The 57,671-nt window shown below is 41.6% G+C and carries 45 protein-coding genes (1 of these 45 running past the window's edge); 38 read left to right on the forward strand and 7 right to left on the reverse strand.

The window, feature by feature from the left end; genetic code table 11:
- Both AABK37_RS00690 and AABK37_RS00695 read right to left on the reverse strand, forming a co-directional pair.
- The coding region (locus tag AABK37_RS00690; RefSeq protein WP_432549698.1) for a pentapeptide repeat-containing protein at positions 1 to 340 on the reverse strand (340 nt) is incomplete at its 3' end.
- Positions 341 to 690: 350 nt separating this feature from the next.
- Positions 691 to 1,653 carry an SGNH/GDSL hydrolase family protein gene (locus AABK37_RS00695; protein ID WP_432549699.1) on the reverse strand — a complete coding sequence of 321 codons (963 nt, stop codon included), beginning with the start codon at positions 1,651 to 1,653 and terminating at the stop codon, positions 691 to 693.
- A gap of 510 nt (positions 1,654 to 2,163) precedes the next feature.
- On the opposite strand from AABK37_RS00695, the gene AABK37_RS00700 reads away from it, so the two are divergent.
- From AABK37_RS00700 to AABK37_RS00725, 6 genes are all read left to right on the forward strand, one after another.
- Positions 2,164 to 2,304, forward strand: a complete 141-nt coding sequence (locus tag AABK37_RS00700) for a hypothetical protein (RefSeq protein ID WP_039752672.1) — start codon at positions 2,164 to 2,166, stop codon at positions 2,302 to 2,304.
- Positions 2,305 to 2,759: 455 nt separating this feature from the next.
- The gene (locus tag AABK37_RS00705) at positions 2,760 to 5,651 is read left to right on the forward strand and encodes a glycerol-3-phosphate acyltransferase (protein ID WP_432549700.1); all 2,892 of its coding nucleotides are present in this window, start codon (positions 2,760 to 2,762) and stop codon (positions 5,649 to 5,651) included.
- A 555-nt stretch (positions 5,652 to 6,206) separates the two neighbouring features.
- Positions 6,207 to 7,574 carry a CmpA/NrtA family ABC transporter substrate-binding protein gene (locus AABK37_RS00710; RefSeq protein ID WP_432549701.1) on the forward strand — a complete coding sequence of 456 codons (1,368 nt, stop codon included), beginning with the start codon at positions 6,207 to 6,209 and terminating at the stop codon, positions 7,572 to 7,574.
- Positions 7,575 to 7,726: 152 nt separating this feature from the next.
- Positions 7,727 to 8,566, forward strand: a complete 840-nt coding sequence (gene ntrB / locus AABK37_RS00715) for a nitrate ABC transporter permease (protein ID WP_432549702.1) — start codon at positions 7,727 to 7,729, stop codon at positions 8,564 to 8,566.
- A complete protein-coding gene (locus tag AABK37_RS00720) occupies positions 8,527 to 8,670 on the forward strand; it encodes a hypothetical protein (RefSeq protein WP_432549703.1) in 144 nt (47 codons plus the stop codon). The genes ntrB and AABK37_RS00720 overlap by 40 nt, the downstream gene beginning before the upstream one ends.
- Positions 8,671 to 8,811: 141 nt before the next feature.
- Complete coding sequence (locus AABK37_RS00725; protein WP_432549704.1) at positions 8,812 to 10,815, forward strand: nitrate ABC transporter ATP-binding protein; 2,004 nt, start codon at positions 8,812 to 8,814, stop codon at positions 10,813 to 10,815.
- 396 nt (positions 10,816 to 11,211) lie between these two features.
- Here AABK37_RS00725 and AABK37_RS00730 read toward each other — a convergent pair whose 3' ends face one another.
- Positions 11,212 to 11,517, reverse strand: a complete 306-nt coding sequence (locus AABK37_RS00730; protein WP_432549705.1) for a hypothetical protein — start codon at positions 11,515 to 11,517, stop codon at positions 11,212 to 11,214.
- Between AABK37_RS00730 and AABK37_RS00735 the strand changes: the two genes are divergently transcribed.
- From AABK37_RS00735 to AABK37_RS00750, 4 genes are all read left to right on the forward strand, one after another.
- Positions 11,512 to 12,369, forward strand: coding sequence for a nitrate ABC transporter ATP-binding protein (locus AABK37_RS00735; protein ID WP_432549706.1), 858 nt, complete (start codon positions 11,512 to 11,514; stop codon positions 12,367 to 12,369). The two genes, AABK37_RS00730 and AABK37_RS00735, sit on opposite strands and share 6 nt — an antisense overlap.
- A gap of 304 nt (positions 12,370 to 12,673) precedes the next feature.
- A complete protein-coding gene (gene sat / locus AABK37_RS00740) occupies positions 12,674 to 13,864 on the forward strand; it encodes a sulfate adenylyltransferase (protein ID WP_432549707.1) in 1,191 nt (396 codons plus the stop codon).
- 115 nt (positions 13,865 to 13,979) lie between these two features.
- Complete coding sequence (locus AABK37_RS00745) at positions 13,980 to 16,142, forward strand: caspase family protein (protein WP_432549801.1); 2,163 nt, start codon at positions 13,980 to 13,982, stop codon at positions 16,140 to 16,142.
- Positions 16,143 to 16,316: 174 nt separating this feature from the next.
- Complete coding sequence (locus AABK37_RS00750; RefSeq protein WP_432549708.1) at positions 16,317 to 17,405, forward strand: tetratricopeptide repeat protein; 1,089 nt, start codon at positions 16,317 to 16,319, stop codon at positions 17,403 to 17,405.
- 81 nt (positions 17,406 to 17,486) lie between these two features.
- Here the strand turns inward: AABK37_RS00750 and AABK37_RS00755 are convergent, their stop codons facing one another.
- A complete protein-coding gene (locus tag AABK37_RS00755; RefSeq protein WP_432549709.1) occupies positions 17,487 to 18,359 on the reverse strand; it encodes an S-methyl-5'-thioadenosine phosphorylase in 873 nt (290 codons plus the stop codon).
- A gap of 296 nt (positions 18,360 to 18,655) precedes the next feature.
- Between AABK37_RS00755 and AABK37_RS00760 the strand changes: the two genes are divergently transcribed.
- Genes AABK37_RS00760 through AABK37_RS00770 form a run of 3 tightly spaced genes read left to right on the forward strand, consistent with a single transcriptional unit; the run spans position 18,656 to position 20,454 of the window.
- Positions 18,656 to 18,781: a hypothetical protein gene (locus tag AABK37_RS00760; protein ID WP_432549710.1), complete on the forward strand. Its 126-nt coding sequence runs from the start codon at positions 18,656 to 18,658 to the stop codon at positions 18,779 to 18,781.
- Positions 18,750 to 19,007, forward strand: coding sequence for a substrate-binding domain-containing protein (locus AABK37_RS00765; RefSeq protein WP_432549711.1), 258 nt, complete (start codon positions 18,750 to 18,752; stop codon positions 19,005 to 19,007). The genes AABK37_RS00760 and AABK37_RS00765 overlap by 32 nt, the downstream gene beginning before the upstream one ends.
- On the forward strand, positions 18,958 to 20,454 hold the full coding sequence (locus tag AABK37_RS00770) for a hypothetical protein (protein ID WP_432549712.1): 1,497 nt from the start codon (positions 18,958 to 18,960) through the stop codon (positions 20,452 to 20,454). The genes AABK37_RS00765 and AABK37_RS00770 overlap by 50 nt, the downstream gene beginning before the upstream one ends.
- Positions 20,455 to 20,906: 452 nt before the next feature.
- Here AABK37_RS00770 and AABK37_RS00775 read toward each other — a convergent pair whose 3' ends face one another.
- Together AABK37_RS00775 and AABK37_RS00780 are read right to left on the reverse strand one after the other, a co-directional pair.
- Entirely contained in the window at positions 20,907 to 21,623 is a 717-nt protein-coding gene (locus AABK37_RS00775; protein ID WP_432549713.1) for a DUF305 domain-containing protein, read from the reverse strand.
- A gap of 275 nt (positions 21,624 to 21,898) precedes the next feature.
- Positions 21,899 to 24,043: a GumC family protein gene (locus AABK37_RS00780; protein WP_432549714.1), complete on the reverse strand. Its 2,145-nt coding sequence runs from the start codon at positions 24,041 to 24,043 to the stop codon at positions 21,899 to 21,901.
- 1,165 nt (positions 24,044 to 25,208) lie between these two features.
- Between AABK37_RS00780 and AABK37_RS00785 the strand changes: the two genes are divergently transcribed.
- From AABK37_RS00785 to AABK37_RS00845, 13 genes are all read left to right on the forward strand, one after another.
- Positions 25,209 to 26,558 (forward strand): glycosyltransferase family 4 protein, encoded by a 1,350-nt coding sequence (locus AABK37_RS00785; RefSeq protein ID WP_432549715.1) that lies wholly within the window; start codon positions 25,209 to 25,211, stop codon positions 26,556 to 26,558.
- 737 nt (positions 26,559 to 27,295) lie between these two features.
- On the forward strand, positions 27,296 to 27,724 hold the full coding sequence (locus AABK37_RS00790; RefSeq protein WP_039752654.1) for a hypothetical protein: 429 nt from the start codon (positions 27,296 to 27,298) through the stop codon (positions 27,722 to 27,724).
- Between the two features lie 10 nt (positions 27,725 to 27,734).
- Positions 27,735 to 28,574 (forward strand): ABC transporter permease, encoded by an 840-nt coding sequence (locus tag AABK37_RS00795; RefSeq protein WP_432549716.1) that lies wholly within the window; start codon positions 27,735 to 27,737, stop codon positions 28,572 to 28,574.
- Positions 28,575 to 28,752: 178 nt separating this feature from the next.
- Complete coding sequence (locus AABK37_RS00800) at positions 28,753 to 30,063, forward strand: nucleotide sugar dehydrogenase (RefSeq protein ID WP_432549717.1); 1,311 nt, start codon at positions 28,753 to 28,755, stop codon at positions 30,061 to 30,063.
- Between the two features lie 188 nt (positions 30,064 to 30,251).
- Positions 30,252 to 31,262 carry a Gfo/Idh/MocA family protein gene (locus AABK37_RS00805; RefSeq protein ID WP_432549718.1) on the forward strand — a complete coding sequence of 337 codons (1,011 nt, stop codon included), beginning with the start codon at positions 30,252 to 30,254 and terminating at the stop codon, positions 31,260 to 31,262.
- Positions 31,249 to 31,860 (forward strand): acyltransferase, encoded by a 612-nt coding sequence (locus AABK37_RS00810; protein ID WP_432549719.1) that lies wholly within the window; start codon positions 31,249 to 31,251, stop codon positions 31,858 to 31,860. Before AABK37_RS00805 ends, AABK37_RS00810 begins: the two co-directional genes overlap by 14 nt.
- A gap of 1 nt (position 31,861) precedes the next feature.
- Entirely contained in the window at positions 31,862 to 32,980 is a 1,119-nt protein-coding gene (locus AABK37_RS00815; RefSeq protein WP_432549802.1) for a DegT/DnrJ/EryC1/StrS family aminotransferase, read from the forward strand.
- 36 nt (positions 32,981 to 33,016) lie between these two features.
- Positions 33,017 to 33,412, forward strand: coding sequence for an SMR family transporter (locus AABK37_RS00820; RefSeq protein WP_432549720.1), 396 nt, complete (start codon positions 33,017 to 33,019; stop codon positions 33,410 to 33,412).
- Between the two features lie 246 nt (positions 33,413 to 33,658).
- Positions 33,659 to 34,018 carry an EamA family transporter gene (locus AABK37_RS00825; RefSeq protein ID WP_432549721.1) on the forward strand — a complete coding sequence of 120 codons (360 nt, stop codon included), beginning with the start codon at positions 33,659 to 33,661 and terminating at the stop codon, positions 34,016 to 34,018.
- A 44-nt stretch (positions 34,019 to 34,062) separates the two neighbouring features.
- Positions 34,063 to 35,073 carry an NAD-dependent epimerase/dehydratase family protein gene (locus tag AABK37_RS00830; protein WP_432549722.1) on the forward strand — a complete coding sequence of 337 codons (1,011 nt, stop codon included), beginning with the start codon at positions 34,063 to 34,065 and terminating at the stop codon, positions 35,071 to 35,073.
- A gap of 421 nt (positions 35,074 to 35,494) precedes the next feature.
- The gene (locus tag AABK37_RS00835) at positions 35,495 to 36,781 is read left to right on the forward strand and encodes an NAD(P)/FAD-dependent oxidoreductase (protein WP_432549723.1); all 1,287 of its coding nucleotides are present in this window, start codon (positions 35,495 to 35,497) and stop codon (positions 36,779 to 36,781) included.
- 483 nt (positions 36,782 to 37,264) lie between these two features.
- The gene (locus AABK37_RS00840; protein WP_432549724.1) at positions 37,265 to 38,437 is read left to right on the forward strand and encodes a DUF7453 family protein; all 1,173 of its coding nucleotides are present in this window, start codon (positions 37,265 to 37,267) and stop codon (positions 38,435 to 38,437) included.
- A gap of 103 nt (positions 38,438 to 38,540) precedes the next feature.
- Positions 38,541 to 41,135, forward strand: coding sequence for a N,N-dimethylformamidase beta subunit family domain-containing protein (locus AABK37_RS00845; RefSeq protein WP_432549725.1), 2,595 nt, complete (start codon positions 38,541 to 38,543; stop codon positions 41,133 to 41,135).
- Positions 41,136 to 41,438: 303 nt separating this feature from the next.
- Here the strand turns inward: AABK37_RS00845 and AABK37_RS00850 are convergent, their stop codons facing one another.
- On the reverse strand, positions 41,439 to 43,406 hold the full coding sequence (locus tag AABK37_RS00850; RefSeq protein WP_432549726.1) for an ArnT family glycosyltransferase: 1,968 nt from the start codon (positions 43,404 to 43,406) through the stop codon (positions 41,439 to 41,441).
- A 238-nt stretch (positions 43,407 to 43,644) separates the two neighbouring features.
- On the opposite strand from AABK37_RS00850, the gene AABK37_RS00855 reads away from it, so the two are divergent.
- From AABK37_RS00855 to AABK37_RS00910, 12 genes are all read left to right on the forward strand, one after another.
- Positions 43,645 to 45,864, forward strand: a complete 2,220-nt coding sequence (locus AABK37_RS00855; RefSeq protein WP_432549727.1) for a N,N-dimethylformamidase beta subunit family domain-containing protein — start codon at positions 43,645 to 43,647, stop codon at positions 45,862 to 45,864.
- A gap of 173 nt (positions 45,865 to 46,037) precedes the next feature.
- On the forward strand, positions 46,038 to 47,021 hold the full coding sequence (locus AABK37_RS00860) for a hypothetical protein (protein WP_432549728.1): 984 nt from the start codon (positions 46,038 to 46,040) through the stop codon (positions 47,019 to 47,021).
- Positions 47,022 to 47,541: 520 nt separating this feature from the next.
- Positions 47,542 to 48,339, forward strand: a complete 798-nt coding sequence (locus tag AABK37_RS00865) for a glycosyltransferase family 2 protein (protein ID WP_432549729.1) — start codon at positions 47,542 to 47,544, stop codon at positions 48,337 to 48,339.
- The gene (wecB, locus tag AABK37_RS00870) at positions 48,336 to 49,394 is read left to right on the forward strand and encodes a non-hydrolyzing UDP-N-acetylglucosamine 2-epimerase (RefSeq protein WP_432549730.1); all 1,059 of its coding nucleotides are present in this window, start codon (positions 48,336 to 48,338) and stop codon (positions 49,392 to 49,394) included. The genes AABK37_RS00865 and wecB overlap by 4 nt, the downstream gene beginning before the upstream one ends.
- A 55-nt stretch (positions 49,395 to 49,449) precedes the next feature.
- A complete protein-coding gene (locus AABK37_RS00875) occupies positions 49,450 to 50,751 on the forward strand; it encodes an ABC transporter ATP-binding protein (protein WP_432549731.1) in 1,302 nt (433 codons plus the stop codon).
- A 13-nt stretch (positions 50,752 to 50,764) separates the two neighbouring features.
- Entirely contained in the window at positions 50,765 to 51,772 is a 1,008-nt protein-coding gene (locus AABK37_RS00880; RefSeq protein WP_432549732.1) for a glycosyltransferase family 2 protein, read from the forward strand.
- A 42-nt stretch (positions 51,773 to 51,814) separates the two neighbouring features.
- The gene (locus AABK37_RS00885) at positions 51,815 to 52,924 is read left to right on the forward strand and encodes a glycosyltransferase family 2 protein (protein ID WP_432549733.1); all 1,110 of its coding nucleotides are present in this window, start codon (positions 51,815 to 51,817) and stop codon (positions 52,922 to 52,924) included.
- A complete protein-coding gene (locus AABK37_RS00890) occupies positions 52,924 to 53,865 on the forward strand; it encodes a glycosyltransferase (protein ID WP_432549734.1) in 942 nt (313 codons plus the stop codon). Before AABK37_RS00885 ends, AABK37_RS00890 begins: the two co-directional genes overlap by 1 nt.
- Before the next feature lie 294 nt (positions 53,866 to 54,159).
- Positions 54,160 to 54,684 carry a class I SAM-dependent methyltransferase gene (locus AABK37_RS00895; protein ID WP_432549735.1) on the forward strand — a complete coding sequence of 175 codons (525 nt, stop codon included), beginning with the start codon at positions 54,160 to 54,162 and terminating at the stop codon, positions 54,682 to 54,684.
- Positions 54,685 to 54,777: 93 nt separating this feature from the next.
- Complete coding sequence (locus AABK37_RS00900) at positions 54,778 to 55,827, forward strand: NAD-dependent epimerase/dehydratase family protein (protein ID WP_432549736.1); 1,050 nt, start codon at positions 54,778 to 54,780, stop codon at positions 55,825 to 55,827.
- A 54-nt stretch (positions 55,828 to 55,881) separates the two neighbouring features.
- On the forward strand, positions 55,882 to 56,898 hold the full coding sequence (locus AABK37_RS00905; protein ID WP_432549737.1) for a glycosyltransferase: 1,017 nt from the start codon (positions 55,882 to 55,884) through the stop codon (positions 56,896 to 56,898).
- Between the two features lie 298 nt (positions 56,899 to 57,196).
- Positions 57,197 to 57,671 carry the beginning of a glycosyltransferase gene (locus AABK37_RS00910; protein ID WP_432549738.1) on the forward strand. 665 nt of this gene lie beyond the right edge of the window, so the window shows 475 of its 1,140 coding nt (coding positions 1–475); its start codon is at positions 57,197 to 57,199; its stop codon lies beyond the right edge, outside the window.

Consider the following 57,671-nt stretch of genomic DNA (forward strand, 5'->3'; position numbering starts at 1 on the left):
AGTGGGGAAACTCCTTTAAGTAAGTTGGCTGGTTGAAGGAAGAATCCCACGGCTTTTTATGAAAACGAGCGAAGCGATGTTTTCGTAGCCGTGGGAGTGTCAACTCACTCAAATTTGCATCCTTTAAGTTGGCTCCATTTAGGTCTGCATCAGTTAAGTTTGACCGACTCAAATCGGCTCCACTTAAATCGGCTCGACTGAGGTCAGCTCCGCTCAAATCGGCTCCACCTAAATTTACACCTTTCAAATCCGCATCAGAAAGGTTTGCTTGATGCAAATTTGCTCCATTGAAATTCCGTTCTCCCGCTGCATATTGATTCAGGAGTTTGTTAGTATCCATGTTGTTTGCCTCGCCATGTCTACAGGTAATGAAATAACCCTCAAACCACACGAAGACATTTATTTAACAACCGCAATAGCACCTACCCTAGAAGGGTAGGGCTACACGTACAAAGCCTGCGTAGGCAGGCTTTAAAAGCCTTGAGTTTCTTTGAGTCCGCGTAGGCGGACTTCGTTCGTATAGCCCCAGGCTTCAGCCTGAGGTGCATTAGTGCAAGATGTAAGTAAAACTAATATTCTTATTTTGCTAGAGTTTCTCTGTTGTTGATCGTTTGCTTCATGGAAATATATATCAACAGTAGAGACGTTTGGATGGAACGTCTCTACAAACATATCGCCATTAAATCAAGCTTAATGTGGTGTACCATGTCCCAATAACTCAAGAAGCTTAAGCTCAATTTTCTCTCTCACTAACTGGTTGCCTTGTAAGTTAAGGTGAATGTGGTCTTGATAGATAGATTTTGGCTCTTTGATGGCGTTAAATGTCGGCAGATAATCTATATAAGTAATTTGCTGCGCTTCGGTAAAATCTTTGAGTCGTTGACGTGCGGTAATTTCATAATCGCGTGAACCTGGTTTACCAATTTCTCGCAGTAAGGGAGTCATCACCAAGAGAAATTCACAGTTATTTTCACGAGTCAGTGCTTGAATTTTGCTAATTGCTTCGAGATTAATCCCGACGCGATCGCCTTTCTCATTTTGCACTGCTTTCAATTCTGGAATTAACTTTTGTTTTCGTATTTGTCGCTCAAATACTTCCACCAACGCTAAAGCCGGTTTACTATCTGGATAGTTGCGATCGCGTCCTACTGGTAAAGATGTCGGAGCCGTAGCAAACAAATCATCGGTATTAATTAGTAACACTACCGCTTGAGCGTTGAAAGTTCCAAACTTTTGCAAATACGCTAATTCATTTCTCGGTCCCCAAGAGTTAGCTGAAGCATTCAGCACTTCGACTTCCTGATATTTACTTATATTTGCCGCTCTCAAAGAACGCATCATCAAGCTAGAAATTGTATTATCTTGGTCTGTCCACCAGCCACCATTGGCGATAGAATCGCCTAATAGCAGCACCCGCAGCGTTGAGGGTGAACAAGTTTTTTCTATTGGCGCACCTCGCATAGAATACTGATTAATTTCAATGCGATTACCAAAACGACGAGTACGCTGGTTTGGTGCTAACAAATAACCAATCTGCTGATCACCGATGTAAATTGGAGGATTGCCAAAACCAAAAAGCGATCGCAGTCCTACCTCTATCATCACAAACAGTGCGGCTAATACCATCAAAATTATTACAAGCGCAACTTTCACCTTTCAACGCCCTCAACGGTGACACAAAGTAATAAATTCTACCAAAAATTCTCAAAAACTAGTTGCAATATATACTTAACTACTTCAATCTTGCTTAGATTCCGCTTTAAGTGTATTTACGGTAAATCTGACTGATTGATATCAGTCAACAAGAAGGGTGTAGGGTGTAGGGGGTAGGGTTTAGGGGAGAAGACGGCTAGGGAAGGGGCGTATGATTCCCCGACCAATGCAATCGTCCTCGCCTGATCGGGGCGTATGTTTACCACTGGTCGTTGGGGCTATCTATGCACCCCACACCCCACACCCCACACCCCACACCCCGCCCCAACGGGGCTTGGTCACAAAATTGTCTCAGCCTTAATCTACGTCTAAAGGCATAGGTAATATTATTGATGTAAATTTTGCCCAGCTTTGCTGAAAATTAATTTAAGTTTAGTTGCACATGCAAATAGAAAGACTACAATCAAAGCGGGCAAATGAGCACGCTTATCAAAGGAGGCGCACATCGCTATGTCCGACTTAAACCGAGGAATCATGAAGTTTAAGGGCGCAGATTCTCCAAAAGCGGTAACTATCTCTACCGTGCTGCTTTTGGGGTCGATCGCTGCTCTAATTATTTGGGCGCTGCAAGCTGCCTATGCGATAAACTAAGGATATTAACAGCTGTTGAGGGACACTCGCAAGGAAAGTTTGCCAAATTTAAAATTCTGACCAATCTATCTTTGTCTTAAGTGTTTCTCACCAGCTACCTAAAACGCTCTGAAAATAATTTATAAAGATTTTATATTTTCGAGTTTAAATTTCACATATAAGAAGTTAAATCTGGCTATCGTGAAAACAGGGTGTGAAATGTATTCTAGATGCGATCGACACAGGAACGCAGTTAAGCTTAAACGCAGGCGTCTACCTATATTATTTTTAAATTACTTATAGTACTTGACTTCGGTTTCGACCACCAAGTATTTATATTTATTAATTTTTGTAACCCTTATCGGCAAAGGCATCCAAAATTTTAGATGCATCTGCCCTTGGTTTCTATATGAAAAAATCGCCTTTGTTGACGGCACAAAGAGCCAAGACTATAAATCTCAAACCCACAACGTACAATGCTTGAACTCTGGGGTGCCTTAATTATTTTAATTGTTTGCCCTCTCCTGGGGGCACTACCGCTAATTGACTGGATTACCCAAGCTTTAAATGGGCGGCAATTAGCACACGTAGGTACTGGTAATATTAGTGTTTCAGCCGCATTTTATCACGGTGGCAGACTAGTAGGAATTCTGGCGGTATTGTCAGAAGCGTTAAAGGGAATTGCCGCTGTCTTACTTGCCCGTGCTTTCTTTGGAGAGGGATCGGCTTGGGAATTGATTGCCCTGATTGCCTTAGTAGTAGGACGATACTGGGTAGCAAAAGGTGCAGGAACGACAAATGTTGCTTGGGGATTTGCGGTACATGATCCGCTGGTAGCTGGATTTGTGCTTTTTCTGGTAACTATTACCTTTAGTGTTGTTCGCAACAAAAAATTGGCAAAATACGGCGTTTTGGTATTGTTTCCTTTGCTTGTGACACTTTTCCACGCTCAGGATTTACCGAAAATCATCGCTGCTGTCGCTTTAGCGGTGTTACTTGGCTGGATTTATAAACGAATTCCGGATGACTTGAATTTACCAACCGAAAACGCGCAAAAAGATTCGCAAGCAGCTAATAAATTTTTGCGCGGTCAGACAAATATTGTTTCTTTAGATGACGATTTGGATGCTGCATTATTCGGACAAAAGGCAGCTACTTTATCTCAAGTTAAGCGCTGGGGTTATCCAGTGCCGAAAGGGTGGGTACTGGCACCTTCTGACGACGCAGAAGCATTAGTAGAAATTATGTATCCTTCAGAATTATCGCCTCTGGTGGTGCGTTCCTCGGCGATTGGGGAAGACTCAGAACAAGCTTCTGCTGCCGGACAGTATGAAACAATTTTAAATGTTACCAACAAACAAGAGTTGCGAGAAGCGATCGCCCTGACTCAAGCTTCTTACAATCAACCAACTGCGATGCAATATCGACGCGATCGCGGTTCCCAAGAAGCAGCAATGGCAGTGCTAGTTCAACAACAAGTCCAAAGTGTATATTCTGGGGTAGCTTTCAGCCGCGATCCGATTACTCGACAAGGAGAAGCGATCGTCATTGAAGCTTTACCAGGAAGTCCGACGCAAATCGTTTCCGGAAGAGTCACACCAGAACAATATCGCGCTTTTGTCGTCGAAACCGAAAATTTTAAGTTTGTGCAATTAGAAGGCACTGGACAAGTACCGCAAGCTTTACTTAAACAAGTTGCCTACTTATGCCGACATCTAGAAGAACGTTTTCACGGCATTCCCCAAGATATCGAGTGGAGTTACGACGGTCAAACACTTTGGATATTACAAGCACGACCTATCACCACTTTACTACCAATTTGGACTCGCAAAATCGCCGCCGAAGTAATTCCCGGATTGATTCGTCCTTTAACTTGGTCGATTAACCGTCCTTTAACTTGCGGCGTTTGGGGAGAACTTTTTACAATCGTTTTAGGCGATCGCGCTGATGGATTAGACTTTAAAGAAACCGCCACGCTTCATTATTCTAGAGCATATTTTAATGCATCCCTCTTAGGGCAGATTTTCTTAAGAATGGGTTTACCGCCGGAAAGTCTGGAATTTTTAACCAGAGGTTCCAAGATGAGTAAACCGCCTTTGGATTCTACCTTGAAGAATCTACCCGGATTGGCGAAGTTGCTCAGACGCGAATTAAATTTAGAAAAAGACTTTAAGCGCGATTATCACAGAAGATTTGTGCCTGGTTTGTCGCAGTTGACGCAAGAATTTATCGATGACTTCGATCCGCCGAGACTGTTAAAGAGAATTGACTTTATCTTAGAATTGCTGCGAATTGCGACTTATTACAGTATTTTAGCTCCTTTGAGTGTAGCGCTGCGTCAAGGAATTTTTCGGGTAAAAGATGGCAAAATTGATAACAGCGTCACACCAGAAGTAGCAGCAATGCGCGAGTTGAGTGCATTAGCCGCAGATGCCAAACAGGTATTACCTGAAGTTGAACCACAGCAAGTATTTGAGCAATTAGCGCCAACCCCCGAAGGGCAGAAGATTTTAGAAAAATTTGACGAATTGCTTCAAGATTACGGCTATTTAAGTGAAGTCGGAACTGATATTGCCGTTCCCACCTGGAAGGAAGATCCCCAAGCGATAAAGCAGTTATTTGTGCAGTTGATGCAGGATAACCAACCGCTGATAGATAATTTAGAAGGAATTTATCGTCCGCGAAAACAAAAGAAAAAGCGAGGATTTGTACAGCAGCGCGTGGATCTCAAAGGACGAGTTACTGAGGTATACTCGCGCTTGTTAGGTGAGTTGCGCTGGTGTTTTTTGGCTTTAGAGAAGATTTGGTTAGAAGCCGGCTTGTTGAAAGAAAAAGGAGATATCTTTTTTCTGGAATTGAATGAAGTGCGGCAATTGATAGAGAATTGGGATGCTCGATTGATTAATCAGTTGCAAGAGTCAGTATTAGTTAGGCGATCGCAACTTACAGAAGACAGTCAATTAAATCAAGTACCTCTTTTAGTTTACGGCAATGCTCCCCCCGTGCCGCTAGCTCTTTCTAAGATAACCTCCGATCAAATATTACAAGGCATTCCCGCCAGTCACGGACAAGCCGAGGGAAGAGTCAAGGTGTTGCGGAATTTACAAGATATACCAGAGATTGACCGAGATACGATATTGGTAGTGCCTTATACCGATTCCGGCTGGGCACCGCTGTTAGTTAGAGCTGGTGGCTTAATTGCCGAAGCTGGTGGAAGATTATCTCACGGGGCGATCGTTGCTCGTGAATATGGTATACCAGCAGTGATGGATGTACGCGGTGCTACCTGGTTGCTGCAAGATGGTCAACGAGTCAGAATCGATGGCTATCGCGGTATTGTGGAATTATCTAATGATTTAAGACCGTAGTAAGCGATTTATCGCTTCCTCGTCTTCCTCGTTCCCAGTCTAAGATTGGGAACGAGTCTGATGCAAAGTTAAAAAACTTACTATATAAATTTACTCCACACCATTCATAAATAATTATCTATATATATTGATGAAAAACGAATAAAAAGAGCCTAAAAGCATTCACTCATAGTATCAAAGTAATAATTGTCATAAAGAAAAAGCTATATATTCAAGTTTTATCCGGCATTTGCGACTGAACTATAAGTTTTTACTTATAGTTCCAATATAATATTTATTTAATAATTACAGTTTAAAAGATATCAATTTGACATTAAAACCTGTAAACTGTTTTCAACAAGGTGAGCGATCCCCAAAGTTGACACCAAAGAGCAATAAATAAATTAACCACAGTTTCTCTTTAAGCAGTCAACGAGTCTTTTCTACTGGAAAAGGCGCATATCTGCTTATTAGTTATAGCTGAAAATTGCCATTGAAAATGCCAGAAACATTTCTTGTTTCTCTGCTTAATTTGTCGTACTTAAAAACAATAAAGTTCCCAGTTTTGGAGTGATTATGACAGAATTTTTTAATCAATTTTCTCGCCGCAAATTTATATTAACAGCCGGAGCCTCTGCGGGTGCTGTGTTCCTCAAAGGCTGTTTGGGAAATCCCCCGGCAAGCATTACAGGTAAAAGTGTACAGGCACAGCCAGCGGCTCAAACTGTTGCCAATTTAACTCCAGAACAAAAACCAGAAACGACTACAGTTAAGTTAGGATATATCCCAATTGTAGAAGCGGCTCCGTTAATTATTGCCAAAGAAAAAGGCTTTTTTGCCAAGTATGGCATGACCAATGTTAACCTTTCCAAACAAGCTTCTTGGGGTTCAGCGCGGGACAATATAGAAATTGGTTCTGCTGGTGGTGGAATTGATGGCGGACAATGGCAAATGCCAATGCCGCATTTAATTAGCGAAGGTTTAATTACCAAAGGCAATCAAAAAATTCCCATGTATGTGTTGTGTCAGTTGATTACGCATGGAAATGGAATTGCGATCGCCAACAAGCACCTAGGCAAAGGTATTAGTTTGCAACTTGCCGGCGCTAAGTCTTTATTTACGCAACTCAAATCCTCAACACCTTTCACCGCTGCATTTACCTTTCCCCATGTCAACCAAGATTTGTGGATTCGTTACTGGTTAGCTGCCGGCGGTTTAGATCCGGATGCCGATGTCAAATTGCTGACAGTACCAGCAGCGCAAACTGTCGCCAACATGAAGACGGGAACGATGGATGCCTTTAGTACCGGCGATCCTTGGCCCAATCGTCTTGTGAAAGACAAAATTGGCTACATGGCAGCATTAACCGCAGAGATTTGGAAGAATCACCCCGAAGAATACTTTGCTATGAAAGCTGACTGGGTTGACAAAAATCCCAAGGCAACCAAAGCAATTTTAAAAGGAATTATGGCGGCTCAACAATGGTTAGATAATTTTGATAACCGGAAAGAAGCGGCTCAAATTCTCGCTGGCAGAAATTATTTTAATCTTCCTGCGGAAGTTTTGATTGAACCATTCCAAGGTAAGTATGACATGGGTGATGGTCGCAAAATTGATGATAAATCTATGGCGGCTTATTACTGGAAAGATGGAAAAGGTAGTGTTTCTTATCCTTACAAGAGTCATGATTTGTGGTTTATTACTGAAAATGTTCGCTGGGGATTTTTGCCGAAAGAATACTTGACTAATGCTAAAGCATTAATCGATAAAGTCAACCGCGAAGATATTTGGAAAGAAGCTGCGAAAGAAGCTGGAATTGCTGCCGCTGATATTCCTACAAGTACTTCGCGTGGGGTGGAAGAATTTTTTGATGGTGTTAAGTTTGACCCTGAGAAGCCAGAAGAATATCTCAGAAGTTTGAAGATTAAGAAGGTTACTGTTTAGGTAAATAAGCTGTCAGACTAAAGTCTGCGGCTATACAAACGAAGTCCCTTCGGGTTCGCCAGTCGCCTGCGGAGGGAAACCCTCCCTTTCTCGCTGGACTCACTGCCTACGCAGACTAGAAGAAAGAAATAAATTTTAGGAGAATACAGACAATGACAATTGCTCAAAAACGTCCTGGTGGCGCTAGGTTAGATAATAGTTTTATTTCTCGGTTGAAGAAGCAGTTTCCTAATTTGATACCTCCGGCTGTTGCGATCGCTATCTTTTTAGTTCTTTGGCAATTATTTGCTATGATTCCTGGCGCAACTCTACCGGGTCCAATACAGGTGATTCAAGATACTTGGATATTGATATTTTGGCCCTTTTATGACAACGGTGGGATAGATAAGGGCTTGTTTTGGCAGATTTTAGCCAGTTTGAAAAGAGTTGCGATTAGCTATACTTTAGCGGCGATTGTTGGTATTGGCTTGGGCATTTTGATCGGTGTGAATCAAACAATGTCCAAAGCTTTAGATCCTCTGTTTCAGCTACTGCGGACTGTACCACCTTTGGCTTGGGTGCCGATTTCCTTAGCAGCTTTGCGACAAAACGAACCCGCTGCTTTATTCGTAATTTTCATCACCGCAATTTGGCCCATTTTAATTAACACCGCTGTCGGTGTAACTCAAATTCCCCAAGATTACAACAACGTCGCCAAAGTTCTGCAACTTAGCCGCAAAGAATATTTCACAAACATTCTGATTCCCGCAGCTTTACCTTACATTTTCACCGGATTGAGAATTGCGATCGGTTTGGCTTGGTTGGCGATTATTGCCGCCGAAATCGTTATGTCCGGTATTGTCGGGATTGGCTTTTTCATCTGGGATGCTTATCAAAATAACAACGTCAGTGAAGTTATTTTGGCTCTAGTTTACATCGGCGTTGTCGGTCTGCTGCTAGATAAACTCATGGCGTGGATTCAACACAAGATTTTACCAGCAGAACAGAAGTAAGACAGGGAGGACAAGGGGACAAGGGGACAAGGATGACAAGGAGACAGGAGACAAGGAGACAAGGAGACAAGGAGGACAAGGAGACAAGGAGACAAGGAGAATAATTCTTTCCCCCTGTCTCTCTCTCCCCATCCCCCCATCTCCCCCCTCTCCCTTGTCTCCCTCCTCTCCCTTGTCTCCCCCTCCCCCTTGTCTCCCCCCTCCTCCCCATTCCCCATTCCCCATTCCCCATTCCCCAAACTGCTATGTCTATCTTTGTTGCTGTTGACCAAATTGATAAAGTTTTTGAATTAACCGGCGGTGGTAAGTATATCGCCCTCAAAGGTATTAATCTGGAGATTAAAAAAGGAGAATTCGTTTCTTTAATTGGTCACTCCGGTTGCGGTAAATCGACTTTGTTAAATATGATTGCCGGTCTGGATTTGCCAAGTGAAGGTGTTGTGACTTTGGAAGGACAAAGAATCACCAAACCAGGTCCAGATAGAATGGTGGTGTTTCAAAATTATTCGCTGTTACCTTGGCGGACGGTGAGAGAAAATATTACTCTTGCTGTAGACTCAGTGATGAAGGGTATGCCGGCGGGTGAACGCAAAGCAATTGTCGAAAAACATATTGATATGGTGGGTTTGCGTCCCCATGCTGATAAACAACCGGGGATGTTATCTGGGGGACAAAAACAACGGGTAGCGATCGCTCGCGCTTTGGCGATTCGTCCTAAGTTACTATTGCTAGATGAGCCATTTGGTGCATTGGATGCACTCACACGCGGCAATTTGCAAGAACAATTGATGCAAATTTGTCAAGAAAATGAAGTTACTGCCGTGATGGTGACACACGATGTCGATGAGGCGGTGCTGTTATCTGACAGAATTGTGATGTTGACCAATGGACCGGAATCGAAAATTGGCGACATTTTAGAAGTCGATATTCCCAGACCCCGCAAGCGGATGGAAGTAGTCGAACATCCGAGTTACTACAGCTTGCGAAGTGAGATGATTTACTTCCTCAATCAGCAAAAACGCATCAAGAAAATTCGAGCGCGGAAAACTGCTAATATTGCTCGTCATGGCTTAGAAAAAGTTAACCTAGAAATTGGCTTTTTACCCCTTACTGCTTGCGCTCCTTTGGCGATCGCTAAAGAAAAAGGCTTCTTTGCCAAACATGGTTTAGATGAAGTTACCCTCGTGCGTGAAAGCAGCTGGCGCGGTATCGTTGATGGCATGACCGGCGGTTATTTAGATGCGGCGCAAATGCCCTCAGGAATGCCGATGTGGTTGACCTTAGGAGGACATAACAACCAACCTTTACCCGTAGTTACTGCCCTCACCATGACCCGCAACGGTAACGCCATCACCTTAGCGAGACGCTTTTATGAAGAAGGTGTGCAAAGCTTATCTGACTTCAAAAATTACCTGCTTCGCACCCGCGACTTACGCCACACAATGGGCGTAGTGCATCCGGCATCAATGCATAATTTGCTACTGCGCTATTGGTTAGCTGCGGGGGGAATCGACCCCGATTTAGACGTGGATATGAAGACTATCCCGCCAGCGCAGATGGTCGCCGACTTGAAAGCAGGCAGTATAGATGGTTACTGCGTGGGTGAACCTTGGAACTATCGCGCTGCGGTGGAAGAAGTTGGCTTTACGATCGCTACCGACTTAGAAGTTTGGTGGGGACATCCTGGTAAAGTTCTCGGTGTGCGCGAAGATTGGGCAGAAACTTACCCTAACACCCACATCGCCTTAACCAAAGCTTTGCTAGAAGCTTGTTATTACTGTGCAATTCCGGAAAATGCTCTAGAGATTCGGCAAATTTTAGCACGGCGGGAGTATGTCAGCAACGATATCGAGTACATTCAAATCGAAGATCCGAATTACGCCGCTTGTAGCTTAGATTATCCGCTGCGCGATTATGCCCATCATCAATTTTACTCTGATGATGCCATCAATCGTCCCAGTCGCACCGAGCAAATTTGGATTATGAGTCAATTAGCGCGTTGGGGTGATACTCCCTTTCCGAGAAATTGGGTGGAAGTTGTCGAAAGAGTCTGTCGAGTTCGCGTCTTCAGCACCGCAGCTCGCGAGTTAGGTTTAGATATTAGCTACACTCGTCAACCGATCCAACTGTTCGATGGAACTCCGTTTAATGCCGACGATCCGATCGCTTATCTTAACAGCTTGCAGATTAAACGTGATGTTTCTGTGGCTGAAGTAATTCTGGATACACCCACGAGGAGAGTAGCGTAAATGTACTTTTTTACAGAGTGTGCGCTCAACCGCCAGGTACTATAAGTTCCACAGCCTATAGCCTAAGTTTATTTCAACTACTTTCTTCTCGCTACAAAATTACCTATCTTCTTTCTCTTCTTCCTTTGTGTACTTCGTGTCTTCGCGGTTCGTTAAATAGGTATTTTTCGAGCGGGAAGGGAGTAACATCTTGCACCAATCCCAACAACCGCCTCAGAATAAATTCTGAGGCTAATAGTTAAAGTCGTCTAAAGACGACTGGGTAAAGGTTTTAGTCCCTTCCCGCTCAAAGAATACCTATTTAACGAACCGCGAAGACACGAAGGACACGAAGGAGGAAGGAAAAGAAGATAGGTAATTTTATAGCGGGAAGGGAGTAGTCCACAAAGCGTGGACTTAAGCTATGAGACTGGGGTTTATAACCCCAGGCGGTTGTTGGGACTCACTTAAAAGCTCAACGATGAGCTTCTGAACTCGAACGATGACCTTCTGAACCTCAACGATGACCTTCTGAACCTCAACGATGACCTTCTGAACCTCAACGATGACCTTCTGAACTCGAACGATGACCTTCTGAACCTCAACGATGACCTTCTGAACTCGAACGATGACCTTCTGAACCTCAACGATGACCTTCTGAACCTCAACGATGACCTTCTGAACCTCAACGATGACCTTTTTAACTTTTAAAACGCCATGCAAAACCGCACTTTAAGAACAACCAACATCGGACAACCATTAGATACTCAAACTAACAACCTCCGCAAGCCTTTTCTCGAAATTAAAGATGTTTCTAAAGTTTATCCGACAAAGAAAGGACCCTTCACCGTACTCGATGGTGTTAACCTGAATGTCGGACAGGGTGAGTTTATTTGCGTCATCGGTCACTCTGGCTGTGGCAAATCGACACTATTAAATATGGTATCCGGTTTTAACTTTCCCACTTCCGGAGAAGTGCTGCTAGAAGGACTACCGATTACCAAACCAGGTCCAGACAGGATGGTTGTCTTCCAAAATTATGCCTTGCTACCTTGGCGGACTGCTTTTGAAAATATATACTTGGCTGTTAACGCGGTTTCTCCCAACAAACCCGAAGCCGAAAAAAGAGCGATCGTCCGCGATCATTTAGCGATGGTGGGACTAGCTGACGCGATGGACAAAAAACCACCGCAAATGTCTGGGGGGATGAGACAGCGGGTTTCTATCGCTCGTGCTTTGGCGATTCGTCCGAAAGTGTTAATTTTAGATGAACCTTTTGGAGCGTTAGATGCTATCACCAAAGAAGAATTACAAGAAGAATTGCTGAAAATCTGGGGTGATAACCGCTGTACGGTGTTGATGATTACCCATGATATCGATGAAGCGCTCTTTTTAGCAGACAAATTGGTGATGATGACCAACGGACCTCATGCGAAAATTGGCGAAGTCTTGTCTATTCCTTTTGCGCGTCCACGCGATCGCTCTCGCATTATGGAAGATCCCCAATATTATCAACTGCGTAACTATGCTTTAGACTTTCTCTTTAACCGCTTTGCCCATGATGATGTAGGTTAACATCTTTCCCCCGAACGCGGAATGCACCAATACCCCTTACCCTGGAAGGGTAGGGCTATACGGACAAAGCCCACCTGCGTGGGCTGGGAAAAATGAAGAGTTTTATAGCCCACGAAGGTGGGCTTTGTATGTTGAGCCAGCGGCTTCCAGCCTGAGGGCGTATAATATGTTGAGTTAAATAATCAAAGTCCCCCACTCCCACCCTCCCCTCTCCCCTCCGGATAATCTTTTTTCTCTACGTACCAGCATTTTGATAAGTTAGTACATGAGTTAAAAATAATTACGTTGCAAAAAAGGGGTTACGTTGAGTTACCATCCAGATACCATTGCTCCCCACGGTGGACAGTTGGTGAATCGCATTGCTAGCGCAGAGCAAAGAGAGGAATTTCTCTCGAAAGCTGATGTTTTGCCGCAAGTGCAGCTTGATGAGCGAGCTGTTTCTGATTTAGAAATGATCGCGATCGGCGGTTTTAGTCCTCTGACGGGTTTTATGAATCAATCAGACTACGATCGCGTTGTCAGTCAAATGCGTCTCGCTAACGGTGTTGTGTGGTCAATTCCGATTACACTGTCGGTCAGCGAAGAAATTGCTTCAGGACTTACCGAAGGCAACTTGATTCGCTTGGATAACCCCAAAGGTGAGTTTATCGGGGTTTTGCAACTGACGCAAAAGTACCGCTACGACAAGAAGCTTGAAGCAATTAATGTCTACCGCACCGATGATATCAACCATCCGGGAGTGCAAGTACTGTACAACCAAGGTTCTGTAAATCTCGCCGGCGACATATGGTTATTACAACGCAAACCCCATCCCCAGTTTCCCACTTACCAAATCGATCCAGCCGAATCACGAGAGATGTTTAAAGTCAATGGCTGGAAAACAATTGTTGGTTTTCAAACTCGCAACCCGATCCACCGCGCTCATGAATATATCCAAAAGTGCGCTTTGGAAACAGTGGATGCTTTATTTTTGCATCCTTTGGTCGGAGCGACAAAAGATGATGACATTGCTGCTGATGTGCGGATGCGCTGTTATGAAATTTTGCTGGATCACTATTATCCCCGCGATCGCGTAATTTTAGCAATCAATCCCGCAGCGATGCGTTATGCAGGTCCGCGTGAAGCGATTTTTCATGCTTTAGTCCGCAAAAACTACGGTTGCACTCACTTTATCGTCGGACGGGATCATGCTGGCGTAGGTAACTACTACGGCACATACGATGCTCAACATATCTTTGATGAGTTCGATCCCAGCGAATTAGGGATTATACCGATGATGTTTGAACACGCTTTTTATTGTACCCGCACCAAGCAAATGGCGACGACGAAAACCAGTCCCAGCAAACCAGAAGAACGGATTCACTTGTCAGGAACAAAAGTACGCGAAATGCTGCGTCGAGGTGAATCACCTCCACCAGAATTTTCTCGTCCGGAAGTAGCAGCAGAATTGACACGGGCAATGCGCGTGGAAGATAGCTGGTATATGCACATATAGTAAAGTTAAACAAGTCTAAGTTTTTCTTTACCCTACAAACTTCAGCCCCTTAAGCTGATAACTGATGTTCCTTAGATCCGAAGTGGCTTGCAGTAGGGTAGGTTAATAAATAATGATGAAGCGACGAACGTTTTTACAACGGATTGGCTTTATACTCGCGGCGTTGGGAGTGACTGAGGCTGGATGGTTGTCCTTAGGTAATCGCTATTACCAAGCTTTGGCACAACCCAGCCCGCGTAAACTAGCGTTATTGATCGGTATCAATAAATATCCCCAAAATTTAGCACTTGGGGGCTGTTTAACTGATGTCGAACTGCAAAAAGAACTTTTGATTTACCGCTTTGGCTTTCAAGAGTCAGATATTTTGACTTTGACTGATGAACAAGCTACCAGAGAAAAAATTGAAAATGCTTTTTTAGACCATCTGGTTCAAGATGCTAAACCATCGGATGTGGTTGTCTTCCACTTTAGCGGTTATGGCAGCCGCGTTAAATTAAACGCAGCAGAAGAATCCCTGGTAAACACTCTCATTCCCTTTGATGGAACTTACATATCACAAAACAGTCCTAAAGTCAATTGTTTATTAGAAGAAACATTGATGTTATTGTGGCGATCGCTTCCCGCACGAGTAACAGCAATACTCGATACAAGCTATCATGCGCCATTAATCGCTCCATCAACAGCTTCTTTAATTCGCGCCTACCAAATGCCGGCAAAAGCCGAATTCGCAACAGCAGAACTCGACTTTCAAAAAGAACTTAAAAGCAAAAGTATAAGCGATCGCCCAGCGCTGCTGCTATCTGCGACCTCGAACCCCAAAGAGTTGGCGAGGGAAATACTATTATCTGGTTTCAGCGTAGGATTATTTACCTACGCCTTGACGCAGTATTTGTGGGAAGCAACTCCAGTAACGACAATTATTCACACTTTGTCGCAAGTGGGAAGTTCCATACGCCAACTCGATGGTAAACAGCAGCCAGGGTTATTAAATAGCGAAAAAAATCAATCAAAGTTACTGAGCGATAATTTTGTTACAGAAAGCATCATTGGTGCCCAAGGAGTAATTACAGCAATAGAAGAGGATGGTAAAACAGTCCAAGTGTGGTTAGGCGGAATACCTTTACAAGTGCTGGAGTATTATGGAGTCAATTCGCGACTGAGTTTAGTGAGCGAAGATGCGAATATACAAATTGTATTGCGATCGCGTAACGGATTAACCGCAAAAGCGCAAATCTCCGACGAAACTAAAAGTGCAACTCCGATTAAAGTCGGGCAATTAGTCCAAGAACAAAAGCGAGTTTTACCCAAAAATATTAACTTAAGCGTTGCTCTGGGTACTAAACTAGAAAGAATTGAGCGCGTAGATGCTACCAGTGGTTTTGCGACGATTTCTCGCGTATCTAGTGTAATTGCGGGAGAACAACCAGCCGATTATGTATTTGGGAAATTACCAGAAACAAAAATTCCCGATTCACCAGCATCTCCCAGTCGTTACGGTTTATTTTCTCTCTCCTGCGAATTGATTCCCAACACCGCAGGAGAAGATGGAGAAGCAGCGAAAGTTGCAGTACAACGCTTAGAACGAAGATTGCAAACTTTGCTAGCGGCGAAATTATGGCGACTGACAGAAAATGAAGGTTCTTCTCGCTTGGCAGTCAAAGCTAGTTTAGAGATAATTAGCGCTATAACGCCTCGTGTAGTCATGCAACGCGAAACAGTGCGAGTAACTGCACAATCGAGTAAGAAATTACTCAGCAGCGAAGCCGGATATGTTCCCACCGTACCTGTAGGTAGCCGGATGCAATACCGCGTAGAAAATTTGAGCGATCGCCCGATATATTTGATGCTGCTAGGATTAAATAGTAGTAGGACAGCGATCGCATTTTACCCCACTTCCCGCAGTCAAGAACTTAACGCCCAAACAAAACCACCCCTGAAAGAAATCGTCATCGCCCCTGGTGAAATTATCACCTTACCAAAAAGTGGCACTAATTCCGAATGGGTGATTCCCGGTTCCGCTGACGAATACGAACACCAAGTAATTTTTAGCACCGCACCCTTCACCCAAACCCTCGCCGCCGTTCAAGCTGCTAAATATTCCACCGCAGATAAACAACCGATTATCGAATTGTCCAAACCCTTAGAAGTAGCCCAAGCCCTTTTGCAAGACTTGCACAACGCCAGCGCAGCGAGGGAGACAACCAGCCAAAGTAGCGATTTTTACGCCTTTGATGTGAATAATTGGGCAAGTCTCAGCTTTATTTTTCAGGTGGTTTAATAAGGCAGTACGTACAACCTCTCTCTTCTTCTAACCTCTGTGTCCTTGGCGACTTGGCGGTAGCCTACGGCAACTTTGCCTTGGGCGAACGTTTCTTACTTATAAAAATGCGTAATTCACTTAATTAGCTTGGTATATAACTGTGTTTACTGGGCTTATAATGAGTAAATTATCATGACAATCAACAATCAAGTTGCAAGAGCGCTTTCTCTAGTTCTATTATCTGCTAGTGCTGCTACTGCTCAACCGAGTCAAATACCGACAGCGACACCAACTCTATCGGCTCAAGAAAAATTAGAAATAAGCGAGCAAGTTGACAACGAAGTAGATCGTGCTTTTGGGCACACTGCAACTTTACTGAATATTATGCTAGTCGTATTGACTTTGTTACCAATTTTAGCAGCGGCTGGTCTTTGGTTACTTCGTCGCAGCGTCATTAGTGAATTAGTAGCGGAAACAAAAAAGCGACTAGAAGAGGAAGTGGACGCACAACTACAAAAAGAAGTAGCCATAGAATTGCAAAAACAAACAGAAGCTTTTAAACAAGAGCTAGAAATATTAAAGTCAGATTTTGTCGGACAATTATCTCAGTTAAATAATCTTTTTGTAGATGCCCAAACTCAAAAGGAGCAAATATTTCAACAGCTATCTGCATTGACACCCGCACCTTCATTAGTTGTAGATTACATTCATCCAGAAATTCAGCAAAAAATCCAAGAATTGACAACACAACTAGAAAAATTAAAAGGTGGCAATCCGCAATTATTTTTCACAGCAAATGATTATTTAAAACAAGGTGATGCGCTCTTTGTTGAAGGTCGATATGATGAAGCATTTGCCAGTTATAATTTAGTAATTGAAAAACAACCGGAAATTTATTGTGCTTGGGTAAATCGCGGTTGGACACTGAGAAAATTGGGACGTTACGAAGAAGCAGTTTTATCCTATGATAAAGGAATTGAGATAAGATATGACCAATATATAGCCTGGTTTGGTCGTGGTAATGCCCTAAGAAAATTACAAAGATATAATGATGCGATCGCGTCCTATAATAAAACTCTAGAACTTCAACCAGATTTCCATTGGGCTTACCATCATAAAGCTCGTTGTCACGCATTACAAGGTAATCATGACTTAGCACTTGAAAGCCTGCAACAAGCAATTAATTTAAAAGTTGATAAACACCGAGAATTGGCAAAAACTAATCCAGACTTTGACATACTTCGCCAAGACGATCGCTTTCAGAAATTAATAAAAGGCTAGCTTATAATAGCCCACGAAGGTGGGCTTTGTTTGTATAGCCCCACCCTTCTAGGGTGAGGGCATTTTCATAAACGCCAACCCTCACAAATACTTCTGCAACAACAACCTCAACTTCTCTTTCGTTGCCGCTGGCGCTTTTTCCAAATTTGTCAAAATTGCATACTTCAAGGCTGAATGAGCATCACTAGACGGCGGATTTTCACTCAACCGTCGCACAGTTTCTTGAATCACCTTTTGAGCATTTACCGCATTCCGCTGTAAATTTGCAATCACCATTTCCACCGTCACACTATCATGATCTGAGTGCCAGCAATCATAATCTGTTACCAACGCTAAAGTTGCATAAGCGATTTCCGCTTCCCGCGCTAACTTCGCTTCTGGTAAATTCGTCATCCCGATTACAGTTGCACCCCAACTGCGGTAAAGATGCGATTCTGCCTTAGTTGAAAATGCCGGTCCCTCCATGCAGACATAAGTGCCACCGCGATGCAGACTTACATTTGGTAAATTGAGAGAAGCGATCGCATCCCCCAAAACTCCAGCTAAATTGCGACAAACCGGATCGCCAAAAGCAATGTGAGCTACAATTCCTTCCCCGAAGAAAGTTGAAACCCGATTTTTGGTTCGATCAATAAACTGATCCGGAACCACCATATCCAGTGGTTTAGCTTCTTCCTTCAACGAACCCACCGCACTAGCGGAAATTAAATACTCCACACCTAGTTGCTTCATCGCATAGATATTCGCACGAAAAGGCAACTCAGAAGGCAAAAGCGTATGATTGCGACCGTGACGCGCCAAAAAAGCTACCTGCGTCCCGTCCACAGTTCCCAGAATCAAAGCATCAGACGGTGAACCAAACGGTGTATCAACATGCACCTCCTCTACATCTTTAAGTGCATCCATCTTGTATAAACCGCTGCCACCAATAATCCCAATCTTAGCTTGAGCCATGATTCTTAACCTCTAGATGTAAAGGCAATGCCAAGCTATTTTACTAGGGAATGGGGAAAAGGCGCGAATTGCAAATTGGGAATAGCGAATCGGGAATAGTTTTTACCCATTCCCCATTACCCATTCCCCATTACCTGAGAATTGGTTGTTTTACTAGGTGTCGCCCAAGAATGAATGTTCTCACCATACGTATACGTTGGTGATGGAATGAATCGGCGAGCCGATACTAGGTACTAAATTTATAGTTTTTTTAAATTTTGTGGTGGGGAAAACCGAACACCATAATTTTTGCCATCATGACACCACTCACTACCCCAGAAGTCAAGTCAAACGAAAAATCTGAAACAACAAAAGAAGAAACTTCTCAAGGTACACCAGCAGTAAAACAAGATGGCAGCGGTTGGACGCCCACTCACGGATAAGGAGAAGGCTCAGGGACTCGTTGCCACTCCTGTTAGTCGGGAGAAGATCGCGATTATTGTAGGTTCTGACAATCCATTTAAGAAAAACCTCACCTTCGAGCAGTTCGCGAAGATGTTTCGAGGCGAGATAACTAACTGGTCACTCTTAGGAGGCACTCCTGGTAAGATTCGATTTATTGACCATCCAGAGTGGGGGGACACGCGGCGATCGCGCTTGCACCTATGATATCTTCAAAAAAGCCCCGTTTAAGAATGGAGCTAACACAACCACGCTGTCCCAGGACGACACTGCAACCATTGTGTCGGCACTCGGCAAGGATGGAATCAGTTATGCGATCGCAGATCAAGTACTCAGCTTGCCGAATGTCCGGGTCATTCCCATGCACAAAACCATGCCCTCGGACCCCCGTTATCCCTACTCCCAACCTCGGGGCTATGTCTATCGAAAAGAAACTGCCACTCCAGGAATGCTTGCCTTTCTGGGCTTTGCAACTTCAGCACCGGGACAGGAAATTTTAGCAGCTGCCAAACAGCAGGAAGCTGAGGCAGTGCGTCAATCTATAACGAGTGCTTCAACTTCAGGAACGTCAGTAGTAGCCACTGGTTCTTCTCCCAGTCCTGCACCTAATGGTCAAATTGCGCTTGTACCTACATCTACTAGTGAGGCAACCGAGCAAGGATTTCCCTGGTGGTGGCTTCTCTTGCTAGCAGGAATTCCTTTACTAGGATTACTTTGGTGGTTACTTAAGGAACGTCGAGGCAGAAGAACTGAAATTAACAACAAGATTGAGAACTTGGTTGCCAACAGTACTGAAATTAACAACAAGATTGAGAACCTCCGCAACGATTGGAATCGGACTTTTATGAGTCTGCTTACACAGCACGGAGATGAAGTAATCAACACAATAGCTAGCCGAGAGTCATTCAACAGAGTAATTACTCAGAAGCTTGTCAATAATAATGCTGAACTTCACCACTACATCAGCCAACAAATCGACAACATTTTTGAGCAAAAAATACACAATCACATGCAAGTGATTGCTCGGAACCTTGTTCAGAATAATCAGGAATTAAAGCAGTACATCGACCAGCGCTTACAGCACAGTGTAACCAGCAACACTGAAATGAACAACCAGATTCTCAACTTAGTTGCCAACAGTACTGAAACTAACAACAAAATTGAGAACCTCCGCAACGATTGGAATCGGACTTTTATGAGTCTGGTTATACAGCACGTCGATGAACTAATCAACACAATAGGTAGCCGAGAGACATTCAACAGAGTAATTACCCAGAACTTGGTCAATAATAATGCTGAACTTCAGCACTACATCAGCCAGCAAATCGACAACATTTATGACGAAAAAATACAAAATTATATCTCTGCGATTACCCAGAATATTAGCCAGGAAATCGACAACAGTTATATCAACCAACTCATAAGAACCAAGAACGAACTGACTGCGCTCATGAACAATGCAGACAGAAATCTCTACGAGTGGACTCTGGGAGAACTGATGGTAATTAAAGGTTGCTTAAGCGACCGTGAGGTTCTTGTCGAGCAGCTAGTCACTTTCAGCGCTGAACTCAGAACTAAGCTGGATGGTATCGCCTGCGTGGACATCAACACATTCAAGCCGTTCAAACCTATCTCGATAGATCGGAAGCAGTAAGAGCAGATTGTCATCAACAAAGAGATCGGTTCATAACTTGCGCTTTGTCCGAGCAAGGCAATGTAATTGCCACTTTGAAGAACTATATCAAGTGGCTTTAACTAGCCTTAAACAGAAGCCGACCGCCAAACTTGCGTTTGGTGCGTCGATGTAAATCAGACAAGACAAAAGCATTCTAACGAACCGCCTTCTCAATCGCAAAGACGCTAGCCTGCGGATGAATGCGTACTTTGTTGGAGAAGCCGTTCGCCTTGGTGTCGCAGACAGGGCTAGCAGTACGCGAACGGGCAGTGTAATTTATTTTTCTGCGATCGCCGATTAGGCATCGCGATTCAATAATCCTTGAGTACTGGGTTTCATGCGCTATGTGGGAGCGCGATACTCCCTAGGAGTTGGAATTGCGCTTATCTCTCAGTCTGGCATTGAGAAATGAAATCAAGATGAAATCAAGCTTACTTGTTGTACCAAGTTTTACGCCATTGCTTCATTTGATTAATCTCTGCATTTTGTGATTTAATAATCTCTTGGGAGAGTTTCTTAATTTCCGGGCGTTGAGACTTTTTCAACGCATCTTCTGCCATTGTTACAGCGCCTTCATGGTGAGGAATCATCGCATTGATAAAGCGCAAGTCAAAATCTTTATCAGCCGCACCCAAATCCATATTCATCATCATGCTGTTCTTTTGGTCGGATGACATTTCCATCATGTGACCCATTTGAGCATCGTAAGCCATTGGTTTATCACCAGCTTTAGGATACCAAGCTGTTCGCCACTGCTTCATTTCTTGCGTTTCTTGGTTTTGCGCTTTGATGATTTCGTCTGCTAGCTTTTTGATTTCCGGACGTTTTGATTTTTGCTGTGCTTCCTTAGCCATTTCTATGGCTCCTTGATGGTGCGGTGTCATACCGTCGATGAAGCGTAAATCGTAGTTAGCATCGCTTGGACCCAAATCCATCGCCATGCTGTGATTCATGCCACTTCCGTGCATCTGCTGCTTATCGCTAGCGTTGGTAGCGGTGGTGTTTGGCGTTTGAGCTTGATTTTGGTTAGCAGTACAAGCTGCAAGTAACCCGCTAGTTGAGGCGATGCTCCCAAGGGGAGCCGCCCAAGGGGCGATCGCACTTAAGGTTAACGCCAAAAAGCCATTTTTCAAAGACAGGAGTTGCATAACTTTCTTCGTTAATTTGCTAATTCCATTGTCAACTCTCCACTCAGCTAGAGAGTCAACAAGATTGCAAAGAAAATTTAAAAAAAGCGAATTTTCAGATAAATATGCATCTAATTACACATATTGTAGAGACGTTCCGCCGGAACGTCTCTACGACGGTTGCGACGTTTTTATTACTGTTAATAAGGGGGGACATAATATGATAGCCCACGAAGGTGGGCTTTGTTCGTATAGCCTCAGGCTTCCAGCCTGCGGGCTTAATTTAGCGCAACTATTTAATTATTTTTCTGAGCGTTACCAACGATGCCTAAAACACTCATTCGCGAAAGTTTCAAGTTATCCAAAGCTCGCTTGAGAACAGAACTGTCTGTTTTGTCCATCCTTACCACAAGCAAAATTCCATTTGTGTGGGGTGCTATCAGGCTAGCATCAGCTAGTCCAACTAATACAGGAGCGTCATATATCACCAAGTCAAAGCTGTTATGAAATTCTTCCATCAGTCGCTTCATCTTTTCCGAGGAGAGCAACTTGGTGGGATCGGGTGGTATGGGTCCCGAAGTAATTACAGATAATTCGTTCATAGAAGGTAGTTGCCGAATCACCTCCCCCACTGGCAAGTTTGTCGAAATTAAATTACTCAATCCCCAAAGATTATTTAAATTTGATAAAGTGTGAATCGTGGGATTCCGCAGATCGGCATCTACAAGTAGTACTCGTTGCCCCATTGCTGTAGCTATTTGAGCTAAATGAAATGCAACTGTAGACTTACCGTCACCAGACATGGCTGAACTAATAATTATCGAGCGAATTGGGCGATCGGAACTGAGCAGTTGAATATTCGTAGAAAGTACCCGTAAAGCTTCCAAAAATTTGGGGGAATAATTGCTATAGTCCTGGTCGGGTATTACAGCTAACCCGGGAACATTCTCACGCAGCGAATCTGTTACTCTGACTATGGGAATGTTTTGTTTGGTTGTGCCATGTTGACCATTTTGGAGTTGCTTTTCAAATGGAATAGTTCCTAACAACGGCAGTTTGATTTTCTCTTTCAGGGCAGCGGCAGTATGATAGGTATTGTCCAGTTTTTCAATTAGTATGGCGATGCCAATTCCTATGGCTAGCGAAGCGAAAAATCCCGAAATCAAATTACGTTTGATATCCGAAGATAAAGGACTTTCAGGTTTACTTGGAGCTTGAATTAACTGCCAAGGTAGTTCTGTCTGAGCCACCTGAATTTGCAGTGTTTCGCGGGTAGTAAGAAAACGATTCAAGCTTTCAGTTGCAACCTGCAATGTTCGCTGCATTTCGGTATATTGTCGTGCCAAAACTGGCAATTGCTTGCGTCTTTCTTCGAGTTTCTCTTCGGCTTTGGCAAGCTCTTGGCTCTGCACTTCTAAAGTTTGAACTTGAGTGGCTACGTCTGCAACTTTTACATCCAAAAAGCGCTTTGCTTCTTGACGTAGCAAAGGCAGCAGGTTGTCCCGTTTCTCCTTTAATGTTCGCATGTTTGGGCTATCTGACTGGAAACGAGCTGACTCCGCAGCAATCTGAGTTTCCAATTGACGCACTTGAATAATTAACTGCTGATATACAGTAGCATTATTCAACGCTGCCAGTTCTCCGTCTTGTGCTTGTAAGCCAGCTAAATTAGCACGAGCTTGTGCCAATTGCTGATTAATTGCTAATCGTTGCCCAGATAATATGTTGACTTGATTAGCGATTTGCTCTGCCTGGGTGTCGGGGTCGATAAAGTCGTATTTTTGCCGGAAATTTTGCAAATCTTTTTGAATTTCATCAACTCGTTTCTGTAAGGATGGCAGTTGTTTTTCAACAAACTGAATCCCCTGACGCAACTTGGTTTGCCGCTTTTCCAGGCTGTAATTTAAGTAATCCGTAGCAATTTGATTTAGTACTACTTTAGTCTTATTTGCATCGTTACTTCGATAGCGAACTTCTATAATCTTGGTTGTACCTAAGCGAATAATAGTCAGAGAATTTAGAAGAGAATCATAATCTATTTCTGGATAGGAACCTTGCAATTGCTTAACGATGTTCCCCATCAGTTCAGGACTCTTGAGGACTTGAATTTGACTTTCGTAATCTAGACTAGACTTGGCTGCGTTAGCGTCTTTGACAACATCCAGCATTTTGGTATCATCATTAACAGGTTCCACTAATAGCCGAAAATTGCCTTCATATTCTGGTTTTTGCGAGAGTGCTTGGCTGACAACAATTGCCATCACAATAGTGGCTACCCCTGCAATGATAAGCGATCGCCGCCGTAAAATACCCACAAAATCACGAAAATTCCAATCATTTTCTTGTCCTTCCGACTCCGTAAAAGGTTGAGTCTGAAGAAATGGAGAGCTAAAGTTCCTATTTTGGTCAGAACTTGAGGGTTGAGAAGAATTATTCTCCATAAAGTCGGTTTCCGTGTATTCCTACTGGCTCTCCCGTTGGGCTGGACATTTTATTACTTGTAAGTGCCTTAGCTCGACAAAATCCATTTTATGGAACTATTTTGCGAGGTTTTTGAAGAATTTTTAGATTTAACTATTAGACATCTAAAAAACGCATAATTTTTTTTAGCTCAAGCTATTACGCATCTATATTATACAGTTAATAAAATAATTCATCAGGCCGATCGGACAATTAGAAGTTCTATTTTATACTACCTCTTTTTTGTGCTGACGATAATTGATATCGCAGATTAAATAATTAAAAATGAAGATGAAACTTATATTTGAGCAAATAAATCTCTTGAGGCTTTGACCGAATAAATACTTAGGTATTGTATTTTTTGTATAAACTAATTAAGGATTTATACATAAATAAATCGTAATTTTATGAAGAGAGTGTAAAAAAGAACTATATTTATATAAATTTTTCATGAAGTACATAAGTAAATTTCAAACATGGTATTCTAATTAAAAATTACATGTAAAGATAAAAAAGGAACAGCAAATTCTGGACAAGAATTACATGTAATAGTAAAAAAAAGAACTTGAAGACTGATATGATATGATTCAAATCTCATTTAATTCAGGGGTGCTCCGAGTTTTTAACCAGAAGGCAGTTTAGAATGGCGGCTACTACCTTAATAGTCTCTGGAAACAAAGTCAAGAAAAGTTCTGTATTCAGAGAAAGCATAGGGACTTTCCTTAAAGTCTAAGGTTTCAGTAGTAGCAAATGTTGTTAATCAGATTTGTTTTTATGTTGTGTGTTTTGATGTCTGTGTCATGTGTTATTCTGTCCAAAAAAAGTACGTATTATCAACTCAAATGACATGCAGCTTTGTATAAAGAGGCTACAAAGCTTGCAGATACGTCCTGTGAGTTTCAGGAAAATTTTGCACAGACTAATACATCGCCCAGCTCGAATGAGTTTAGCTTTGTATTAATCTGCACCACTAGGTCGGCTTGCCGTTACCTTCTGTGACTCTTGGGATTTTACCCGCTAATTAACACTCGTACATCGCAGTCAAGCAATTGTAGAGATTTATAAAGCCGGGTAAATTTTTCATGTCAATTAATGGCTTGGCTTGAGTATTTCAGTGGCGTTTTCAAGAAGATTAGGGTGTAGCCGATGAGACTTAATGAATGGATTAATATCAAGTTATTTCAATCGCTCTCTTCAGGGTTAGAAAGTAAGAATCAGCATTCTCTAAAAAATCAACAGTCGATCAAATTGTCTGTAATCACTCAGTTTTTCCCGCCAGACTATGCGGCAACAGGACAGTTGATTGAGGAACTTGTGAGACATTTAGGGTATCTTGGGATAGACATTGAGGTTTTTACCAGTCAGCCTGGATATGCGTTTCGGACTCAATACGCTCCAGCAGTTGAACGGATAGGTCGAGTGCGAATTCAGCGATCGCGCACTGCTAAACTTGGGGCCGGGCGAATTCGCGGCAAAGCCGTCAATGGTATTTTGTATACGTTGCGGGCAGCGCTGCATCTATTTAGGGCGAGACATCGCAACAATGTCTTATTAGTGACAACAGCTCCGCCATTTTTGCCACTTGTGGGATATCTGGGTTATCTGTTGTTCAAAATTCCTTATGTTTGCATCCTCTATGACCTTTATCCGGATATAGCGATCGCTCTGGGTGTAATTCCCAAGCATCACTGGCTAGCGCGATTATGGCAAGCGCTGAATAAAAAGATTTGGCGAAACGCTAAGGCGATCGTCGTTCTTAGTCCAGCGATGAAACTACAAGTGGCGGCGAATTGTTCGCAGATAGCCGATAAAATTTCTGTGATTCACAGTTGGGCAGACCCTGACTCAATTGTGCCAATTGCCAAGCAAGAAAACTGGTTTGCTTGGAAGTACAACCTAGTGAAGAAATTTACCGTACTCTACTCCGGTAATCTAGGTCGGTGTCATGACATGGATACCATTCTAGAAGCGGCAAAGCAACTGCAAGATGAGCCAATTCAGTTCGTCTGCATTGGTGGTGGAGCAAAACGCGATGAGTTGATTGAGCAAGTGAATCAATTAGGATTGAGCAATTTTATGTTTTTACCCTATCAAGACAAGGAGGTGTTGCCCTACTCACTAACAGCTTGCGATCTGTCGCTCGTGAGTGTGGATGAGTGTACGGAAAATTTAGTCACGCCAAGCAAGCTTTACTCAGCTTTAGCATCGGGAAGACCGATCGCAGTGATTTGCTCTTCTTATTCATACCTGAGACAACTCATTGCCGAAGCCAACTGTGGTGGCACGTTTGAGAATGGAGACGGTAATGGTCTAGCTCAATTTATTCGCTTGCTGAGTCGCGATCGCCAACTAGGGGAACGCATGGGTAAAGCCGGACGTCAATATTTGCGATCGCATTTCACACCCAAAATTATCTCCAAACAATATTTTGATGTTTTGGCAAGAGTGATATTATCTGAAGATGTGAGATTTATGTCTCAAAATCTCACAGAGTAAGTTATTGGGGATATTGGGCTGGCACTGCCAATAGATATTCAGCTTGGGAACATAAATATTTGCGCTTTTATTGTTACCCAATCTAAATATTCTCTTCGGTGGAGGCAATAGAATTTACCAGGTTTTGACAAAGTATCTACCATCACAAATAAGATTAGTAATACTTATGTTACTATGACTTGTCATCCTGAATACTTACTGGAGCAACAAACGTGCCAAATTCCGGTGAGTAAACATTTACCTTTTAATTTGAGCCTCATTATCTAGCTCAAATTAACCGACAATTTCCATCTTATTGTGGCGAAAAACGGTGAGATTGAAGGATTAAATATTATGAACACTTAAAGGTTAAGAAAAGTTATTGCCAGATAGTAACAGCACTTGCAATTGTTTGCTTGGGCTAAGTTTCTCTTACTTTCTAACTTGTTGTTGTCAACTGGAAAATCAGTTGATTTGATTTTCCTATTTAATTTAGTTAAGAGTAAAAATGTGAGAAAAAAGTGTAAGATATTACATATATCGCTAAAATAAAAAAACAATGAACAAACCTAGGCGAGATTATTTTTGATTGAGATTATTCTCAATTGATGCTGACACGGAAACAGATAAGGCAACAAGCAACGAAAATTGAATAATTAGTTATGAATTAGGAGTTTGGGCTTCGATGGTCTTTTAGATCTCAGTCCCTCCAACGTAACCTTCATGATTGTCTAATCTTTTATCGTGGGAGGTCGAAATTGCAGAGAAGGTGTGACCGAAATCGGAAACGTTCAAAACGACGAGCCATATATTGTCCAGTTCATAGTTGCTATCTCGATAGCATGAGTCAAAAATATCAGTTGTTTGCCGATCGCCCGGGGCAGTTGCAGCAACGGGGTATGAGCCGGCGAAGTGCATTGATGCTCGTAGCGTCCCAAACTACAGTTCCTATAGATGGAGAATGGTTAGAAGCTTTCTGGTGCGAGCAGTGCCAAGCGACAAAATGGTATCACGTTCGTAAGTCCGATGAGCGCACCTATGAACTTTCAGCAGCGCCACGGGAGCTTTGGCAACAGGTATCAGGAGTAATCGATCCTCAGGGGAATCCTTCTGTGGGAGAGTTTACTCGCAGGCATTCACGGCTAGTTGGTTGCAGTGGCATCAAAGATTTCAAGTTTGTCAGTTAAGTATGAATTTATGAGTAGTCAAGACGCCTCCAACCACGAGTTAGTGATTGAAGCAGGACGCGCCGAAAAGCAATATTGGAAAGATTTGTGGCGCTATCGGGAACTGTTTTATTTTCTTGCTTGGCGTGACATTTTGGTGCGTTACAAGCAAACTGCGATCGGCATGGCTTGGGCATTGATTCGACCATTTTTGACAATGGTGGTGTTCACCGTCGTCTTTAGAAATATTGCAAAATTACCGTCGGAAGGAGTACCATATCCGATTTTAGTATTTGCCGCCCTGCTACCTTGGCAGTTTTTTTCCACTGCCTTAGCTGAGTGCAGCAACAGTTTAATTAGCAATGCCAACTTGATTTCTAAAGTCTACTTTCCGCGTTTGATTGTACCCATTAGTGCAGTGATTGTCAGCTTTGTAGACTTCATGGTTTCCGGCATGATTCTCTTGGGGCTGATGGCTTGGTATAACTTTGTTCCTAGTTGGCGCATACTCACACTACCGTTATTTATCGGCATTGCCTTTGCCGCATCAATCGGAGTCGGTTTGTGGTTAGCAGCGTTAAATGTAGAATACCGAGATTTTCGGTATATTGTGCCATTTATTGTGCAATTTGGCTTATATATATCGCCCGTAGGTTTTAGTAGCAACCGAGTTCCAGAGCAATGGCGTTTACTGTATTCTTTAAACCCAATGGTAGGCGTAATTGATGGCTTCCGCTGGGCTATTTTAGGTGGAACTTCAAAAATTTACATGCCTGGATTCATCCTATCTGTGGGATTAGTTTTCTTATTATTAATAAGCGGCATTTGGTATTTCCGCAAAATGGAACGGACATTTGCTGACGTAATTTAGATAAAAATTGAAGATTAGGCGTTGCATAACCGGGCGATGAATCGTAGAGACGTTCCGGACCGAACGTCTCTACAAACAAATTATTCCGCCAATATGCAACGTCGTTTGATTAAATAGTAATTCAAATTTATTCGGCGAGTAAACTGAGTTTAAAATCGTTTTTTTGGAGTAAATCAAAATGCTTTTAAAAGAACTCAAAGATAAAATCGAAAAGAAAGAAGCAAAAATTGGAATTATTGGTTTGGGATATGTAGGATTGCCAATTTTAACAGCTTTTGCCAAAAAAGGTTTTTCAGTAGTAGGATTTGATGTAGATAGACAGAAAATTAATCAAATTCAAGCTGGGCGATCGTATATAAAACATATTCCTTCCGAAGATTTAAAAAATCACTTAATTGATGTCACCAGCGATATGAGTCGTTTAGGGGAAGTTGATGCGATCGCCATTTGTGTTCCTACTCCTTTAGATATACATAGAGAGCCTGATTTAAGTTACGTTGTCGATACAACTTATGCGATCGCTCGTTCTTTAAAAATAGGACAGTTGATTATTTTAGAAAGTACAACTTACCCAGGTACAACCAAAGAAGTAGTGTTACCCATACTTTCTCGCAGCGGCTTTATAGTAGGTGAAGATTTTTCGCTTGCTTACTCTCCCGAACGCGAAGATCCGGGAAACGAAAACTACTCTTTAGTTAATGTCCCAAAAGTAGTAGGTGGAATCACAACTTTATGCCGCGATTTAGCGGAAACTCTCTACAATCAAATAATTGCCACAACTGTTCCCGTATCATCAACTCAAACCGCAGAAGCAACTAAAATTCTCGAAAATATTTACCGTGCAGTCAATATTGCTTTGGTAAATGAATTAAAGATTTTGTTTCAAAAAATGGATATAGATATCTGGGAAGTGATTGAAGCCGCAAAAACTAAACCCTTTGGTTTTCATGCTTTTTATCCAGGTCCCGGATGGGGTGGACATTGTATTCCTATAGATCCATTTTATTTAACATGGAAAGCCAGAGAATATGATGTTTCTTTACGATTTATTGAATTGGCAGGTGAAGTTAACACTTTAATGCCTAACTATGTAGTCGATAAGTTAGTTGCAGCACTGAATAATCACAGCAAAGCTTTGAAAAACTCCCGAATTCTAATTTTAGGAGTAGCTTATAAGAAAAATGTGGACGATCAGCGAGAAAGTCCTTCTTTGAAAATAATTCAGCTTTTACAAAGGCAAGGAGCGCATATAGAATATCACGATCCTTATGCTCTGACATGTTCCAATCATCGTCATTATCCAGAAATAAACTTACAATCTGTATCTTTAACTCAAGAAATTTTGCAGAATTTTGATGCAGTCATCATTACCACCGCTCATGATAATGTAGACTATGATTTGGTAGCGAAATATTCATCTTTAATAGTTGATACCCGCAACGTTTTAGCGGCAAAAGGTTTAACAACAGAAAATACGGTTGTTGCTTGAGTGCCAAATAATCTGCTAATTTAATTTAGGACTTATGCTTTTAGGACTGAATAACGAACCGCAGAGAACACAGAGAACACAGAGAAATAAGGTTTGAGAGAGAGAAGTTTGAGCGGAGGTTTCCTCCGATCAAAGCTTCGGTGGTTTTTGCGCTCATTCCTGTAATTATTGGGGATTTTCAATTGTTTATGATACCTCTGAGTGATAAATATGTAGCAGTAATAGGCTGTGGATACTGGGGTAAAAATTTAGTTCGAGAATTTGCTCAATTAGGTGTACTGCGGATAATTTGTGATTCCAGCAAGCAAATTTTAGAAGACTTAAAAACAAAATATGATGTTGAGGCAGTTTCTGACTTTGCCAAAGTATTAGCAATGCCAGATGTACAAGCGGTAGTAATAGCTACCCCAGCACCAACTCATGCAAGTTTGGCAGTGCAAGCATTAGCTGCCGGCAAAGATGTGTTTGTCGAGAAACCTTTGGCTTTGACGTTAGAAGATGCACTTTTGATAGAAGCTGCTGCTTTTAAAAGCAACGGCATTCTCATGGTAGGACATCTACTAGAGTATCACCCAGCTTTAGTTAAACTTCGCGCTCTTGTCGCTGAAGGAAAAATTGGTAAACTGCGATATATTTATTCCAATCGCTTGAGTTTTGGTAAAGTTAGAACTGAAGAAAATGTACTTTGGAGTTTTGCTCCTCATGATATATGTTCAATACTCGGATTCGTTGGCAAATTACCTGTATCTGTACAAGCTGTTGGTAGTGCTAACTTAGGTAAAGTTGAAGATTTTTGTTTAGTGAATCTAGAATTTGAGCAAATCAAAGCTCATATTTTTGTCAGTTGGTTGCATCCTTTTAAAGAACAGCGGTTAGTAGTAGTTGGAGATTCTGGTACATTAGTCTTTGATGATGTTTCTGTAGATGCCAAGTTGACTTTTTACGACCAGCAAGCTGAATTGCAAGATAACATTCCCGTACTCAAATTAAATTCTAAAATTGTCATTACTATTGAGGCAGCATCACCTCTCACGCAAGAATGCAAACATTTTCTCAGTTGTGTAGAAAGCAGACAGACTCCTCTAACCAGCGTTGAAAACGGGATTGATGTTTTGACTGTTTTACAATCCGCTCAAGAATCGCTAGAATCTTCAGGAAAAGCTATTCACTTAAAGGAGGTTCAAGTTGTCAACGGATAATACTTCAACGGCAAAAAGTTTAGATTATTTTGTACATGAATCAGCTTATGTTGATTTGCCGTGTACTATTGGTGCAAAAAGTCAAATCTGGCATTTTAGCCACATTATGAAAGATGTGGTAATTGGTGAAAAATGTAAAATTGGACAAAATGTATTTGTTGCTTCTGAGGTGAAAATTGGACGAAATGTGAAAATACAAAATAATGTTTCTATATATGCGGGTGTAATTTTAGAAGATGATGTTTTTTGCGGTCCTAGTTGTGTTTTTACCAATATTAATACACCGCGATCGGCTTTTCCTCGCAATACAATCGATGATTATTTAGTAACTTTGGTGAAGCAAGGAGCGACAATTGGTGCAAACGCAACAATTGTTTGCGGTCATACAATTGGACGTTATGCATTTATCGGTGCTGGTTCAACTGTGACAAAAGATATTGCCGATTACGCACTAGTTTATGGAAATCCGGCAAAGCAAGTTGGTTGGATGTGTGAGTGCGGTGCGAAGTTAGATGAATTTGAAAAAACTACTGTTTGTAAAGCTTGCGATCGCACGTATGAATATTGCGGTGAAAATCAAATTAAAAGGATAGAATGACATTGTGAATATTCCCCCATTTGACGCAACTTGTCAATATCAAAGTATTGCAGCTGACATAGAAAAAAATATTTGTGCAGTCATGGCAGGTGGACGCTATATAATGGGTCCGCAAGTCAAAGAGTTTGAAGCACAGTTTGCTCAATATTTGAGTTGCGAGCAAGTAATTTCTTGTAACTCTGGCACAGATGCGCTACATTTAGCTTTAAGAGCTTTGAAGATTGGTGCTGGTGATGAGGTGATAACGACACCTTTCACATTTATTGCCACCACAGAAGCAATTGGTATAGTGGGAGCGACTCCTGTCTTTGTCGATGTTGATTTAAATACCTACAATATCGATACTGAGTTAATTGAGTCAAAAATTACAGAGCGCACCAAAGCTATCTTACCAGTACATTTGTACGGTCGTCCTTGCAATATGACGGCAATTATGGAAATTGCCCGCAAGTATAATTTAAAAGTGATTGAAGATTGCGCTCAAGCAACCGGTGCTGTTTGGTCAGGTAAAAAAGTCGGGACAATCGGAGACGTTGGTTGTTTTAGCTTTTTCCCTACCAAAAACTTGGGATGCTTTGGCGATGGTGGGGCGATCGCTACTTCTGATAAAGTAATTGCAGAGCGAGTTGAGTATTTACGCAGACATGGCGGTAAAGTTAAATATCAGCATGAAGAATTGGGACTCAACAGCCGTTTAGATACTATACAGGCAGCAGTTCTTTTAGTCAAGTTACAATATTTGGATCGGTGGAATTCTGCCAGGGCTGAAATTGTAGATTATTACATCAATCAACTCGCTAATGTTAAAAACATTGTCCTACCTACAGCTGTGCAGTCAGGATCGGTATGGAATCAATTTACCATCAGGGTTTTAGATAAACAACGCACTAACGTACAGAAATTCCTCAAAGAAAAAGGAATAGGTTCAATGGTGTACTATCCTATCCCTCTTCACTTACAGCAGGTACACTCTAACTTGAATTATCCCCTTGGTTCACTACCAATCAGCGAACAATTGAGCGATGAAGTTTTATCTTTACCGATGTTTCCAGAATTGACTGCATCCGCACAAAAAGTAGTTGTTGAGTCTGTAAGTCAAGCTTTTTTTGCATTAACTTAACAGCGCCATTCCGTTGATTTTTCATGGTAATTTGTGATGAACGCTGAATCATCTCCTTCCCGTTTGAAGTTAATTTCATATCTAACTTTGTTTCTCAGCATTGCCTTTGGTATCGTTGGACAATTGCTGATGAAACATACTATGAGCAATAAAACTGAACAATTATTTACTTGGACATTTATTCAGCAATTAGTTTTGGCTTTGAGTGTTTATAGTCTCGGAATAGTTAATTGGATATTTGCTCTGCGAACTGTCAAACTTAGTATTGCTTATCCTCTTACTAGCTTAAACTACGTGGGCATCCTTTTGGGATCATACTACTTTTTTGATGAGAAAATTACGCTAATTCGGGTAGTTGGAGTAGTTCTAATTTTTTTGGGAGTTCTTTTGGTAGCGCTTCCTATTACTCCTGTCACGCTTGTTCGCCGCTAGGCGTTCGGTGCAGGGTAGATTATTTAGTAACGAACCGCAAAGACACGTTGGCGTTCGCCCTTGGCGTTGCCGCAGGCTAGCCTCTCCGACAGGAGAAGGACACGTTCGCCCTTGGCGTCTGGTGAAGGAGAAGGAAGAAAAGAAAGAAAAAGATAGGTAATCTTGTAGCGGGAAGAAAGTAAGAATAGCCAAATCCAGAAAGGAGCTAGTTAAAGTTATAGTAACTCATACAAAAGGTATTCAGGAATGAATATAATTGCTTGGCTGATTTTATTACTTGTAGTTGTGCTGGGTACAGCAGGGCAACTTTCGCTAAAGTATGCATTTCAAGGTTCTAGTTCTGCTAAGGAAACAAGCAACTCAGTTCGAGACTTGTTATTTTCTCCTTATTTTTGGATTTGGTTTATTTCTTATGTAGTTGTGACTGTATTGTGGCTGATTGTATTGCGGACAATTCCTCTGAGTCAGGCATTTCCAGCGCTAGGATTAACATTTGCTCTCGTACCGTTGGCTTCTCATCGTTTTCTGCGTGAGAATGTTGTGTTTAGCCAATGGTTGGGAATAGCTGTTATTGTAGCAGGTGTAATTCTTGTTGTCCAGACATAAATAAGCCGATATTTATTTTTTTATTTTAACAAAGAGAGACTTTTATGGCTGAAGCTCCTCACAAAATTTTAGTTACAGGTGTCGCTGGATTCCTTGGTTCTCACTTGCTAGACAAGCTATTGGCATCAGGTCATGAGGTCATTGGTATCGATAACCTCTCAATGGGGAAATTAGAAAATATTGCTGAACATTTAACAAATAAAGCATTTCAATTTCTCCAAAAAGATGTCACTGAAAAAAGCACATTTGAAAATTTAGAGAATGATATTGATTGCATTGTTCACCTTGCCGCTTTCAAAATACCTCGTTACGGCAAAGCAATTGATACTCTGAAAATTAATTACCAAGGTTCAGACAACGTTTTAGATCTGGCACGTAAATTGAATTGTAAATGCGTACTTGCCTCAACTTCTGACGTATATGGACGCAATCCCAAACTACCTTTTAACGAAGACGATAACTCAGTTATTGGCTCATCGAAAGTAGCTCGTTGGAGCTATGCTGTATCTAAGTTGTTTGATGAACATTTAGCTTTTGCTTACCAAGATAGCTATGATATTCCCGTTGTCATTCTACGCTTTTTTGGTTCTTATGGACCGCGCCATCACCTGTCTTGGTGGGGGGGACCGCAATCAGTTTTTATTGAACAAATATTAAACGATGGTGAAATTTCCATTCATGGTGACGGATTGCAAACCCGGAGTTTTACTTATGTGAGCGACACTGTAGCAGGTATTTACGCTGCGACGATTAAACCCGAAGCTAATGGGGAAATTTTCAATATTGGTAGCGATCGCGAAATAACCATCCTTGATTTAGCTAAAACTATCAAGCGACTTAGTAACACACCTGGAGAACTTAAGGTGAAATTTGTTCCCTATGAATCTTTTACAGGTAACAAATACGAAGATGTGAGAAGACGCGTACCGGATAGCACCCGTTGCGAACAAATTCTTGGTGTCAAAGCTGAGGTGAAATTAGAAGAAGGACTGTCTAAAACTATTGCATGGCATCGCACTATTAGAGCTTGCGTTTCAGAAGGGTGTAGGGGGTAGGGTGTGGGGTGTAGTGACCCACATTTAAAAACGTGGGATTGAAATAAGGACGTTGTATTTCATCGCACTTCGTGTCTCGATCGGACATCTTTTTTTACGGCGCTGTTACCCAGAACTAAAGTTTTCTTAGCTTTCCCCCACACCCCACACCCCACACCCCACACCCCGTTTTCTGTAAATGATTGGGAAGCGTTGCTCTAAAGCGATCGCTTCTCGAATCGTACTGAATTTAAACTAAAATTTTTCCTTGGGGAGCCACTCACACGCAGCGATTCTTCTGTTTATTTTGTACAAATATGGTTTCTCAAAAGTGCAAAGGCAGGCTTTTGGGAAGTCGTTGATGGATGAATTATCTATCGACCAACAAATAAGAGCCTCCGAGAGTCTTTATGTTGAAGCAATCAAGTAAATATATTAAATCATGAATATTGCTGTTATTGGCGGCGGAATGATGGGGCTAACATTAGCCTACCGACTTTCGCAGCAAGGTCATAAAGTAACCGTCTTTGAAAGTAACAACCAACTCGGCGGACTTGCTACCTACCATGATTACGGTTCCTTCGTTTGGGATCGATTTTATCATGTTATTCTCCCATCTGATACTTACTTAATAAATTTTATTAAGGAAATTAATTTAGGGGATAAGCTGCGTTGGCGTCCTACTCTTACAGGATGTTACATAGACCAAAAATTATATTCAATTAGCAATACTATAGAATTTCTCCGCTTTCCACCGCTAACTATTATCGGCAAGTTTCGGTTAGCTTTAACTTTGCTATATGGTTCGAGAATTAAGAATTGGCGACGGTTAGAGAAAATTCCTGTTGAAGATTGGCTGTTAAAAATCTCCGGGAGAAATACATACGAAAAGCTTTGGCAACCTTTATTGTTAGCCAAACTCGGAGAGAATTATAAGCGTGTCTCAGCAGTCTTTATTTGGTCGTATATTAAACGGCTGTTTTCCGCTCGTGATAGCAAGTTGCATAAAGAACAACTTGGTTATGTTGCGGGTGGTTACAAAACTGTTTTTGACCAATTAGAAAAATTAATTTGTGCTGCTGGGGGTAATATTTGCACTGGTGTTGCAGTTAAATATGTTAAACCAGATTCAAAAGGTGGACTGTGGGTTGAACATAATAAGGCAAAAAAGCATTTTGACAAAGTAATCTTTACCGGACCTGTAAATATTCTCCAACAAATTGCCGATCGCAGCTTGGTGCAAATTGGCGACTCTACAGTAGAATATCTCGGTGTAATCTGCATGTCACTGATTACCCGCAAGGCTTTGGTTCCTTATTACATAGTCAATCTTGCCGATCGACGTATTCCCTTTACCGGGGTTTTGGGTATGAGCAATTTAGTTTCTTTACAGGAGACAGCGGGACTGCATCTTACCTACTTACCAAAATACGTACATTCCGACGATCCTCTGCTCAAACAAACAGACGATGAATTGCGCTCATTATTTTTTCGGGGTTTGCATTTAATGTTTCCACAACTTAAGGCAGATGACATCGTGGCAGCACATATTAATCGTGCTATGAAAATGCAACCATTACAAGTCTTAAATTATTCCCATTTGGTACCAAAGATAGTCACCGAAAACGATGATTTTTTTGTTCTCAACACTTCACAGTTTGTCAATGACACTTTAAATAACAATACAGTTGTCGGGCATGTTAACGAATTTAGCGAAAAATTTATTTAGTACAAAAATCTCGAATGGCTTTATGTAAATTCTTGGTGGTTCCCCGAATTCAATCAACGACTGCCCGAATTCAATCAACGACTGCCCGAATTCAGTAAACGACTGCCCGAATTCAGTAAACGACTGCCCGAATTCAATAAACGACTGTCCGAATTCAATAAACGACTGCCCGAATTCAATCAACGACTGTCCGAATTCAATCAACGACTGTCCGAATTCAATCAACTATGCAGATACGTAGGGTGCGTTAGCCACAGCGTAACGCACCAAAGCTTAATAATGGTGCGTTAGCGTTTCGCGTAACGCACCCTACAGATACTTACTTATACGCTGTCGCAAATTATTCAGTATAAATGCTGAAGTTTATCGAAGATTTATTAATTACTTTGTATATTAAGATTAATTTAATTAACCTGCCTGTCTGAATCGTTTTTGGATTCAGGAAACTTGATATATTGTATATTTAAATACTTATAAAATCCCATGATTGCAATCAAACGGTTATCAGTGGCTACCGCTGTTGGTCTTGTTTTGAGCTTGCTAGTTAACAGTGAGGCTTTTGCTTTCACTTACACTAAAATCGCTGACAGCAATGACCATTTTAATAAGTTCGGTTTTTACCCTGCGATCAACAACGAAGGCACTGTTACCTTCTCTGCCGATTTAGATGCGGGGGGAAGTGGCATCTACATTGGTAGTGGGGAGAATACGAGTCTGATTGCTGACAGCAGCGGTCAGTTTAGCTCATTTTTTACTTTTGCGATCGCTGACACAGGTATTGTTGCTTTTAAAGCTGCTTTGGATGAAGCAAGTGTTGGCATTTATACAAATGAAAATACTGCTCCGATTGCTTACAGCAAAGTTCCTGCTGCTTTAGGCGATCTCGCCATCAATAGTAAAGGTACTGTAACCTTCTCGCAAATTCTAGATCGAGGAGTTCGTGCCGTCTTAACCAATAACGACGGAATCAATACCACCATCGCCGATACCAGTGACACCAGTCCCTATAGCCGTTTTGAGGGAATCGCAATTAATAGCGCAGGCGCCGTCGCTTTCACAGCCGAACTTAAAGAGAGAGGTCGTGGTATATACACTGTTCATGGTGGAAATACGATGACTATGGCTGACACTAATGGAGACTTTGACTTTTTGTTCAACCCTGCCATCAACAATGCAGGCACAGTAGCCTTTAAGGGTGTTCTTGATAAGTTGGCAGGTGAAGGCATTTATACTAGTGACGGTCAAACACTGACCAAAATAGCTGACAACAGCAGTGTTTTTGACTTCTTCGAGAACCCGGCAATTAACAATCAGGGTACTGTAGCTTTTAAAGGTGTCCTTAGGGGAGGGGGTTTGGGTATTTACACAGGAGCAAACCCGGAAACTGATAAAGTCATTGCTTTGGGCGATTCTCTGCTAGGCTCGACAGTAACAGACCTTTATTTTTCCAATCGCGGGTTAAACGATAAGAACCAGTTTGTCTTCTATGCCAAACTTGCAGATGGTAGAACAGGGGTATTCCGCGCTGACTCGGATCGTCAAGAGCCAACTACTTCTGTTCCAGAATCACGTTTTGCGTTGGGTTTGTTGACAGTAGGTGCGTTGGGTGCAGTTTTGCGACCCAAGCGTGATTGTGGGAGTAGACTGCCAAAATAACATAAAATTCTGGAAATGGGTATTGATTGTGTGATTTAAATATAAAGATTTCCCAATTTCAACCAAGTAGGGAATCATTATTAAATCAACAGGGCAAACCAGAATGAATCTACCCCAAAGTCAATTTACAATCATCAGCGGCGATCGCCAAAGCGGTCTCATAAAAACTGCGTTACCCAAACCTTTGGTAGTGCAGCTAACAGACAGTGCTGGCAATCCAAGAGCAAAAGTGCCAGTCAACTTTGCTATTTCCAGTGGTGGTGGTTCGGTTTCTCCAACCACTGCCTTAACCGATGCCAAAGGTAGGGCAAGCACGATGCTAACCTTGGGGACTGAAGCTGGTGTAATTAAGGCGATCGCCACAGTATCTAACATTGGCAGCGTCAGCTTTAGTGCTACAGCTCATCCGACGACAACCAATCCTATTTATCTAGAAAACCAAAACCCTGCGACTACTCAGCGGCTAATTACCAACCAGGCTACCAACAATCAAAGCGTCTTTACAAATCAACAGCCAAACAATGAAAATGCCACCGATGGTGTGGAATATGAACTGGGAATGAAGTTCCAAAGCACCAAGAACGGTCAGATTGTGGCGATTCGCTTTTGGAAAGCAAACAACGAAAGTGGCAGCCATGTTGGTAAAATCTGGACGGCAAACGGTGTTCTCTTAGCTAGTTGCACATATACCAACGAGACAGCCTCAGGTTGGCAGCAGCAGACTCTCTCTCCGGCGCTGACAATAAGCGCCAATACTACCTACGTGGTAAGCGTTAACACAGCCAATACTTATTTCCCGATTAGCCCTGAAGGATTGGCAAGTTCGGTGGTGAATGGAGATTTGAGTTCAGTTGCTGATGGTCAAAATGGAGTGTACGGCAATGTGAATGCTTTGCCAACAAATTCCTACAAGAGTTCCAATTATTTCCGCGACATCGTATTTACTGCTCAACCGACTGCTAGTATTACCAAAGTCAGCGGTGATAACCAACAAGGAGCAATCAAAACTGCTTTACCTAACCGATTAGTTGTGCAAGTTAAAGACTCTGCTGGCAATCCACAAGTGGGAGTTACAGTCAACTTTGCTATTTCCAATGGCGGAGGAACTGTTTCACCTGCCAGTGCCGTAACTGATGCCAACGGTAAGGCAAGCACAATGCTGACCTTGGGGCAAGTCGCTGGTGTAACTAACGCGATCGCCACAGCAGCTAACATTGGCAGCGTCAGCTTTAGTGCTACAGCTCAACCGACGACAACCAATCCTATTTATCTAGAAAACCTAAAACCTGGAACTACTGACTGGCAAATTACCAACCAGGCTACCAATAATGAAATTGCTGGCTATGCTACAGCAACTAGTGTAAATCAAGGCGAGTCGCTGCCCATAAAAGTTTCTTTGGCACAGCCAGGAAAGTTTACGATCAAAGTGTACCGCTTAGGTTACTACGGTGGCAAAGGAGGGCGACTGATAAAAGACAGCGGTCAACTCAACGGCTTCACCCAACCTGCTTGTGCGATCGCAGATCCCAATACCCGGTTGGTTGAGTGTAACTGGTCAACTTCCTACACTCTCAAAGTAACCAAAAACTGGACTAGCGGACTATATATTGCTAACCTTAGAGACCAAATAACAGGCAAGCAGTCACAAATATGGTTTGTTGTCCGTAATGACAGCAGTAAGTCTGATATATTGTTCCAGAGCAGCTTTACCACCTTTTGTGCCTACAATAACTACGGTGGCTACAGCTTGTATGAATACAGCTCAAAATATAACCAAAAAGCTGTTAAAGTTTCCTTCGACAGACCCTTCTCCCAAACTCTTGGACATGACGATTACAATCACTTTTTGTCTTGGGAACGCAATATGATGCGCTGGTTGGAGTATTTAGGATATGATGTATCATATACTACTAATGTGGATGTCCATACTAACCCTAATATTCTCCAGCGACACAAATTATTTCTTTCTGTTGGTCACGATGAATACTGGTCGAAAGAACAACGGGATGGTGTCGAACAAGCCCGCGATGCGAAAGTCAATTTGGCATTTTTCTCGGCAAATTCAGCTTACTGGCGATTTCGCTTTGAGAAATCGAGTAGTGGAGAAGCCAATCGGGTAATGGTCTGCTATAAGGATACCCAAGATCCGGTTGCTCCGACAAATAAATGGAGAAGTCCAGAGAACAAGCGACCGGAAAACGCATTAATAGGAGTAATGTATACAGGCGATCGCGACGATCTGTATTTCACCTGGGGCGATCCTAACGGGACTACTGATACCTACAAAGGCTATGATTTTGTAGTTGCCAATAGTTTAGACCCATATTACGCCCACACCAACCTCAAAGACGGCGATTCGTTGAGTGAACTAGTAGGTTTTGAATGGGATGGAGTTGTCAATAACGGCTTTTCTCCTAAGGGATTGGTTATTTTGTCTTCTTCACCAGTTGAGCCAAAATCTCTCGATTTGGATCTTTCCCCTGGAACCAATACCCAAGTTTCCAATGCAGTCCGCTACACAGCTTCTAGTGGTGCCAAGGTCTTTGCCAGCGGCTCTATTCAGTGGATGTGGGGGCTGGATAGCGATCGCGTCAAGCCTTTTAAAGAAGATATTCGCGCCCAGCAAATGGCTATCAACATTTTAGCAGATATGGGTGCCAAGCCTCTGATACCATCCCCCAAACTGGTGACTGAATAATTATTAATTCATAATTCATAATTCATAATTTAGGGTACACAAATCAATTTATTGATGGTAATAAATAAATTTTATTCCTCACTTACCGCCCCCGCCTGAGTGCGTGGAGTAATAATTATGAATTATTAATTATTAATTATGAATTATATTGACACCCTAGCTGAAATCAAAATGGCAAATACAGCAGGCTATAGCGGTTCTCACTTGCGTCAAATACCCAAACCGATCGTAGGGACAATTCATGAATTGTCCAAGAGTGCGTATCGTTGTGTATTGCATCCAACTCTTAACCGCTATAATTTCTCATTTACTAGCATAGATATTTATAGCCCACTGTTTGCCATTTCCAAAACCTAGCATTTGAGGTGATGAGTAAACTAACTGATGTTCTTTAGTAATCCATCGGTCAATCAGCGGGTTGAACTCGGCGTAAGTCTGATAGCCTGGTTGAAGCCACCAAAAAGGAACATGTACGTAGACTATGAGTTCAGGAGATTTATTTTTCATGCGATCGATAAACTCCCGCTCTGCATCTGGAGTAGGAACAACCCCTGGAAGAAAGATAGTTTCTTGACTGGGTGAGTGAGTTTTGGTAAGAAAATTCAAAGTGGCTCCAGCGGGCACTACCAGTACAGATTTGGCTTTAGAAGCGTTGATATATTTAATCGTTTGGTTGAAGGCAACAGCAAGGTCAGCATATTTAGTGTAAATAGTTCCTTGAGGCGATCGCACTGCATAGCGATACTGTCCTAACTCCACCAAGTTCATACCACCACCAATCAGCAAGCAAATCAACAAAAACCTTGAGATTGGCAAACTAGTTTTTTCCGCCAAATTGTATAAAAACGTGAAAAACAGTATTAATGCTGTTACAGCATAAATTCCATAAAAACCGATGTAGAACAAAAAGCGAGCGTTGAGCAACATAGAGAAAGCGAACAAGGCATACAGTAGAGGTGCATGTCGGTGCTGAATTAACTCCCTAAAACTCAAAGCAAACCATGCCACCAACAACGGTAAAAGCCAAGCCATATTCCCCAAAGGGTGGAAAACAACATCAGAACAGCAAGCCAACCGACGCGGTATTAAAAAGCATAAAAATCCCAAACATAGAACCACAAGCGACTTGACTGCAAGCCGAAGCCATCGAGAATTGGGTATCCACTCTCGTCTAAACAGCCACCTCGTAGCTAGGGAAGCAACGCAAACTACTAGCAAAACAACTAAACCAATTTTGAAGGCATTCTCCCAAATGTTGATTCGCAACAAAGCCAAACCTAATAAAGAGAAAGCGATACTTACAATTCCCTCAACTAGTATCTTGTATCGATTATTGGGTATCCACTCGCGTCTAGAAAGCCAGCCAGCAAATGCCAGTGCTAGCCAAATCACGATTGAAGTAGCTGTAAAAACGTTGAAAGTACCCCTCCAGATATTCAGGGTTTTACCAGCGGAAACATCAAAAAGTCCGCTTTTGGTAAGAACCTGGGACTTGGAAACTGGCAGGATTGAAGTTTGTAGCGTCTCCCAGGAAACTTGATGGGCAAGCAATGCGAATGGTATTATTACACAGATACTTGCCACCAAAATTACTAAAATGCTACGTACTACCACGCTCTTGAGATTTCTGGGACGCAGGTTTGCACCAACCAACACACCAACAAGCCCAGATACTCCGTATTCTTGCTTAGAAAGTCCGGCTAATCCGCAGGCGATCGCAGCTGCTATTAGCCATCCGGTTTTGCCAGTATGTCCGTAGCGCTCAACAGCAGTAAAAGCCAGCAAGCAAAATACCGTCCCATAGACAGTACCGTAACTATAAGGAACGATCAGATTAAACAGCCCTCCGGGAGCGAAAGCACAGTATATCAGCACGCAAATTGTGCAAAGTGCTGCCCAAGGCTTATTGGTAAGCCTTATAGTCAATTGATAAGTTAGCAAGGTAACTGCCAATGCCAAGACCAAACCAACTGCGTAGAAAACTTCTAAGTGATGCCCAAACAGCAGCAGTGCAAGCGCATTGACGTAGTAAGGGAGAGGTCCGTAGTAATTTTGCAAGTCGCGGTATAGTACTTCCCCTGCCAGCAGACGAGCGGTTATCTCGGCTTCTTGCCCGGTATCAAATATCGGATGTGCTAATTTGCCCCAACTGACGAACGCCAGCAAGATAAAACAAGCAAGTACAAAAAATAACCACGGATCGCGTTGCAGAATATTTATCTTTCGATGCTTTTTAACACTCGGCACGCCAGAGTCAGCAGGATATACCATATTTTTTCTTATCTTTTTGCCTGATATAAGAATGGAGAGCTAATACTCGATCTTGGCAGATAATCAGCGATTTATTGCGTTGTCAATTTTGTTTGTACTCAAGCAATATATAGTCACTATATATGCTTAGATATTTGTATATAAAATTAAAACAGTTTTTCCTAATATAACCAAGCAAAGTGTCAGCTAATACAAAGTTTCTTAACAGAAAAAATCCTTCCTTTAAACAAATAAACAAATGGTTAGCATCTTTACAACTCAACAGCCTAGCAACTCAAATGCCACCGATGGTGTGGAATATGAACTCGGAATGAAGTTCCGAAGTGCCCAGAATGGTCAGATTGTCGCGATTCGCTTTTGGAAAGCACCCAGCGAGAGTGGCACTCATGTTGGCAAAATCTGGTCAGCATCAAATACTCTTTTGGCAAGTACAACTTTCGCCAACGAGACGGCTTCGGGTTGGCAGCAGCAGGCTCTGTCTTCTCCGCTGACAATAAGCGCTAATACTACTTATGTGGTAAGCGTTAACACTGCCAATACCTATTTCGTTATTAGCTCTCAAGGATTGGCAAGCTCGGTGGTAAATGGAGATGTGAGTTCAGTTGCTGATGGTTCTAATGGAGTGTACGGCAATGTGAATGCTTTGCCAACAAATTCCTACATGAGTTCCAACTATTTCCGCGACATCGTATTTACTGCTCAAGTGACTGCTAGTATCACCAAAGTCAGCGGTGATAATCAACAGGGAGCAGTAGGAACTGCCTTACCCAACCCATTGGTTGTCCAAGTTAAAAACTCTGCTGGCAATCCACAAGTGGGAGTTACAGTCAACTTTACAGTTACTAATGGCGGAGGAACTATTTCACCCACCAGTGCCGTAACTGATGCCAACGGTAAGGCAAGCACGGTGCTGACTTTGGGAACAACTCCTGCAACAAATAATACCGTGAGTGCAACAGCCGCCAACATTGGCACGGTTATTTTCAGTGCCTTAGCGGAGCCAAAGAACCCCAATCCTATTTATCTAGAAAACAAAAAACCGGGCACTACAAACTGGAAAATCACCAACCAGTCTACTAGTAATGAAATTGTCGGCTATGCTACAGCAACTAGCGTCAATAAGGGTGGTTCGCTGCCAATCAAGGTTTCCCTCGCACAGCCCGGACAATTTACAATCGATATCTACCGCTTGGGTTACTACCAAGGCAATGGAGGACGACTGATAGTTAGCAGCGGCTCGCTCAGTGGCATCACCCAACCTGCCTTGACACTTACAGACTCAGCTACCAAGCTATATGAAGCTACGAACTGGTCAACCTCCTATACTGTTGCTGTCGGCAATAACTGGACGAGCGGGCTGTATGTTGCCAAATTAACACAACAGGCAACAGGTAAGCAGTCACAGGTGTGGTTTGTTGTCCGCGACGACAGCAGAAACTCAGATATTGTCTTTCAAAGCAGCTTTACTACCTACTTTGCATACAATAACACTGGTGGTTACAGCACCTACGCATATCAGAGTGTCGGCGGTCAAAGAGGATACAAGGTTTCTAGCGATCGCCCGCTGTCAATGACCACCTCTGAATGGCATCACTACAACCAAATGACTCTTTGGGAACGCAATATGGTGCGTTGGTTGGAGTCTCAAAGTTATGACGTTTCTTATATCACAAATATCGACTTTCAGACCAACTCGCAAATATTACAGGGGCGCAAAGTATTTTTATCGGTTGGTCATGACGAGTACTGGTCGTTAGAACAGCGCAATGCTGTTGAACAAGCCCGCAGTTCTAAAATCAACTTGGCATTTTTCTCATCCAATACTGCTTATTGGCGGGTGCGCTTTGAAAATTCAAATGGAGGGCAAGCCAACCGAGTTATGGCATGTTACAAAAACACGGCAGATACGGTTGCGCCGACAAATAAGTGGAGAAGTACCCAGAACAACCGACCAGAAAACGCATTGCTGGGAATTATGTACACAGGCGATCGCGATGACTTGTATTACACTTGGGGCGATCCGAACGGCAGCACCAATAGCTACAGTGGCTACGACTTTGTAGTTGCCAATAGTTCAGACCCATATTACGCCAACACCAATCTGACCAACGGTAGCAAATTGACTCAGTTGGTCGCTTTTGAGTGGGATGCGGTTGTCAACAACGGTGCCGCTCCAAGTGGTTTGGTGATTCTGGGACAGTCCACAGTTAGCCCAACTAATGTGGATGAGGATTTGCCCACAGGAACTAATACACAAGTATCTCATGCAGTCCGCTACACCGCCGCCAGTGGAGCCAAAGTATTTTCCACCGGCTCCAATCAGTGGATGTGGGGATTAGATAGCGATCGCATCACTCCAGCCAGAGAAGATAACCGCGCCAAACAAATTGCTGTCAACGTCTTTGCAGATATGGGAGCTAAACCTCAGACTCCAGGAGCAGGCATAATTGTCCCTTAACAATATGACCAAGAGTTCTTAAAAGGGGAAAGGAAAAAAGGGGTTCATGTAAAGAAAAATCCGCATGAAAAAATAAAATAAAACTCTTTATTTCTTACACCTTTTCCCTTTACCCTTTCAAGAACTCTTCCTTGACGCATTGCTTATTGCTATAGCACAGGAGTGGATAGAAAATGAATTTGAGAATCAGACGACGAAGATTTGGGCAGATAGCGATCTTAAGTGCAGCCTTGAGTGCGATCGGCAACTTCGCAGGTAAGACCGTTGCACAGCAAGCAGAATCAATTATTTATGGGGTGAGTCTTACCAGTAGCAGCAGCATTATCAACATCGGCATCAAGATTGGAGAACTCATCGATGTCAACATTAGCCCAGCAGTAACCCTAATTAGTTCCGACTTAGTGAGTGGTAGGGATCTGGCAACCATTCAACTACCAAGTATAAATCTTAACAACCTGGATACGCTGATTGAGACTGCGAATAAAGCCTTATATACCGAGCCTAGCGAGCGGTTAACTGCTTTGACTCCCTTAGCCGATGGTTCATTCGTTATTGTCTCTGTTGCATCTACAAAAACGGGTAATTTCAATCGCATCATACTTATTGATGCTAAGTCTACTAGACCTCTAAGAGCTCTAAGAGTATCAGGATTCAGAAGAGTAAATGGCACGCTTGAAAGTTTAGTAGCAATCAAAGAAAACAACTTTCTCGGTGTAGTTAGCCTCAATGAAGGCACTCCCCCTTTTGATTTGGTAAATTTGGACTTGAACTCCGGCAAATTAAATTATAGTGACGATCTACCAATACTTGCAGCGAACCTGCGATTTAGCAACCTTGCCCAAGCCCCAGATGGTACAATTTACGCAACCCTTCTCAGTTCGCAAGGTGGTACAACTCTCGTACAGGTGGACTTAGAAAATAAGGCGATCGTTAGCGGTAGAGGAAAAATTATCAGACTGTCGGAATTGAAATATGACGGTAAACCTTTGGAAAATGATTTACTCAGCCTAGCCGTTTCTAGATCCGGTGAAGTATTTGCCCTTGCTAACCCCACTGATGAGAAAATCAATTCTCTATTTAGTGTCGATGTGAAAAGTGGAGAAATGAAGTTTGTGAGAAAATTCGCGGCTGATAAGATTGCCTTTGCTCGTGCATAAGTAAGTGGGCGAAATTAAACGTAAAATATCGTCGTAGTGAGCCAGCGCGGTCTTCTCCCAAAGGGAGAGGCTAGCGCCAAGGGGAGGCAGTGCGTTGGGCGGCGATGCCGACTTGAAGCACCTGCCGTGGTCTCCACGCCAGATGCCTCAAGTCGGGAAACCCGCCCACGGCACTGGCTCCCCATGAGCGACTGGCGAGGAGCGGAGGGTGAGCGGTTTACCGCTCATATCTGAAGGCTTTTTAGCGACTGTGGGTAATCAACCCTTTCAGATCCCCGACTTCTTTAAGAAGTCGGGGATCTTGCTTTTTCTATATGCGGACTTTGATTTCAAATTTTTCACCTTCTTCGGAGAAAAGATATAGATTTTTTAATTTAATTCAAGTTTTTTGTAACTATTTGACTCGATTATCAACTAGTTGAACGATCGCTCAACACCTGTGGGTGAAAAAATAAATAACAATTAAATATTCTTCGGAACGTTCGCTATATACCACAACTTGCTATTAGGAGGCAAAAATATGCATTTACAACCTTTGGAGTTGGAAATAACAGAAAATAGACAATCGATAAGCATTATAGTTCCCTGCTTTAATGAGTCTGAAGGAATTGAATCTTTAAAGAAAAAACTAATGCCAGTATTGACAAAGCTGCGCTTAACTAGGTCAGTCGAACTTATTTTAGTTGACGATGGTAGTACAGACGATACTTTTTTCAAGTTAGAGCAATATTTTGGACAAATTGCCCAAATAATCCGCCATCCGAAAAACAAAGGTCTCTCGGCAGCCATACAAACAGGATTAGTATACTCTATAAATGATATTGTTTGCACAATCGATAGTGATTGCACTTACGATCCCCAACAGTTGATTGAGGTTCTAGATTTGATGCGTGCTAATGTTGATATTGTCACAGCATCTCCATATCATCCCAAAGGTCGGGTAAAAAATGTTCCGGGTTGGCGTCTATTTCTCAGTAAAGGGTTATCACTGCTTTACAGACTTGTATTGCCACAAAAGCTTTATACCTATACAGCTATGTTTAGAGCATATCGTCGTGAAGTTCTAGAGACAGTACCAATTACTTATCCAGGATTTCTCGGTCTTGTAGAGATTTTAGCTGAAGCGATGTTGCGTGGATATAAAATTGTCGAGTATCCAGCCGAATTAAGCAGTCGGATGTTTGGGCAGTCGAAGTTACGTGTAGCTAGAGTTATTTGGAATCACTTAAAGTATATTAGTAAGCTGATCGTCCGGCAAACGTTTCAACAGAAAAAAATAAAAATGCAATATTACAAGTATATTAAAAAGGACTTATGAAAATCGTTACTATATTGGGTGCAAGACCACAATTTATTAAAGCATCTGTAGTCAGTTCTGCTTTTCAACGTGCTGGAATAAACGAAATTATTATTCATACAGGGCAGCACTTTGATTCATTAATGTCCGATATATTTTTTCAAGATTTAAACTTGCCTCAGCCCCAATATCACTTAAACATTCATAGCCTGAATCATTCAGCAATGACAGGTAGAATGATGGAGAAAATAGAGGAATTGCTTGATGATAAACCTGATTGGATGTGCGTTTACGGAGATACGAATTCAACATTAGCAGGTGCTTTGGTTGCTGCCAAGCTGCATATACCAATAGCACATATAGAAGCTGGACTGCGAAGCTTTAATCGGCAAATGCCTGAAGAAGTTAATCGGGTTGTAACCGATCATCTTGCACAACTTCTTTTTGCTCCGACAAATCTGGCAGTTCAATGTCTTGAAAACGAGGGGATTTCTCAAGGAGTTCACTTAGTTGGAGACGTAATGATGGATGCTATTTTGCAGTATCAGGCTAAAGCGAAACAAACATCTGATATTCTCGCAAGACATCAGTTGAGCCTGAATGAATTTTACCTTGCTACTGTTCACCGACCCAGCAATACAGACGATCGCGTGCGTCTGAGTTATATCCTCGACAGTTTCACGAAACTGGATCATCCGGTTGTTTTTCCGATCCATCCTCGAACCCAAGCTCAAATTGACAAAATGGAATTGAGTCATTATCTGGCTGCTGACTCAATTGTGGCAATACCACCAGTTAGTTATCTTGATATGCTAGCGTTAGAAAGTGCCTGCCGTTGTATAATTACCGATTCTGGAGGTATACAAAAAGAGGCTTATATTTTTGGGCGTCCCTGCTTTACTCTGCGAAATGAAACTGAATGGAAAGAAACTGTAGATATCGGCTGGAATCAATTAGTACAACCGGAAAATTTAAGTAAATCGATTGCAAACTTCACGCGACCATCTGAATGCCCTAAACTTTATGGAAATGGTGATGCAGCAACCCAAATTACTGAAATACTACTTAACTTATAATTATTATTAAAGGTAAGCAGACCGAGCATTAGTGTAATTTAAGACAAGGATAGAGATGTCAGATACTGTGATTCGGGTTGAAAACCTGAGCAAAAAATATATAATCGGTCATCAGCAGCAAGAGAAACATTCAACTTTAAGAGATGCTTTGGTTTATGGAGCCAAATCTCTCGGTGACAAACTATTAAATTTTTCTACATATAAAGACTCCTCACCAACATCTGAAGATTTTTGGGCACTCAAAGATATTTCTTTTGAAATCAAACAAGGCGATCGCGTTGGTATCATTGGTCGTAATGGTGCAGGCAAATCAACTTTATTAAAAATATTGAGCCGTATTACCGAACCAACTACTGGCAGAATTTCCATTTTTGGACGAGTAGCCAGTCTGTTGGAAGTAGGAACAGGTTTTCATGGAGAATTAACTGGACGGGAAAACATTTATCTCAACGGTGCTATTTTGGGCATGAGCAAAGCTGAGATCGTCAAGAAGTTTGATGAAATTGTCGCTTTTGCAGAAGTAGAAAAGTTTTTAGATACACCAGTCAAGCGTTATTCCTCTGGAATGTACGTGCGTCTTGCCTTTGCAGTCGCTGCCCATCTTGAACCAGAGATTTTAATTGTAGATGAAGTACTGGCAGTGGGAGATATCCGCTTTCAGCAAAAGTGCCTGGGGAAAATGGAAGAGGTTGGTAGAGAAGGACGTACAGTTTTGTTTGTCAGTCACAACATGAGTACGGTGAGCTACTTATGCAGTCGCGGTATTTTGTTAGAATCTGGCACTTTGTACGTAGATAGTGACGCCGAAGAAGCTATCAGAATTTATCTGGATAAGTCTTATAACGTTGCTCAAATGCCTTTAATTGAAAGAAAAGATCGTAGCGGCTCTGGAAAAGTAAAATCTGCTAGTTTTAGAGTGTTAAATCAGGAAGGTACAGAAGAAAATACCTTACAATCAGGTAAAAATTATTATTTTGAAATAGGTTATTTAAATTATACAAAAGAACGTATCAATAATGTTGTAGTCAGCCTTGATTTCTTTGATGACAAAGGTATTCGAGTTATCTTATTAAGAACTAACTTTACAAATAGTAATCTGACTATAGACCCGGAAAAAGGATATATTATTTGCGGAATCAACAACTTACCTTTAGTTAACAGCTTTTATCGAGTTTCAATATATTTATCACATGCAGATCAAGAATTACTCGATTGGATTGAAGATGCAGCAACTGTAACTGTAGACGGAGGTGACTTTTTTGGTACAGGTAATCCTGGTCTTCCCAGCCACTGCAAAATTTTAACTAAGGCTCAGTGGTCTACTGAGATATCTTTTTTCTCTTCTGAGCAAGCTTGATACGTTAATTAGAATGAGCGAACAACATCCTTATCGGGCTACGATTCCACCAGTTCCAGAAGGAACACCAAGTCCTCTTTGGTCTGTAATGATTCCTACCTATAATTGTGCAAAGTATTTGCGCGAAACCTTGAAGAGTGTGTTAGCTCAAGATCCTGGTGCTGAAGTGATGCAGATTGAGGTAATTGACGATTGTTCTACCAAAGACGATCCCCAAGCAGTTGTTGAAGAACTCGGTCAGGGACGTGTTGGATTTTATCGGCAACCATATAATGTAGGTCATACGAAAAATTTTGAAACTTGCTTGAAGCGATCGCGCGGAAAATTAATTCATCAGCTACATGGTGACGATTATGTGCAAGATGGCTTTTATCGCAAAATGCAACGAGCTTTTGAAGATAACCCCAACATTGGTGCTGCTTTTTGCCGCCACATTTTCATAGATGAGCATGGCAATTTCCAAACTATCTCCGGATTAGAACAGCCTGAAAGTGGAGTTATGAGTAATTTTTTGGAGCGCATTGCCAGCTTTCAACAGATTCAAACGCCATCAATTGTAGTGCGACGAAAAGTATATGAAGTACTTGGAGGGTTTGACAGTCGATTATCTTGGACTGAGGATTGGGAAATGTGGGTAAGAATCGCTGCCCGCTTTCCAATTTGGTATGAGATTGAGCCATTAGCAGTTTATCGAAAACATTCAGGATCTAACACTGGACGTTATATGTGTACTGCTGAGAATCTGAGAGATTCACGTAGAGCTATAAATATTTTTAAATCATACCTTCCCACCTCAAAAGCTAACCAAATAGCCAACAAAGCTAGAGAAAATTGGGCGCTTTACACTCTCTACTCTGTCGTTCCCCAGTACTTAACTGAAGGCAACACATCAGCTGCAACTGCTCAAATTCGAGAAGCACTTAAGTGCAATCATTCATTCAAAGTAATCAAGTTACTCTTTAACGTGCTCAAATCTACTGCAAAGCGATGGTTTTTGGAAAAGATACGCCTAACTATGTAGGTAAAACTCAATCGCACTTATTTTTTCACTCCTCAGGTAATTATGTCAGTATTTAGTATTTTTAAATCTGCTATAAGTCAATGGTTTTTGGAAAAGCTACGTTTAATATATTATAAACTTCTACATATCAATGCAAAAATTCATGAATATTATATTCGTCCCCTAATTTTACGAAATAATATCAAACACATTTCTGGTCTGAAAAAAATCAATTATGCAAATGATGAATTGATAGTGCTTTGTGTTGTCAGAAATGGAGAAATGTATGTAAAGTCATTCATTGAACATTACTTAAAATTGAAAGTTAAGCACATAGTTTTTCTGTTTAATGATTCAACTGACAACAGTATTGCCATTGCTTCTCAATATGAAAACGTCACCATTCTGGAAACAAAATGTCCTTATAAAAAATATGAAACTGTAATGAAGAGGTATTTAGTATATCGTTTTTCTAAAAATAAATGGAATCTTTTTTCAGATATTGACGAACTTTTTGACTATCCGTTTTCTGACTTGATTAACTTAAGCGCCCTCTTGAATTATCTTAATAATAATAAATATACTGCTGTTGTTTTACAAATGCTGGATTTATTCTCAGATATTAGTCTAGCTAATTTGACAAGCGGAATAAATGATTCTCTTAAAGAGAGATACATATATTACGATATTTCTAATATTCAAAAAGAAACGTATCACTATGGAGAATTGTTAAATAAAAATATTAATTTCCATTGGGGTGGTATTCGTAAAACATTGTTTGGCACTAACAATGGCTTAACAAAAGCAGCCTTAGTTTTTGTTGACAGTAAAATTCATACTTTTGTATACTTTCATCATGTCAAAAATGCGCGGATAGCTGATTTTACAGGTGTCCTTCTACATTATCCATTTACAAGTTTTTTTTATCAAAAGGTTAAGGAAGCCGTAGAAACAAAAAGATACCTACAATCAGCGGATCATGAATATAAAATGTATTTAGAAAAATTGCAACGCGATCCGGATATTAATATAAAACAAGACACTGCTTGTAAATTTGAAGATGTGAACTATTTAGTAAAAACTAATTTTTTAGTAGTATCTGATGATTATATTCAATGGGTTAAAGATCGTAGTAATAACAATTCCAGCGATAAAAAAATCAAAGATATCTAATGAAAACAGCCATCAGCGTTATTATCTGCACCCATAACCCTAGACGTGATTATCTTGAAAAAGTATTACAAGCACTGAATAAACAAACTTTGCCAACAGATTTATGGGAACTTTTACTTATTGATAATGCCAGCGCTCAACCTCTTTCTGAGGAAATTGATTTAACCTGGCATTCTAAATCTCGTCACATTAGAGAAGAAGAATTAGGTTTAACTCCTGCTCGATTACGGGGTATTAAAGAGGCAGTAGCTGAAACTTTAGTCTTTGTTGATGATGACAACGTTTTAGATCCAGATTATTTAGCAGTCGCTTTAAAAATTAGCAAAGATTTCTCAATCATTGGTGCTTGGGGTGGGCAAGTAATACCTGAATTAGAAGAGGAACCTCCTGAATGGATAAAGCCAGATTTAAAAAATTTCCTACAATCTCTAGCTTGTCGAGAATTTTTTCAAGATAAATGGTCGAATTTGATACATGAATACGAAACAACTCCTTGTGGAGCAGGACTTTGTGTTCGTAAGGATGTTGCCCAGAAGTATCTGGAACTCGTTTGTAACGATCCCAGACGGGTAGATTTGGATCGCAAGGGTAAGCAGTTAATATCCTGTGGAGACTTTGATTTAGCATATACAGCTTGCGATATGGGCTTGGGCACAGGAGAATTTACATCTTTGAAGTTAACTCACTTGATACCATCTAGTCGTCTTGAAGAAGATTATCTAGTGCGTTTAACAGAAGGAATACATTACTCAAAAATTATTTTAGAGTATCTCCGAGGAAAACTGCCACCTCAGCCAAACATGAGATCGTCAAAGATATATTTGCTATATTTACGTCTGCGATATGGTGCAAGAAGATGCCGTTTTTATGCGGCAACGCAAAAAGGTATTAGGCAAGCTTTGCAAGAAATTGCCAATTGGCAAAATCAAGCTAGTGCTTAAGTAAATTATTCGTAACTATTTTAATTAAATATCTGCTATAACTACAGATTCAGCGATGTACAGAGATATACCGTCAGGTATTGGAAAATTAGAGTGCGATCGCGCGATCGCGCCCGCCTAATTGCGATCGCGCTTTGCTTTTAATTCGAGCCAATTTTGCATAAAAAAAAATCAAATAGGTACAAGTCTATGAGACACTTTACCCTAGCACGCAATTCTACACGAAATCTTTTATATAAGATGTCCGGGAGCAATCGCAGGGTTTACTCTCACCGAGAAAAGTTTTTGCAAATAGTGCCAAGAGAATCTGTTGGGGTGGAATTAGGAGTTTTCAAAGGCGAATTTTCAAAACAAATTCTTGAGATAGTAAGACCGCGAGAATTACATCTTATTGATGTGTGGTGGACTCAATTTGGTGAATATTATCCGAATTGGGGGGAATATACAGATTATGGTCGTCTGAAAACCAGAGATGCTTATGCCAATGCAATGATGATTATTGAAAAGTACAGCGCAAAAACAAATGTTACCGTGCATGTAGGGGATGACTTAAAGTATTTGGGGACTTTACCAGACGGTTATCTTGACTGGTCTTATCTCGATTCATCCCACGAATATGAACATACAAAGCTTGAGTTAGAAATACTTCGAGACAAGACAAAATCAGGGGGACTGATTACTGGAGATGATTGGCAAGAGGATACTAGCCATATTCATTATGGCGTTTCTCAGGCTGTGAAAGAGTTTTGCGGGACTTATAAGTGGAAAATTGTCTTGCTTGATAATCATCGACAGTGGGCTATTCAACAATGCAGATGAGTTAAAACTGTCAGAACTAATTTATAAACTGCAATTGTCTGCAATGAGTAACTAATTCCACAATAAAGCTAAAACAGAATTACATTCAAAAAAATGAATAAATTACTTGTGACAGGTTCTTCTGGTTTAATTGGTTCAGAAGTTGTTGACTACTTCTGCAAAGAAGGATGGCAAGTTTATGGTATTGACAACAATCAACGAGCAGATTTTTTCGGTCCTGGTGGTGATACCCGCTGGAACCAAAAACGTCTTTTAGAGACACACCAGAACTTTCAGCATGTTGAACTTGATATTCGCGATCGCCAGGGAATTCTCAATTGCATAAAGTCCTTAAAACCGGACATGCTAGTTCACACTGCTGCTCAACCCAGCCATGATCTAGCAGCATCTCGACCATTCGATGATTTTGATGTTAATGCTGTTGGTACTCTCAACCTTCTAGAAGCAGTTAATAAGCACGGGAAAGAAGCAGTGTTCATTCACATGAGTACCAATAAAGTTTATGGCGATCGACCCAATACTATCCCTTTAAAGGAGTTAGATACCCGTTGGGACTATAACGATCCCTATTACTACAATGGCATTGCTGAAGACTTCCCCATCGACCAAAGTAAACATAGTCTTTTCGGAGCTTCAAAGGTAGCTGCTGATGTTTTAGTACAAGAGTATGGACGTTATTTCGGTATAAAAACATGTTGCTTGCGTGGTGGCTGTCTCACAGGACCAAATCATAGCGGTGTTGAATTACATGGATTTCTTAGTTATCTAATTAAGTGCAATTTAGAAGGTAAACTTTACCGCATCTATGGATACAAAGGTAAACAGGTAAGGGATAACATTCATTCCCTAGATGTAGCCAGATTTATTCATGCCTTTTGGGGAAATCCCCGTTGTGCTGAGGTTTATAACTTAGGTGGTGGTAGGCAAAACAGTTGCTCAATTTTAGAGGCTTTTGAACGAATTGCTACTCTTAGTGGCAAGAAGATGAACTATGAATATGTAGATAAAAATCGCGAGGGAGATCACATTTGCTACATCAGTGATTTGAGCAAAATGCAGGCTGATTTTCCAGAGTGGAACCTCACCAGATCGTTAGATGACATTTTTGAGGAAATCTACTTTAGCTGGCAGCACAGATTGTAGTTAAATATAGTTGGTCTATTATGCTCTACTTTGATGCCTGACGATCCAAGCACAATGAACTTACAACATATTGTACTTACCGATCCTGCTCTCAACGGTTTTGAATATGGAATGCTGAGAGATTTTGAAGAGGAGATAGTTCGCATAACAAATGCAAAAAGAGTAGAGATGCCAAAGCGAAAATTACCAAAGTTGATTGAAGACCGCATTGGACATGGAACTCGATATGCTAAATTGCGAAAATTTATTCCCAAAATTGAGTCTGACCTGAAAGCAGATGTTCTTTGGGTTCTACTCATGGGTCCCGAAAACTTCCCTCTCGATTTATTCAAAAATTGGGATAGACATGTTGGAGTTAAAATCCTTTACATATTTGATACTTTTGAGGGACAACTACCTTCAATTCGTCGGGTCTTACAGTCGGCAAAATGGGATCTTGCCATCACTTCTTTTCATGGAGCGCTTTCGTTTTTGGAGGAACAAACCCAACACAAATGGTATGCTGTGGCTCAAGGTGTGAAGCTTGACAGGTTTAAACCAGTTGCCAAAGAAGAAAAATTAATTAGTTTTTCTGCGTATGGTCGTCGCTTAGACAATGTTCATCAAAGCGTCAAAGAATATTGTTTGCAAACTGACAAGTATTATGAATACACAACTACCACTGGTCTTCAACCGCAGCTAGATCCTTGCGAAAATTACAGACAATACGCATGGCATCTGGCACACAGTTTTTTTACCTTCTCATGGGCTGTAGAGGTAACTAATCCTAAAAGGGTTCTGACATTTAGTCCAATTACTTGTAGATGGTTTGAAGCTGCTGCCAGTGGCACAGTGATTCTTGGTCAAGCTCCTAAAGAGCCAGAATTTGAAAAGATATTTGGTGAGAATTTAGTAATACCAATTGACTATACGGATAGTCAGGATAAATTGCAGTTAATTTGGGAAGAATTATGGAAAAATCGTTATATTTCTTTTGAATCTGCTTTAAAAACCAGAGAAAGGCTAGCACAAAATTGGAGTTGGGAGAGTCGAGTTTGGGAAATTTTAAAGCTAATTAATCTTAGTACATAAGTAGGTAGACACAAATCAACTTAACTATGCGACGAAATTTCAAGTTGTTATATAGGAATCCGGTTTTATTTATGAAAAAAATTAGGTATTGTAGGGTGCCGTACTCTCGGTTCTAACGCACCAAAGCCTTAATAATGGTGCCGTACTCTCGTCTAACACAATGGACCCTAAAGGGGGAGGAACGTCCACACCCCTTTAAGCCGGACCCTACGTATGTTTTCCCAAATCAAATATTAGTCCTATAGTCCTTGCGATTGCTACGTTCCACTTCGTTTCACTTGCAATGACATACTAAAGTATGAAAATTTTATACATTCAATATACAAATCCAGCCGGATACCCACCCCTTCAACAAAGTTCTTGCATACTAGCACTTGATGGCTGGGAGGTACTTTTTCTCGGTACAAAAGCGCTGGGAACAGATGCTTTGTGTTTTCCACCCCATCCCAACATCACTGTACAACTAATGCCCTATTGTTCGTCTGGTTGGCGACAGAAATTGCATTATCTGCAATTTTGTCTTTGGGTGTTAATTGAAACATTACGCCGACAACCGCGATGGGTATATGCCTCTGATTTGTTATCTTGCCCTGTGGCTTTGCTGTTAAGTTTTATACTGAGTGCCAGCGTTATTTATCACGAACATGACTCGCCAAACGATACATCTTCAAGCTTTTTTATTCGCTTTTGTTTGACAACTCGCAGATGGTTGGCAAGCAAAGCGAAGATGTGCATTTTGCCAAATCAACAGCGGGTAGAACAGTTTGCTTTAG

Source organism: Tolypothrix sp. VBCCA 56010 (genome assembly GCF_050875635.1).
Lineage (GTDB): Bacteria > Cyanobacteriota > Cyanobacteriia > Cyanobacteriales > Nostocaceae > Hassallia.

Bases quoted from the DNA above. Each gene is read 5' to 3' on its own strand.
- AABK37_RS00700 (WP_039752672.1), top strand. From the start codon at position 2,164: ATGTCCGACTTAAACCGAGGAATCATGAAGTTTAAGGGCGCAGATTCT.
- AABK37_RS00705 (WP_432549700.1), top strand. From the start codon at position 2,760: ATGCTTGAACTCTGGGGTGCCTTAATTATTTTAATTGTTTGCCCTCTC.
- AABK37_RS00710 (WP_432549701.1), top strand. From the start codon at position 6,207: ATGACAGAATTTTTTAATCAATTTTCTCGCCGCAAATTTATATTAACA.
- ntrB (WP_432549702.1), top strand. From the start codon at position 7,727: ATGACAATTGCTCAAAAACGTCCTGGTGGCGCTAGGTTAGATAATAGT.
- AABK37_RS00725 (WP_432549704.1), top strand. From the start codon at position 8,812: ATGTCTATCTTTGTTGCTGTTGACCAAATTGATAAAGTTTTTGAATTA.
- AABK37_RS00735 (WP_432549706.1), top strand. From the start codon at position 11,512: ATGCAAAACCGCACTTTAAGAACAACCAACATCGGACAACCATTAGAT.
- AABK37_RS00745 (WP_432549801.1), top strand. From the start codon at position 13,980: ATGAAGCGACGAACGTTTTTACAACGGATTGGCTTTATACTCGCGGCG.
- AABK37_RS00750 (WP_432549708.1), top strand. From the start codon at position 16,317: ATGACAATCAACAATCAAGTTGCAAGAGCGCTTTCTCTAGTTCTATTA.
- AABK37_RS00755 (WP_432549709.1), bottom strand. From the start codon at position 18,359: ATGGCTCAAGCTAAGATTGGGATTATTGGTGGCAGCGGTTTATACAAG.
- AABK37_RS00760 (WP_432549710.1), top strand. From the start codon at position 18,656: ATGACACCACTCACTACCCCAGAAGTCAAGTCAAACGAAAAATCTGAA.
- AABK37_RS00765 (WP_432549711.1), top strand. From the start codon at position 18,750: ATGGCAGCGGTTGGACGCCCACTCACGGATAAGGAGAAGGCTCAGGGA.
- AABK37_RS00775 (WP_432549713.1), bottom strand. From the start codon at position 21,623: ATGCAACTCCTGTCTTTGAAAAATGGCTTTTTGGCGTTAACCTTAAGT.
- AABK37_RS00780 (WP_432549714.1), bottom strand. From the start codon at position 24,043: ATGGAGAATAATTCTTCTCAACCCTCAAGTTCTGACCAAAATAGGAAC.
- AABK37_RS00785 (WP_432549715.1), top strand. From the start codon at position 25,209: ATGAGACTTAATGAATGGATTAATATCAAGTTATTTCAATCGCTCTCT.
- AABK37_RS00795 (WP_432549716.1), top strand. From the start codon at position 27,735: ATGAGTAGTCAAGACGCCTCCAACCACGAGTTAGTGATTGAAGCAGGA.
- AABK37_RS00800 (WP_432549717.1), top strand. From the start codon at position 28,753: ATGCTTTTAAAAGAACTCAAAGATAAAATCGAAAAGAAAGAAGCAAAA.
- AABK37_RS00805 (WP_432549718.1), top strand. From the start codon at position 30,252: ATGATACCTCTGAGTGATAAATATGTAGCAGTAATAGGCTGTGGATAC.
- AABK37_RS00820 (WP_432549720.1), top strand. From the start codon at position 33,017: ATGAACGCTGAATCATCTCCTTCCCGTTTGAAGTTAATTTCATATCTA.
- AABK37_RS00825 (WP_432549721.1), top strand. From the start codon at position 33,659: ATGAATATAATTGCTTGGCTGATTTTATTACTTGTAGTTGTGCTGGGT.
- AABK37_RS00830 (WP_432549722.1), top strand. From the start codon at position 34,063: ATGGCTGAAGCTCCTCACAAAATTTTAGTTACAGGTGTCGCTGGATTC.
- AABK37_RS00835 (WP_432549723.1), top strand. From the start codon at position 35,495: ATGAATATTGCTGTTATTGGCGGCGGAATGATGGGGCTAACATTAGCC.
- AABK37_RS00840 (WP_432549724.1), top strand. From the start codon at position 37,265: ATGATTGCAATCAAACGGTTATCAGTGGCTACCGCTGTTGGTCTTGTT.
- AABK37_RS00845 (WP_432549725.1), top strand. From the start codon at position 38,541: ATGAATCTACCCCAAAGTCAATTTACAATCATCAGCGGCGATCGCCAA.
- AABK37_RS00850 (WP_432549726.1), bottom strand. From the start codon at position 43,406: ATGGTATATCCTGCTGACTCTGGCGTGCCGAGTGTTAAAAAGCATCGA.
- AABK37_RS00855 (WP_432549727.1), top strand. From the start codon at position 43,645: ATGGTTAGCATCTTTACAACTCAACAGCCTAGCAACTCAAATGCCACC.
- AABK37_RS00860 (WP_432549728.1), top strand. From the start codon at position 46,038: ATGAATTTGAGAATCAGACGACGAAGATTTGGGCAGATAGCGATCTTA.
- AABK37_RS00865 (WP_432549729.1), top strand. From the start codon at position 47,542: ATGCATTTACAACCTTTGGAGTTGGAAATAACAGAAAATAGACAATCG.
- wecB (WP_432549730.1), top strand. From the start codon at position 48,336: ATGAAAATCGTTACTATATTGGGTGCAAGACCACAATTTATTAAAGCA.
- AABK37_RS00875 (WP_432549731.1), top strand. From the start codon at position 49,450: ATGTCAGATACTGTGATTCGGGTTGAAAACCTGAGCAAAAAATATATA.
- AABK37_RS00880 (WP_432549732.1), top strand. From the start codon at position 50,765: ATGAGCGAACAACATCCTTATCGGGCTACGATTCCACCAGTTCCAGAA.
- AABK37_RS00885 (WP_432549733.1), top strand. From the start codon at position 51,815: ATGTCAGTATTTAGTATTTTTAAATCTGCTATAAGTCAATGGTTTTTG.
- AABK37_RS00890 (WP_432549734.1), top strand. From the start codon at position 52,924: ATGAAAACAGCCATCAGCGTTATTATCTGCACCCATAACCCTAGACGT.
- AABK37_RS00900 (WP_432549736.1), top strand. From the start codon at position 54,778: ATGAATAAATTACTTGTGACAGGTTCTTCTGGTTTAATTGGTTCAGAA.
- AABK37_RS00905 (WP_432549737.1), top strand. From the start codon at position 55,882: ATGAACTTACAACATATTGTACTTACCGATCCTGCTCTCAACGGTTTT.